Source organism: Candidatus Pelagibacter communis (genome assembly GCF_001179845.1).
Taxonomy (GTDB): domain Bacteria; phylum Pseudomonadota; class Alphaproteobacteria; order Pelagibacterales; family Pelagibacteraceae; genus Pelagibacter; species Pelagibacter ubique_Q.
In genome coordinates this window covers 1-57,671 of record NZ_CVSB01000029.1, presented here as the reverse complement: position 1 = coordinate 57,671, position 57,671 = coordinate 1, and the positions used below count along the sequence as shown (strand labels likewise).

57 protein-coding genes and 2 tRNA genes (1 of these 59 running past the window's edge) are annotated in these 57,671 nt (G+C 27.9%); 10 read left to right on the top strand and 49 right to left on the bottom strand.

Annotation, left to right across the window (positions count from 1 at the left end):
* Positions 1-1,398, bottom strand: partial view of a sensor histidine kinase NtrY-like gene (locus tag AMN81_RS02380; RefSeq protein ID WP_072090539.1) — the 5' portion only. 387 nt of this gene lie to the left of the window's left edge; only the first 1,398 of its 1,785 coding nucleotides appear in the window; its start codon is at positions 1,396-1,398; its stop codon lies beyond the left edge, outside the window.
* 24 nt (positions 1,399-1,422) lie between these two features.
* Between AMN81_RS02380 and ispF the strand changes: the two genes are divergently transcribed.
* Genes ispF through AMN81_RS02365 form a run of 3 tightly spaced genes read left to right on the top strand, consistent with a single transcriptional unit; the run spans position 1,423 to position 3,475 of the window.
* Positions 1,423-2,523 carry a 2-C-methyl-D-erythritol 2,4-cyclodiphosphate synthase gene (gene ispF, locus AMN81_RS02375; RefSeq protein ID WP_072090538.1) on the top strand — a complete coding sequence of 367 codons (1,101 nt, stop codon included), beginning with the start codon at positions 1,423-1,425 and terminating at the stop codon, positions 2,521-2,523.
* Positions 2,520-3,011 (top strand): phosphatidylglycerophosphatase A family protein, encoded by a 492-nt coding sequence (locus AMN81_RS02370; protein WP_072090537.1) that lies wholly within the window; start codon positions 2,520-2,522, stop codon positions 3,009-3,011. The genes ispF and AMN81_RS02370 overlap by 4 nt, the downstream gene beginning before the upstream one ends.
* Entirely contained in the window at positions 3,011-3,475 is a 465-nt protein-coding gene (locus AMN81_RS02365; RefSeq protein ID WP_256998206.1) for a CinA family protein, read from the top strand. The genes AMN81_RS02370 and AMN81_RS02365 overlap by 1 nt, the downstream gene beginning before the upstream one ends.
* Here the strand turns inward: AMN81_RS02365 and AMN81_RS02360 are convergent.
* The 9 genes from AMN81_RS02360 to tpiA form a co-directional block, all read right to left on the bottom strand.
* The gene (locus AMN81_RS02360) at positions 3,468-3,923 is read right to left on the bottom strand and encodes a type II toxin-antitoxin system RatA family toxin (RefSeq protein ID WP_072090535.1); all 456 of its coding nucleotides are present in this window, start codon (positions 3,921-3,923) and stop codon (positions 3,468-3,470) included. The two genes, AMN81_RS02365 and AMN81_RS02360, sit on opposite strands and share 8 nt — an antisense overlap.
* Positions 3,923-4,843: a lipoyl synthase gene (lipA, locus tag AMN81_RS02355; RefSeq protein WP_072090534.1), complete on the bottom strand. Its 921-nt coding sequence runs from the start codon at positions 4,841-4,843 to the stop codon at positions 3,923-3,925. The genes AMN81_RS02360 and lipA overlap by 1 nt, the downstream gene beginning before the upstream one ends.
* Positions 4,833-5,135 (bottom strand): FtsB family cell division protein, encoded by a 303-nt coding sequence (locus AMN81_RS02350; protein ID WP_072090533.1) that lies wholly within the window; start codon positions 5,133-5,135, stop codon positions 4,833-4,835. Before AMN81_RS02350 ends, lipA begins: the two co-directional genes overlap by 11 nt.
* Complete coding sequence (gene eno / locus AMN81_RS02345; RefSeq protein WP_072090532.1) at positions 5,135-6,391, bottom strand: phosphopyruvate hydratase; 1,257 nt, start codon at positions 6,389-6,391, stop codon at positions 5,135-5,137. The genes AMN81_RS02350 and eno overlap by 1 nt, the downstream gene beginning before the upstream one ends.
* Entirely contained in the window at positions 6,384-7,286 is a 903-nt protein-coding gene (locus tag AMN81_RS02340) for a hypothetical protein (RefSeq protein WP_072090531.1), read from the bottom strand. The genes eno and AMN81_RS02340 overlap by 8 nt, the downstream gene beginning before the upstream one ends.
* A 65-nt stretch (positions 7,287-7,351) precedes the next feature.
* A complete protein-coding gene (gene kdsA, locus AMN81_RS02335) occupies positions 7,352-8,173 on the bottom strand; it encodes a 3-deoxy-8-phosphooctulonate synthase (protein ID WP_072090530.1) in 822 nt (273 codons plus the stop codon).
* Positions 8,170-9,786, bottom strand: a complete 1,617-nt coding sequence (locus tag AMN81_RS02330) for a CTP synthase (protein ID WP_072090529.1) — start codon at positions 9,784-9,786, stop codon at positions 8,170-8,172. Before AMN81_RS02330 ends, kdsA begins: the two co-directional genes overlap by 4 nt.
* A gap of 44 nt (positions 9,787-9,830) precedes the next feature.
* Positions 9,831-10,130, bottom strand: coding sequence for a preprotein translocase subunit SecG (secG, locus tag AMN81_RS02325; RefSeq protein WP_072090528.1), 300 nt, complete (start codon positions 10,128-10,130; stop codon positions 9,831-9,833).
* 6 nt (positions 10,131-10,136) lie between these two features.
* On the bottom strand, positions 10,137-10,877 hold the full coding sequence (gene tpiA / locus AMN81_RS02320; protein ID WP_072090527.1) for a triose-phosphate isomerase: 741 nt from the start codon (positions 10,875-10,877) through the stop codon (positions 10,137-10,139).
* Between the two features lie 56 nt (positions 10,878-10,933).
* Here tpiA and AMN81_RS02315 point away from each other — a divergent pair, with 56 nt between their 5' ends.
* From AMN81_RS02315 to gltX, 7 genes are all read left to right on the top strand, one after another.
* Entirely contained in the window at positions 10,934-12,355 is a 1,422-nt protein-coding gene (locus AMN81_RS02315) for a SurA N-terminal domain-containing protein (RefSeq protein ID WP_072090526.1), read from the top strand.
* Positions 12,355-13,812 (top strand): anthranilate synthase component I, encoded by a 1,458-nt coding sequence (gene trpE / locus AMN81_RS02310; protein WP_080986899.1) that lies wholly within the window; start codon positions 12,355-12,357, stop codon positions 13,810-13,812. The genes AMN81_RS02315 and trpE overlap by 1 nt, the downstream gene beginning before the upstream one ends.
* Positions 13,812-14,378, top strand: a complete 567-nt coding sequence (locus tag AMN81_RS02305; RefSeq protein ID WP_072090524.1) for an anthranilate synthase component II — start codon at positions 13,812-13,814, stop codon at positions 14,376-14,378. Before trpE ends, AMN81_RS02305 begins: the two co-directional genes overlap by 1 nt.
* Before the next feature lie 4 nt (positions 14,379-14,382).
* The gene (gene trpD / locus AMN81_RS02300) at positions 14,383-15,375 is read left to right on the top strand and encodes an anthranilate phosphoribosyltransferase (RefSeq protein WP_072090523.1); all 993 of its coding nucleotides are present in this window, start codon (positions 14,383-14,385) and stop codon (positions 15,373-15,375) included.
* Positions 15,368-16,159: an indole-3-glycerol phosphate synthase TrpC gene (locus AMN81_RS02295; protein WP_072090522.1), complete on the top strand. Its 792-nt coding sequence runs from the start codon at positions 15,368-15,370 to the stop codon at positions 16,157-16,159. The genes trpD and AMN81_RS02295 overlap by 8 nt, the downstream gene beginning before the upstream one ends.
* Before the next feature lie 89 nt (positions 16,160-16,248).
* The gene (gene lexA, locus AMN81_RS02290; protein ID WP_072090521.1) at positions 16,249-16,926 is read left to right on the top strand and encodes a transcriptional repressor LexA; all 678 of its coding nucleotides are present in this window, start codon (positions 16,249-16,251) and stop codon (positions 16,924-16,926) included.
* Between the two features lie 22 nt (positions 16,927-16,948).
* Positions 16,949-18,349, top strand: coding sequence for a glutamate--tRNA ligase (gene gltX, locus AMN81_RS02285; protein WP_072090520.1), 1,401 nt, complete (start codon positions 16,949-16,951; stop codon positions 18,347-18,349).
* On the opposite strand, the gene lpxB is transcribed toward gltX, so the two are convergent.
* The 39 genes from lpxB to clpX form a co-directional block, all read right to left on the bottom strand.
* Positions 18,326-19,462: a lipid-A-disaccharide synthase gene (lpxB, locus tag AMN81_RS02280; RefSeq protein WP_072090519.1), complete on the bottom strand. Its 1,137-nt coding sequence runs from the start codon at positions 19,460-19,462 to the stop codon at positions 18,326-18,328. The genes gltX and lpxB overlap by 24 nt on opposite strands.
* Positions 19,459-20,253: an LpxI family protein gene (locus AMN81_RS02275; protein WP_072090518.1), complete on the bottom strand. Its 795-nt coding sequence runs from the start codon at positions 20,251-20,253 to the stop codon at positions 19,459-19,461. The genes lpxB and AMN81_RS02275 overlap by 4 nt, the downstream gene beginning before the upstream one ends.
* A gap of 1 nt (position 20,254) precedes the next feature.
* Positions 20,255-21,031, bottom strand: coding sequence for an acyl-ACP--UDP-N-acetylglucosamine O-acyltransferase (gene lpxA / locus AMN81_RS02270; RefSeq protein ID WP_072090517.1), 777 nt, complete (start codon positions 21,029-21,031; stop codon positions 20,255-20,257).
* Positions 21,028-22,008: a UDP-3-O-(3-hydroxymyristoyl)glucosamine N-acyltransferase gene (lpxD, locus tag AMN81_RS02265; RefSeq protein WP_072090516.1), complete on the bottom strand. Its 981-nt coding sequence runs from the start codon at positions 22,006-22,008 to the stop codon at positions 21,028-21,030. The genes lpxA and lpxD overlap by 4 nt, the downstream gene beginning before the upstream one ends.
* A 53-nt stretch (positions 22,009-22,061) precedes the next feature.
* Positions 22,062-22,511: a 3-hydroxyacyl-ACP dehydratase FabZ gene (fabZ, locus tag AMN81_RS02260; protein ID WP_072090515.1), complete on the bottom strand. Its 450-nt coding sequence runs from the start codon at positions 22,509-22,511 to the stop codon at positions 22,062-22,064.
* Positions 22,492-23,022, bottom strand: a complete 531-nt coding sequence (locus AMN81_RS02255; RefSeq protein WP_072090514.1) for an OmpH/Skp family outer membrane protein — start codon at positions 23,020-23,022, stop codon at positions 22,492-22,494. Before AMN81_RS02255 ends, fabZ begins: the two co-directional genes overlap by 20 nt.
* A complete protein-coding gene (gene bamA, locus AMN81_RS02250; protein ID WP_072090646.1) occupies positions 23,022-25,256 on the bottom strand; it encodes an outer membrane protein assembly factor BamA in 2,235 nt (744 codons plus the stop codon). The genes AMN81_RS02255 and bamA overlap by 1 nt, the downstream gene beginning before the upstream one ends.
* On the bottom strand, positions 25,256-26,446 hold the full coding sequence (locus AMN81_RS02245; RefSeq protein ID WP_072090513.1) for a 1-deoxy-D-xylulose 5-phosphate reductoisomerase: 1,191 nt from the start codon (positions 26,444-26,446) through the stop codon (positions 25,256-25,258). Before AMN81_RS02245 ends, bamA begins: the two co-directional genes overlap by 1 nt.
* The gene (locus AMN81_RS02240; RefSeq protein ID WP_072090512.1) at positions 26,447-27,076 is read right to left on the bottom strand and encodes a phosphatidate cytidylyltransferase; all 630 of its coding nucleotides are present in this window, start codon (positions 27,074-27,076) and stop codon (positions 26,447-26,449) included. It lies immediately after the preceding gene.
* Positions 27,076-27,750, bottom strand: a complete 675-nt coding sequence (gene uppS, locus AMN81_RS02235; protein WP_023853903.1) for a polyprenyl diphosphate synthase — start codon at positions 27,748-27,750, stop codon at positions 27,076-27,078. The genes AMN81_RS02240 and uppS overlap by 1 nt, the downstream gene beginning before the upstream one ends.
* 1 nt (position 27,751) lies before the next feature.
* Positions 27,752-28,303, bottom strand: a complete 552-nt coding sequence (frr, locus tag AMN81_RS02230) for a ribosome recycling factor (protein ID WP_072090511.1) — start codon at positions 28,301-28,303, stop codon at positions 27,752-27,754.
* Complete coding sequence (tsf, locus tag AMN81_RS02225) at positions 28,304-29,155, bottom strand: translation elongation factor Ts (RefSeq protein ID WP_072090510.1); 852 nt, start codon at positions 29,153-29,155, stop codon at positions 28,304-28,306.
* Positions 29,155-29,979, bottom strand: a complete 825-nt coding sequence (rpsB, locus tag AMN81_RS02220; RefSeq protein ID WP_072090509.1) for a 30S ribosomal protein S2 — start codon at positions 29,977-29,979, stop codon at positions 29,155-29,157. Before rpsB ends, tsf begins: the two co-directional genes overlap by 1 nt.
* A gap of 130 nt (positions 29,980-30,109) precedes the next feature.
* Entirely contained in the window at positions 30,110-33,526 is a 3,417-nt protein-coding gene (dnaE, locus tag AMN81_RS02215) for a DNA polymerase III subunit alpha (protein ID WP_072090508.1), read from the bottom strand.
* Positions 33,519-34,196 carry an ABC transporter ATP-binding protein gene (locus AMN81_RS02210; RefSeq protein ID WP_072090507.1) on the bottom strand — a complete coding sequence of 226 codons (678 nt, stop codon included), beginning with the start codon at positions 34,194-34,196 and terminating at the stop codon, positions 33,519-33,521. The genes dnaE and AMN81_RS02210 overlap by 8 nt, the downstream gene beginning before the upstream one ends.
* A complete protein-coding gene (locus tag AMN81_RS02205; protein WP_072090506.1) occupies positions 34,189-35,400 on the bottom strand; it encodes an FtsX-like permease family protein in 1,212 nt (403 codons plus the stop codon). The genes AMN81_RS02210 and AMN81_RS02205 overlap by 8 nt, the downstream gene beginning before the upstream one ends.
* Complete coding sequence (gene proS, locus AMN81_RS02200; protein ID WP_072090505.1) at positions 35,397-36,731, bottom strand: proline--tRNA ligase; 1,335 nt, start codon at positions 36,729-36,731, stop codon at positions 35,397-35,399. The genes AMN81_RS02205 and proS overlap by 4 nt, the downstream gene beginning before the upstream one ends.
* Position 36,732: 1 nt before the next feature.
* Positions 36,733-36,978 carry a DUF1467 family protein gene (locus tag AMN81_RS02195; protein WP_072090504.1) on the bottom strand — a complete coding sequence of 82 codons (246 nt, stop codon included), beginning with the start codon at positions 36,976-36,978 and terminating at the stop codon, positions 36,733-36,735.
* Positions 36,978-38,636, bottom strand: a complete 1,659-nt coding sequence (locus AMN81_RS02190; protein ID WP_072090503.1) for a ribonuclease J — start codon at positions 38,634-38,636, stop codon at positions 36,978-36,980. The genes AMN81_RS02195 and AMN81_RS02190 overlap by 1 nt, the downstream gene beginning before the upstream one ends.
* A 1-nt stretch (position 38,637) precedes the next feature.
* Positions 38,638-39,384, bottom strand: a complete 747-nt coding sequence (locus tag AMN81_RS02185) for a type III pantothenate kinase (protein ID WP_072090502.1) — start codon at positions 39,382-39,384, stop codon at positions 38,638-38,640.
* Between the two features lie 2 nt (positions 39,385-39,386).
* Entirely contained in the window at positions 39,387-39,920 is a 534-nt protein-coding gene (locus AMN81_RS02180; RefSeq protein WP_072090501.1) for a biotin--[acetyl-CoA-carboxylase] ligase, read from the bottom strand.
* Positions 39,920-41,338, bottom strand: coding sequence for an NADH-quinone oxidoreductase subunit NuoN (gene nuoN, locus AMN81_RS02175; protein ID WP_072090500.1), 1,419 nt, complete (start codon positions 41,336-41,338; stop codon positions 39,920-39,922). The genes AMN81_RS02180 and nuoN overlap by 1 nt, the downstream gene beginning before the upstream one ends.
* Position 41,339: 1 nt before the next feature.
* Positions 41,340-42,821 carry an NADH-quinone oxidoreductase subunit M gene (locus AMN81_RS02170; RefSeq protein WP_072090499.1) on the bottom strand — a complete coding sequence of 494 codons (1,482 nt, stop codon included), beginning with the start codon at positions 42,819-42,821 and terminating at the stop codon, positions 41,340-41,342.
* Positions 42,821-44,731 carry an NADH-quinone oxidoreductase subunit L gene (gene nuoL, locus AMN81_RS02165; RefSeq protein WP_072090498.1) on the bottom strand — a complete coding sequence of 637 codons (1,911 nt, stop codon included), beginning with the start codon at positions 44,729-44,731 and terminating at the stop codon, positions 42,821-42,823. Before nuoL ends, AMN81_RS02170 begins: the two co-directional genes overlap by 1 nt.
* A 2-nt stretch (positions 44,732-44,733) precedes the next feature.
* A complete protein-coding gene (gene nuoK / locus AMN81_RS02160; protein WP_034390394.1) occupies positions 44,734-45,042 on the bottom strand; it encodes an NADH-quinone oxidoreductase subunit NuoK in 309 nt (102 codons plus the stop codon).
* Positions 45,038-45,670, bottom strand: a complete 633-nt coding sequence (locus AMN81_RS02155) for an NADH-quinone oxidoreductase subunit J (protein WP_072090497.1) — start codon at positions 45,668-45,670, stop codon at positions 45,038-45,040. The genes nuoK and AMN81_RS02155 overlap by 5 nt, the downstream gene beginning before the upstream one ends.
* 2 nt (positions 45,671-45,672) lie before the next feature.
* Positions 45,673-46,158 carry an NADH-quinone oxidoreductase subunit NuoI gene (gene nuoI, locus AMN81_RS02150; RefSeq protein WP_072090496.1) on the bottom strand — a complete coding sequence of 162 codons (486 nt, stop codon included), beginning with the start codon at positions 46,156-46,158 and terminating at the stop codon, positions 45,673-45,675.
* A gap of 2 nt (positions 46,159-46,160) precedes the next feature.
* Positions 46,161-47,159: an NADH-quinone oxidoreductase subunit NuoH gene (gene nuoH, locus AMN81_RS02145; RefSeq protein WP_072090495.1), complete on the bottom strand. Its 999-nt coding sequence runs from the start codon at positions 47,157-47,159 to the stop codon at positions 46,161-46,163.
* Between the two features lies 1 nt (position 47,160).
* Complete coding sequence (nuoG, locus tag AMN81_RS02140; RefSeq protein WP_072090494.1) at positions 47,161-49,188, bottom strand: NADH-quinone oxidoreductase subunit NuoG; 2,028 nt, start codon at positions 49,186-49,188, stop codon at positions 47,161-47,163.
* A complete protein-coding gene (nuoF, locus tag AMN81_RS02135; protein WP_023853923.1) occupies positions 49,181-50,512 on the bottom strand; it encodes an NADH-quinone oxidoreductase subunit NuoF in 1,332 nt (443 codons plus the stop codon). Before nuoF ends, nuoG begins: the two co-directional genes overlap by 8 nt.
* Positions 50,505-51,113 carry an NADH-quinone oxidoreductase subunit NuoE gene (nuoE, locus tag AMN81_RS02130; protein ID WP_072090493.1) on the bottom strand — a complete coding sequence of 203 codons (609 nt, stop codon included), beginning with the start codon at positions 51,111-51,113 and terminating at the stop codon, positions 50,505-50,507. The genes nuoF and nuoE overlap by 8 nt, the downstream gene beginning before the upstream one ends.
* Positions 51,110-52,285: an NADH-quinone oxidoreductase subunit D gene (locus tag AMN81_RS02125; RefSeq protein WP_218836705.1), complete on the bottom strand. Its 1,176-nt coding sequence runs from the start codon at positions 52,283-52,285 to the stop codon at positions 51,110-51,112. The genes nuoE and AMN81_RS02125 overlap by 4 nt, the downstream gene beginning before the upstream one ends.
* Positions 52,269-52,874, bottom strand: coding sequence for an NADH-quinone oxidoreductase subunit C (locus tag AMN81_RS02120; protein ID WP_072090491.1), 606 nt, complete (start codon positions 52,872-52,874; stop codon positions 52,269-52,271). Before AMN81_RS02120 ends, AMN81_RS02125 begins: the two co-directional genes overlap by 17 nt.
* A 2-nt stretch (positions 52,875-52,876) precedes the next feature.
* Positions 52,877-53,392 (bottom strand): NuoB/complex I 20 kDa subunit family protein, encoded by a 516-nt coding sequence (locus tag AMN81_RS02115; RefSeq protein ID WP_023853927.1) that lies wholly within the window; start codon positions 53,390-53,392, stop codon positions 52,877-52,879.
* 15 nt (positions 53,393-53,407) lie between these two features.
* The gene (locus AMN81_RS02110; RefSeq protein ID WP_023853928.1) at positions 53,408-53,776 is read right to left on the bottom strand and encodes an NADH-quinone oxidoreductase subunit A; all 369 of its coding nucleotides are present in this window, start codon (positions 53,774-53,776) and stop codon (positions 53,408-53,410) included.
* Between the two features lie 87 nt (positions 53,777-53,863).
* A tRNA-Asp gene (locus AMN81_RS02105) sits at positions 53,864-53,940 on the bottom strand.
* Between the two features lie 12 nt (positions 53,941-53,952).
* Positions 53,953-54,028: transfer RNA gene (locus AMN81_RS02100), tRNA-Val, on the bottom strand.
* A 49-nt stretch (positions 54,029-54,077) separates the two neighbouring features.
* Positions 54,078-56,456 carry an endopeptidase La gene (lon, locus tag AMN81_RS02095; RefSeq protein WP_072090490.1) on the bottom strand — a complete coding sequence of 793 codons (2,379 nt, stop codon included), beginning with the start codon at positions 56,454-56,456 and terminating at the stop codon, positions 54,078-54,080.
* 60 nt (positions 56,457-56,516) lie between these two features.
* Positions 56,517-57,671, bottom strand: a 1,155-nt coding sequence (gene clpX / locus AMN81_RS02090; protein ID WP_256998204.1) for an ATP-dependent Clp protease ATP-binding subunit ClpX, incomplete at its 5' end; no start/stop codon positions are given.

Genomic DNA, 57,671 nt, shown 5'->3' with positions numbered 1-57,671 from the left:
ATCAATAGAATTATCTAATTCTTTGAGCAAATTTATATTCTCCTGAATAATGTCCACTAAGTTATTTTCTCTAAATATTGGCTTTGGCATTCTTGCAAAGTCAGAAAATTCATTAACTAATTTTTCTATTTGTTTTATTTGGTTATTTATAACTCTTAAATTATCTTTAAAATTTTCAGTTTCATTTTCATTTAATTGTTTAGAATATTTATTTTTTAATCTATCTATAGTTAATTGAATTGGTGTAAGTGGATTTTTAATTTCATGAGCAAGTTTTCTAGCTAAACTTCCCCATGCTTCATGTCTTTCATTAATAATTAATTTTTCTTGCTGACTTTTCAACCTATCTATCATTAAGTTGAAATTTTTATTTAAAGTTTCTAAATCTTTATCTGTCTTAACTTCAGGAACTTTTGCATTAAAATTTCCTTGTCCGATGGAAGTTGATGCTAAAATTAAGTTATTAATAGATCTAAAAAACCTAGATGAAAATCTGATCGCGATAGATATAGAAACAAATAATAAAACACTAACAACAATAATATAAATAATTGCAAATGAGATTTTAATTCCAGTACTTTTTTCCTCAACTGTATAGTAAAAATTTATAGCTTCTTGAGACTCAGTCAAATATTTGGAAATATCTTTGTCTAGATACTTGATTACATACAAAAATCTATTTTCAAAATTTTGTAGTCTCATTATTGCTGCAGAAATATTTTCTGGCGCATTAATAATTTTTAAAGGCCTATCATCATCTAAAACCAAATTTAAAGCTCTATCAACAGGTGGTATATATTGTTGATCATCATTCAATGTTGAAAATAAAATTTTTTTATTAATGTCTATAATGTGAATTTCATCAACATTTCTAATTAATTTTTGTGTCTCTAAAAATCTCTTATATTCATTTTGATTGTCATTTAAAAATCTTTTACTTTTATTCGTATCAAAAGCTATTAAAACAATATCAGATTGAATTTTATTTCTAATTTCCTCAACATAATTTCTTGCTAACTCGTAAGAATTGTTCACAACTGTGGTAACTTTTTTGTCAAAATATTTCTCTAAAGCAAATGAAAATAAAAAAAGTGAAAATATTGAAATTAATACTGATGGAATTAAAGTAAATAAACCAAAGTATGTAATGTATTTTTTGTTTGATTTTAAACCATCTTTATCAATATCATTTTTAATTGCATTTTTAATCTCAATAAAAATAAAAATAAAAAGTGATATTAAAAGAATAATGTTTAGAACTAGTAAAATTTGTAAATTTTGATCTGATAATTCAATAAATCCTTTATCTATAAAAGTTAAAAAGGTTAAAAAACCTATCGATAATGTGATAATAAATAATATTATTAGATATATATTTTTTTTAATAAATTCGTACATTTGAATATAAAAACTACCTTATAAATGAATAATTATTTTATAATACTAGCATCAGGGCAAAGCAAAAGATTTAATTCAAAAAAACCAAAGCAATTCAATATTTATAAAAACAAGGCTCTTTTTAAACATTCTTTAGAAAAAGCAATGAAATCAAAGCTCTTTAAAAAAATTATATTAGTCGTAAATGATAAAAAAAATATTAAAGAAAAATTTCCTAAAAATGTATCCATCATAAAAGGTGGCAAAGAAAGATCTGATTCTTCTTTAATAGCCTTAAAATATATAAAAAAATTTAATCCTAATAATGTTTTAATACACGACGCTGCTAGACCAAATTTCACTATCAAGCTTTTGAAAACCTTAATAAAATCACTTAAAAACCATAAAGTAGTAATACCTTCTATAAATTCAAAAGACTCGATTAAATACAAAGTAAAAAACCATCTTTTTAACTTAAGTCGAAATAATTCAATTTTAACCCAAACTCCTCAAGCTTTTAAATTTAAAGATTTATATATTCTAGCAAATAAACAAAAAAATAAAATTACTGATGAAGCAACATTATTTATTGAAAACAATTTAAAAGTTAAATTTATTAAAGGAGAAAATTTAAATAATAAAATTACATTTAAAGATGATATCATAACTAATAAAACTTATTTTGGCATAGGTTTTGATATTCATAGATTAATAAGAGGAAAAAAACTTTTTTTAGGTGGAATAAAAATCCCTTATCACTCAGGACTTAAAGGACATTCAGATGGAGATGTGATTATTCATTCAATAATAGACTCTCTCCTTGGGGCTATAAGAAAAAAAGATATTGGTACTTTTTTTCCAGATAATCATAAAAAATATAAAAATATAAGATCTCCTAAAATGCTTAAACCTATTGTCGAAATATTAAATAAAAATGACTTTTATATAAATAATTTAGATATAAATTTAATTTGTGAACAACCGAAAGTTTCAATTTATCGTGATAAAATAATAAAATCATTATCTAATTTATTAAATATTGATAAAGAATTAATTAACCTTAAAGGTAAAACAGTGGAAAAACTTGGATTAATTGGAAAGGAAAAAGCAATAGCTTGTGAAGTTATTTGCTCAATTACACAGTGAAAAAAATAAATGTTTTGTTGTCAACTTTCTTTGGTTATGGATATTTAACCAAAATTCCTGGAACTGTAACCTCTGGTGTAACAACTGTTTTTATTTATATTGCTTATGAAATTCTAGGATACACAGATCTTAAGTTTTCAATTATTTTTTTTATAATTTTATTCTTTTATTCATTTTATGCAGTAAAAGATTCTGAATCTGAATTTAAAAATAAAGATCCAAGACAAATAGTAATCGATGAAGTTTTGGGACAATCTATGCCTTTAATTTTGCTATTGTATTTAAATCAAAATAATCAAATAAATATTTCAATTGAAATTTATTATATTTTATCTTTTGTCTTTTTTAGATTTTTTGACATCCTAAAACCTTTTCCAGTAAGTTATTTTGACAAAAATCATAAAAACTATTTTGGAATAATTATGGATGATATAATGGCAGGGTTATATTCAATGATATTAATATATTTAATAAGTTTAAAATTCTAATGAGTATTCAATTACTTCATAAAAAATTAATTAAAAAAAAATTAACAATATCTGTGGCTGAGTCATGTACGGGTGGGTTATTGGCTCATAATTTGACTAAATTAGCCAATTCATCAAAATATTTTCAAATGGGTCTAACCACTTACTCTAATCAAGCTAAAATAAAAATATTGAAGGTTAATAAAAATATTATTAAAAAATATGGTGCGGTAAGCCATGAGTGTTGTAAAGCAATGGTTCAAAATTTATCTAAAATTTCAAAGAGTAGAATCAATGTCTCCATAACAGGAATTGCTGGACCAGGAGGTGGATCAAAAGAAAAACCCGTTGGCCTTGTTTATATCGGGGTCAAAAAAGGTAAAGCTCAGCTTATTAAAGAAAATAAATTTAAATCAAAAAATCGTAATTCAATTCAAAAATCAACAGTACGTACTGTAATTAAGATAATCAGTAAAATTATTTAATACTTTCAGCTCTTTTTTGAAACGCATCTGCTATCTTTTCTAAACCAAATTGAAAAGATTTGGTCATTAAAATATTTAAAAATTTATTTTCAATTTCAAAATCAATATCAAAAAAAACTTCTGTCATAAAACCATCTGTATCATTTCCTACCTCAATAAATTTCCAATTGTTTTCTAAATGATTTAACGGTCCACCTAAATTAACAACATGAATATGATCATTTTTTTTATTTAATTTAACGTCACTTTTAAATGTATCCTTAAACGGCCCCTTACCTATTGTAAGATCAGCAATTATATTTATGGTATCGCCGTTATCACTTTTCTCATAAACTTTTGAATTATCACAGAAAGGAATAAATTCTGGATATTTTTCAATATCTAAAACAAACTCAATAAGTTTATCTTTTCTGTTATCAATTAATCGCTTAACTGATGCTTTTGGCATTAATTATTTTTTAATCTATTTTGTTGAAGCTGAGCAAAATCTTCATCAGCATGGTATGAAGATCTAGTTAAAGGGGATGAAGACACTAACAAAAAACCTTTAGCTTTTGCAATTGTTGCTAAATCTTCAAATTCTTTTGGTGTGTAATATCGATCTAATGGATAATGCTTAGTTGATGGTTGTAAATATTGACCGATCGTTATAAAATCAACATCTGCAGCTCTTAAATCATCCATGACTTGTAAAATTTCATCTCTTGTCTCTCCTAAACCAACCATTATTCCAGATTTTGTAAAAATATTTTTGTAAACTTTTTTTGCATTTTTTAAAAGTTCCAGGGATGCAAAATATCTAGATCCTGGTCGAACTTTTAAATAAAGACTAGGGACAGTTTCAATATTATGATTAAAAACATCAGGTTTAGCATCTAAAACTTTTTTATAAGAATCTCCTTTTCTTAAAAAATCAGGTGTGAGAACTTCAATAGTAGTATTTGGGTTTGATTTTCTAGTTTGATTGATCACTTCAAAAAAATGTTCTGATCCACCATCATCTAAATCATCTCTGTCCACTGATGTAATTACAACATGTTTTAAATTTAATTTTTTTACTGCTTCTGCAATCTTAACAGGTTCAAGTTGATCTAATTTTCCTGGTACACCGGTTTTAACATCACAAAAAGCACAAGCTCTTGTACAAGTGTCTCCCATAATCATAAAAGTTGCATGTCGCTTACTCCAACATTCAGTTATATTTGGGCAGTTTGCTTCCTGACAAACAGTTACAAGATTATTATTATTTACTATTGTTTTGGTTAAAAAGAATTCCTGGCTATTTGTAAGTTTAGATCTAATCCATTCAGGTTTTTTTTTAATTGGATTAACCGGTTTGTTTTCTTTTTCTGGATGTCTACTTTTCATTTTTTTTAATTATATAAATTGTCTCATCTTTTTTACCAAACAAAAATCTTTCTCTTATTAAGGTCTCAATATAATCAAGATCTAAATTTGTGCTTAAAAGTGAATTTTTATGATCCATTTCTTCTATTTTATTAGTTAGGGTTAATTCTTCTTTTTTCAAGTCAGACAAAAGTTTCTGTTTTTCTCTATATGAAAAAAAACCTCTTTCTCCTGATACTAAATTAAAACCAAAATAGAAAATAAGAAAAACAGATATTAATAAAAAATAATTTCTTTTTATTAATCGAAGCATTAATTGACCTTATTCATCCTTGCTTTTTTTCCAAGTTCTTCTTCGATACGGATTAATTGATTATATTTTGCAACCCTTTCAGATCTAGCTAAAGATCCAGTTTTAATTTGATTTGAATTTGTACCGACCGCTAAATCAGCAATAAACGTATCTTCACTATCACCTGATCGGTGAGATATAATTGTTTTATATCCAATAGTTTGTGCAAATTTAATTACATCTAACGTTTCTGAAACAGTACCAATTTGATTAAGCTTAATTAAAATAGAATTTGAGGAAATATTTAAGAAACCTTTCTTTAATCTTTCAAGATTTGTTACATACAAATCATCTCCAACAATCTGGACTTTTTTTATTGATTTCATTAATTTATTCCATGCTAACCAGTCATTTTCAGCAAATGGATCCTCAATAGATTTGATTTTATATTTTTTAATAATTTTTTGATATTCTTTAATTGATTTTTCTACAGATATATAATTTTTTGAATGAATAGAATATTTATTCTTTTTATATAATTCATTAGCAGCAACATCTAGACAAATAGAAACATCTTTCCCATTAATAAATCCTGATTTTTTAATTGCGCTGACAATTAAATCTAAAGCTTGATTATTACTACTGATCATTGGTGCAAAACCACCTTCGTCACCTACTGAAGTTGATAAACCTTTGTCTTTAATTAATTTACTTAAATTTTTAATGACAACAAAACAAATCCGCATCGCCTCTGAAAAACTTTTTGCTCGATCAGGTCTGATCATAAACTCTTGAATTCTAAGGCCATTATTTGCATGCGCTCCACCATTAATAATGTTCATTAATGGATAAGGTAATTGAAAGTTATTTTTTTGAGAAAAAGTTTTATACAAAGGTAATTTTTTTGCTTTTGCAGAAAGTTTTTTAACAGCCATGGAAACAGCTAATATCGCATTAGCTCCTAAGTTAGTTTTTTGTTTTGTACCATCCAAGTTAATCAACAAAGCATCAATTCTTTCTTGGTTGTGAATACTTTGACCTTTTAATTTTTTTGATACTTTTGTGTTAACTAAATTAACAGCATTTAAAACACTTTTTCCTAAGTAACGTTTATTATTCCTATCTCTTTTTTCAAATGCTTCAAAAGTTCCAGTGGAAGCACCTGAAGGGCAAATTGCAGACGCGCTATTATTTTTTATATAAACTTCTGCCTCTACTGTTGGGTTTCCTCTGCTATCAAAAACTTGACGCGCTTTAATCTTAATAATTTTATCCATTTAACTTATATTTAAATAGGGTAAAAAATAATCTAATTGTTTTTATAAGACTATAAGGTTTAGTAAATTTTTGAAAAAGCTCAAAATTTTTTTCAAATAATTTCTCATCATTAATATTGCAGAGTTTGTTTGAAAATTTTTTTGGTACAGTAACTAAAATTAGTTGCATATTATCCCTGTAATTTTTTGGTATTCCTGCTCTATGAAAAATTTGTGATGAACTAAACAAACAGCAATCTCCTATTTTTCCTACATTTTTTTTTATTAAAGTTTTATCACCAGAAAGATTATAATTATTCATATCTTTATAATTGAAGGATTTAACAAAAGAATTTCTGTTTTCTCTTGGTATTATTTCCAATGGACCATCATTCTCATCAATATCCATTAAATTAACAAATATTTTGCTATACGTCATAGTATAACTATCTTGATGAAAATGATCTCCAAAGTGTGTAACATTTAAATTTAAACTTTCATTATGATTATAATTTCTCCATATTTCTATGTCTGATAAAAAAACTTCACAATTAAAATATTTTTCCAATTTTTTTAAAAGTGGAGAAAGTTTTTTTTTGATTTTAATTGCTAAATCTTTTTTATAGTTTTTGTCTAATTCTAGAGGTATTTTTTTTAAGTTTTCTTTTTGATTTTGATTATTTATAAAAAATTTATCTTTATATTCCTCAATTTCTTTTTTTAAAGATATATCTATTTTTGTGAAACCAGATTTATGAAATTGTAAAATTTCTTTGTCATTAATATTTGGGTTTACTATAAATTTTCTACAAAGAAAATTAAATAAAATATAAATAAAAGGCAGTCTTTGATTAAAAAATTTAATTGAAAATTTTTTATTGTTAAAATTAATAATACGATATAGCCCTAATCCCATTTATTAGACCAAAAAGTTATAATTAAATTTTTAAACATTATTATAATTTTTTTAAATTAAACCTTCTATTTTATTAATAAATCAATATCACTTAATTTTTTTAATAAGTTTTCTAATTTATTCAATGGTACCATATTTGGACCATCTGATGGTGCGTTATCAGGATCCTGATGAGTTTCAATAAATACACCTGCGACACCTACAGCTACGGCAGCTCTTGCTAAATATTCAACGAACTCCCTTTGACCACCAGAAGATTCGCCTTGCCCACCAGGTTGTTGTACAGAATGTGTTGCATCAAAAATAACTGGATAACCATTTTTAGCCATAATGGGTAATGATCTCATATCAGAAACTAAAGTATTATATCCAAAACTCGCTCCTCTTTCTGTAACTAAAATATTTTTATTTCCAGAGTCTGAAATTTTTTTAGTGACATTTACCATATCCCATGGTGCTAAGAACTGACCTTTCTTTACATTAATAATTTTGTTTGTTTTGGCTGCAGCTATTAATAAATCTGTTTGTCTGCATAAAAAAGCTGGTATCTGGAGCACATCAACATGATTTGCTACTACAGAGCATTGTTCAGCATTATGAATGTCTGTTAAAATTGGAACATTTAATTCTTTTTTAATTTTATCAAAAACTGGTAACGATGCTTCGAGACCTGCACCTCTTTTACCTTTTAAGCTGGTTCTATTTGCTTTATCAAATGAGGTTTTATAAATAAATCCAAGTCCAAAATTTTTTGTAATTTCTTTAATTTTACCAGCCATATCCATTGCATGTTGCTCTGTTTCAAGTTGGCATGGTCCAGCAATAATACAAATTTTATTATCGTTTGAAATTTCTATATTTCCGCAATTTACTTTAATACTACTCATTTATGATTTTTTGCTGCCTTGATAAATGATGAGAATAAAGGATGAGGTGTCAAAGGTCTAGATTTAAATTCAGGATGAAATTGAACACCTATAAACCAAGGATGATTTTTTAACTCTATAATCTCTGGAAGCTTATTATCTGGTGATAAACCTGAAAAAATCATACCTTTTTTTTCAAATTTATCTTTGAAAGCAATGTTAACTTCATACCTGTGTCTATGTCTTTCTTTTATTAGTCTTGATTTGTATATTTTTCTTATTTTTGAATTGTCTTTTAATTTGGCATCATAAGAACCTAATCTCATAGTACCACCTAGATCTTTATCTGTACCTTTTATTTTTTTACCATCTTTTGTCCACTCGTTTATTAAACCTATAATAGGTAAACCTTTATTATCATATTCACTTGATGTTGCTTTTTTCAAATTTAACTGGTTTCTAGCAAATTCGATTATTGCCATTTGCATTCCATAACAAATACCTAAAAAAGGTATTTTATTCTTTCTAGCATGTTTTATTGCCTCTATTTTTCCATCAGTACCTCTTTTACCAAAACCACCTGGAATTAAAATTCCTGAAATATTGTTAAGCTTTTTCTTTATTTCAGAAACTTTCAATTTTTCTGAGTCAATTCTTACTAAATTTACTTTAATATTATTTTCAATGCCACCATGGGTAAGTGCTTCATCCAAAGATTTATATGCATCTTTAAGCTCCACATACTTGCCAATTATTGCAATATTAACCTGTTTTTTGTTTTGTAAAATAATTTTTGTAATTTTTTTCCAAGGTTTTAAATTTGCTGGTTTTTTAGATTTTAATTTAAAATAATTTAAAACTTGAATGTCTAATTTTTGATTAAAGAAACTAATTGGTGCTTCATATATAGTTTTAACATCGACTGTTTCAATTACATTCTTAATATCTACATTACAAAACAATGAAATTTTCTTTCTATGCTCTAAAGGTATAGGTCTTTCTGATCTACAAATTATTATATCTGGCTGAATACCAATGCTCCTTAATTCTTTTACAGAGTGTTGAGTTGGTTTTGTTTTTATTTCATCTGATGCTTTCAAGTATGGCACTAATGTTAAATGAATAAATAAGGCATTCTTTTTACCAACATCGTTTGCAAATTGTCTTATTGCTTCTACAAATGGTAAGCTTTCTATATCTCCTACTATTCCACCAATTTCACAAATTACAAAATCTTCTCTAGATGAATCGTTTTTAATAAACTGTTTTATACGATCAGTTATATGGGGAATGACTTGAACTGTTTTACCTAAATACTCTCCTTTACGTTCTCTTTTTAAAACATCATTATAAATTTTTCCTGTAGTAATATTATCTGATTTTTTAGCAGATACTCCAGAAAATCTCTCATAATGACCAAGATCTAAATCTGTTTCAGCTCCATCATCGGTAACATATACCTCGCCATGCTGAAATGGACTCATTGTTCCTGGATCAACATTTAAATAAGGATCTAATTTTCTTAATCTAACTTTATAACCTCTGGATTGTAATAAATAAGCTAGCGAAGCTGAAGAGAGACCTTTACCAAGGGAAGAAACCACGCCGCCGGTGACAAATATATATCGCGCCATGGAAGTATCTTATAGCGAATAAAAAATGAATTGAAAAGGATTAATTAATTATTTTCTGGAATTGATGGTGTGTCTTCAGTTTTTTCCTCAATAGTATCTAATACTGAACCTGTAGGAGTAAGTTCTGCTCTAGAAATTATTGTAAGAGCCAAACTACAGATAATAAAAAGTGTTGCTACAATCGCTGTGGCTTTTGTCATAAAGCTTCCTGCTGACCTAGATAACATGAAATTTTCTTGAGAAACTCCGATACCAAGAGCTCCACCTTCTGATTTTTGCAATAATACCAAAAGAACTAAAATAACTGCTAGTATGATGTTAATTACTAGTAATAAAGTTTCCATGTGGATCTAAATAATGGTTTTTTGAATTATATCAATAAATTTTTTTGGACTCTGTGATGCTCCACCAATCAAAAAACCATCAATGTTGGGAATTTTTTTTAATTTATCAGCGTTATTAGCATTCACAGATCCACCATATAAAATTTTAGGATATTTTTTTACAAATCTACTTTTAATAAATGAAATAGCTTGAATTAAAGCTGCCTCTTTTGGAATTACTCCTGTACCTATAGACCATACTGGTTCATAAGCTATAATAATTTTAGATTTATTTTTTATTGATTTTAATCCTTTTTCAATTTGTCTTTTTAAAACTTGATTTGTTTTTTTAGTTCTTCTTTCTTTTAAAGTTTCACCAATACAAAATATAATTTTTAGACCTGACTTAATCGCACTTTTAATTTTTAAATTAATTAAATTATCTGTTTCGCCTAGTTGTCTATTTTCTGAATGACCTAAAATAACATACTTTGCTCCAACATTTTTGAGCATACTAGAATTTACTTGACCTGTATGTGCACCATATTCATAACTATGATGACAATTTTGAGCACCAACTTCAATTTTGGTTTTTTTAAGCCTTCTCGACAAAGGTCGAATTAATGTATTTGGTGGACAATAAACTATTTTAAACTTATGTTTTTTATTAGTCTTCGAAAACTTTATTACTTTATCAAGTAAATTTAGAGTTCTTAAATCACCAAACATTTTCCAATTAGCTACAAAATACATATATTTATTTGTCATAATTGACTTTTTAATCTATAGATTTGTTTTTTACAGATCAATAAATTTATAACGCAATGATTGAAAAATTAAAAAACTTAGGCTGGAAACAATTTGGTGGATTGGTGCTAATTGTTATAATTATTATTGCGTTTGGCTTTGGTGGTTTTGGTGGTGGATTTAGTACAAATAATCAGAACAATATTGCAAAAATAAATAAATCAAATGTCACCACTCAGGATTTTATGGATTACGTTAATCAAAGTGGAATTTCAGCAGATGTAATTAGAAATAATTTAGATAACAATATTATAGAGGAACTATTATCGGGACTTATATCAACGACACTTATTAATCTAGAGATTAAGGATTTTAATATTTTAATTAATGAAAAAACAATACTTAAAAATATTAAAGAGAATAAAAACTTTCATGATGAAAATGGTAAATTTGAAAGAGTTAAGTATGAAAAGTTTTTATTATCAAACAATATGTCTGCACCAATGTTTGAATTAAAATTAAAAAATAGAGAATTACAAAAACATCTATTTGATTTTATTGGAGCTGGAACTATTACACCAAAATTTATAATTGATAAGAAATTTGAAGAAAATAATAGATCTTTAGATATTGAATACTTCGATATGGAAAATCTATATAAACTAAAGTCAGATTATACAGATGATGAAATAAAAGTATTCATAGAGGAAAATAAAGACCAATTAAAAAGAGAATACATTGATTTTAGATACGTTGTTTTAAATCCTAAAAATTTGATTGGTATTGAAGAATTTAATCAAGACTTTTTTGATGAAATTGATGAAATTGAAAACAAAATTTCACAAGGTAAGAGTTTTGAAAATATTCTGGAAAATATTAATGTAAATATTATAGATATTTCTAAATTTGCACCTAGCTCAAGTGAACAAGTTAATGAAGAATTAATTTATTCAAAAAAAGAATCGAAATTAGATTTGATTGAGAGTGGTGATAATTTTTTACTTTATAATATAGATGAAAAATATGATTTATCTCCAGATTTAGATGATGAAATAATCAAAAGTGAAATAGCTGAATTAATTTATCAAAAAGGAAAATTTGATTATAACAGAAAAATTTTAGAAGAAATTCAAAATAATAAATTCAATAACACAAAATTTGATGAGTTAAGTAATTTTGACAAAGAATACATGTCAATTAGCTCTATTAACGACAACAAAGTTTTTGAGACAAATTCTGTAAAAATGCTTTACTCATTACCAGTCAATTCTTTTACTTTAGTAAACAATGGTGAAAACAAGATTTATTTAGTAAAAATTACAGGCTCTAATAAAAATTTACTAAACAAAGAAGGTGAAGATTATAAGAATTTTGTAAATAGTGAATTTACCAATACAAGAAAAAGTATTTTAGCTGCTTATGATCAATTGCTAACTAGCAAATATAAAATACAGTTAAATCAAAAAACTATCGATAGAGTTAAAAATTATTTCAAATGATTATTAATCGAAGCTTCAAAGATTTTAAGTTTCGACACAGAAGCAAAAAAAATCAAATCATCTTTACTAAAAAGAAAGTAAAAAATGATGAGCAAATATTAAACTTAATAGATAATTTCCTAGAGGAAAAAAATAGTTTTATATTTGAGTCTGTAGAAAAAGGTAAAATCAAAGGTAGATATACAATATTTGGTAAAAATCCTGATAAAATTTGGGAATTTAATAATAATAATTCTTATCTAATTCAAAAAAATAAAAAAAGAAAATTAAATGATAAACCAGAAAAATTAATTGAAAAAATTATTGAAGATTTCAAGTTTGAAACTCCTAAAAATTTACCTAACATTTGCTCATTAATCTCTGGGTATTTTTCTTATGATTCAATCAGATACATAGAAAAAATTCCAAATAATTGTAAAAATGATCTCAATTTACCTGATGTGAGACTTCTTCGTCCAAGAACCTTAGTCATTCATGACAATTTAAAAAAAGAAATATTTTATATTTCTAACATTTTTAAAGATGAAAAAATTACAAGCTATAAAAATAAATATGAAGCAGTAAAATCTGATTTATTTAAATTACTTATTCAGTCATCAATTAAAAATATTGACAAAAAAATAATTCAAAAATCGAAAAATATAAAAGTTAAATCTAACACTTCAAAAAATAAATTTTTATCAATGGTTAGTAAGGCAAAAAAATATATAAAATTAGGAGATATATTTCAGGTTGTTTTAAGCCAAAGATTTGAGGCAAAATTAACAAAAAAACCATTAGATATTTATAAAAAACTTAGAGCAACAAACCCTTCTCCTTTTATGTTTTTCTTCAATTTTGTGGATTTTCAAATAATTGGTGCAAGTCCTGAAATACTTGTAAGGCTTAGGGATAATAAAATTACTGTAAGACCAATTGCAGGAACTAGACCAAGGGGTAAAACTAAAAAAGAAGATCTTTTTTATGAAAGAGACTTACTTAAAGATAAAAAAGAGCTTTCAGAGCATTTGATGCTTCTTGATTTAGGTAGAAATGATGCTGGTAAAGTCTCAAAGATAAATTCAGTAAAAGTTACAGAAAGCTTCATTATTGAAAGATATTCTCATGTTATGCATATAGTTTCAAATGTAATTGGGGAATATAATAAAAAATTTTCAAAATTTAAATCGCTCTTGGCTGGTTTTCCAGCAGGTACTGTATCTGGAGCTCCAAAAATTAGAGCTATGGAAATTATAGATGAATTAGAAACAACAAAAAGAAAAGTATATGCAGGTGGAATCGGATATTTTTCAGCAAATGGAGAATTTGATACGTGCATAGCCTTAAGAACTGCTGTTGCTAAAAATAAAAAATTTTATGTACAAGCAGGTGCAGGTATAGTTGCGGATAGTAAACCTAAAAATGAATATGAGGAAACAGTTAATAAAGCTAAAGCTTTAATTAATGCCTTAAGATAATGAAAATATTATTAATAGATAATTACGATAGTTTTACTTTTAATTTGTATCACTATATTTCCTCATTAAACACAACCGTTGATGTCGTTAGAAACGATAAAATTAATTCAAAAGAAATTATAAAAAAGAAATATGATAAAATAGTAATTTCACCTGGACCAGGTAATCCAAATCAATCAGGAAACTGTGTTAATATTTTAAAATCTTTGCATAAGGAAATACCTTTTTTGGGAGTTTGTCTAGGACATCAAATTATTGGTCAAGTTTTTGGGTCAAGGATTGTCCAAGCTAAGAAATTAATGCATGGAAAAACAAGTAAAATAAAATCAAAAAAAATTGGTATTCTTAAAAATCTTCCAAGTACTTTTGAAGCTACTAGATACCACAGCTTAGTAATTGATAAAAAAACTCTTTCTCAAGAGCTAACAATCACAGCAGAAACAGAAAATGGAGTAATAATGGGTGTTCAACATAAAAAATTCAATATTCATGGTGTACAATTTCATCCTGAAAGTATTAAAACTAAATTTGGGATTAAAATACTAAAAAATTTTATAAATTATTAAATTTATGGATAAAATTTTAGAAAAATTAAATAATAAACAAAATTTAACTTTTGAAGAAAGTAAGTCTGCATTTGAAATTTTAATGACAGGAAAAGCCAGTGATGAACAAATTTTTAACTTTTTAACACTGTTATCTGAAAAAGGTGAAGTTGCAGACGAAATAGCTGGTGGTGTTTTTGTGTTAAGAGATAAATCAAAAAGAGTGAATATAAGTGATTGTATTGATACTTGTGGAACAGGTGGTGACGGAATGAACACACTTAATATTTCAACAGCTTCTGCACTACTTTTAGCTAGTATGGATATAAAAGTAGCTAAACATGGAAATAAAGCTGTTTCTTCAAAGTGTGGATCTGGTGATGTTTTAGAAGCTCTTAAAATTAAAATTGATTTAGAGCCTGCGGATATTGAAAAAGAAATTAATACCAATAATTTTGGTTTTATGTTTGCACCAAATTATCATAGTGCAATGAGATTTGTTGGTCCTGTTAGAAAGAAAATTGGAAAAAGAACAATTTTTAATATGATTGGTCCATTAAGCAATCCAGCTCTAGTAGAAAGACAAGTTGTTGGTGTTTTTGATAAAAAATTATTAAAAATTTTTGCAGAAGGACTTAAAAATTTAAATTTAAAATTTGCTTGGATAGTTAATAGTGAAGATGGATTGGACGAAATATCTCCATATGCAAAAACTAATGTTATTCAATTAAAAGATGGTCAAATATCTGAAATAAAAATAGATCCAAATTCCTTAGGAGTTAATGCAGATAATTTTAAAAATTTAGTGGGTAATGATGCAAAATTTAATGCTAATAAGATGATTGAAATATTTAAAGGTGAAGATAATGATTTTTCAAAAGCAGTTTGTTTAAATGCTGCAGCAGGTTTAATTGTTGGAGAAAAATTTTCTGACTTTTCTGAAGCTTATCATCACACAAGAGAATTTATCCTTTCTGGAAAAAGCTTTTTACATCTAAAAAAAATTCAAAATGTCTGAAAATATACTTCAAAATATCATTCAAAAAAAAATTGAAAAAGTTGATAAATTAAAAAAATCCTTAGATCTTAAAACTTTGGATGAGTTGATTAATAGAAACAACAGATATATTAATTTTAAAGAGAAAATAGAAAATAATATAAAAAATAATAAAACTTCAATTATTACTGAAATTAAAAAAGCAAGTCCTTCCGCAGGTATAATAATTGATGATTATAATCCTGTAGATATTGCTCAGATTTATTTAAATAATAAAGCAACTTGCCTTTCAGTTTTAACAGAAGAAGATTATTTTTTAGGAAATTTAATTCACATAAGCAAAATAAAAGATAAAATAAATTTACCTGTATTGTGTAAGGATTTTTTTATCGATAAATTTCAAATACCTTTGGCAAAAAGTTATGGCGCTGATGCTATTTTAGTTATTTTGGCTGGGGTTTCGGATGATCTTGCTTATGAATTATACGATGAAGCTATGAAATATAATATGTCGGTTATTGTTGAGGTTCATACAGTAGAAGAAGCAAAAAAAGCTTTAAATTTTAAAAATGCATTAATTGGAATAAACAATAGAAATTTGAAAACACTTAAAACCGATATAAATACAACTTATGATATTTATGATGTTGTAAAAAATCATAAAGGTCCATTAATATCTGAAAGTGGTATCAAAAATAAAGAAGAGTTATTAGATCTAAAGAACAAAACATCAATTAACACTTTTTTGATTGGTGAATCACTTTTGAAAAACTTAGATGAAAATTCTATTTTTTCAGTTTTATAGTCAAATAAAGCCCTATTTTATTAGTTTTTTTTAGTATTGTTAATTTAGAAGAACTTTTATAGAACATTATTTGTACGATATTTGTTCTTATGCTTACAAAAAAACAAAAAAACCTGCTTTTATTTATCAACAAGAAGTTGAGAAGTTCTGGCGTCTCTCCTTCTTATGAAGAGATGAAACAGTCTCTTAATTTGAAATCTAAATCAGGTATTCACAGGTTGATTAGTGCTTTAGAGGAAAGAGGTTTTATTAAAAGATTAGCTCACAAAGCAAGAGCATTAGAGGTAATTAAATTACCAGAAACCGCTTCTGCAAATGATATTTATAATAGCTTTTCACCAAGTGTAATTAAAGGTGGATTAGATGAAGAGCAAACTAATTCTGATGAAATAGAAGTACCAGTTCTTGGAAAAATTGCTGCGGGAACGCCTGTTGAAGCAATACAAAATGAAGTTTCAAGAATTCCCCTGCCAAATAATTTAGAAAAAAATGGAGATTACTTTGGATTGAAAGTTCAAGGTGACTCTATGATAGACGCAGGTATTCATGAAGGTGATACAGTTATTATAAAAAGAACTGATACAGCCGATAATGGTAAAATTGTTGTAGCATTGATTGATGAGCATGAGGCTATGTTAAAAAGAATTCGAAAAAAAGGCAAAGTTGTAGCCCTTGAAAGTGCCAATAGAAACTATGAAACTAAGATTTTTGGACCTGATAGAGTAAAAGTTCAAGGAGTTTTAGTATCTTTATATAGAAACTTCTAAAAAAATAGTCTAAACAACATTGATGTCTAAAGTAGCAACACGATTTGCACCATCTCCTACTGGAGCTCTTCATATTGGAGGGGTCAGAACCGCCTTATTTAATTGGTTATTCTCTAAAAATCAAAAAGGAACATTTCACCTAAGAATTGAAGATACTGATAAAGAAAGATCTAAAGACGAACATAAAAAACAGATTATTAATTCTTTAAAATGGCTTGGTATTGAATATGATGGTGATGAATACATTCAATCAAGTAAAATAAATGATCATATTAAAGTTGCAAATGAATTACTTAAAAATGGAAATGCATATAAATGTTATTGCTCTGCAGAAGAAATAGAAGAGCAAAAGAAAAGAGCTAGACAAAAAAAACTTCCGTATATCTACAATAGAAAATGGAGAGATATACCAGAAACTAATGCTCCTGAAGGTATAAAACCAGTAATAAGATTTAAAAGTAAAATAGAAGGATCAACAATACTTAAAGATTTGGTTCAAGGTGATGTTGAAATTGAAAACGGTACAATTGAAGATTTTATAATCTTAAGAAATGATGGTTCACCAACATATAATTTATCTGCGACTGTAGATGATCATCAAATGAAAATGACACATATAATTAGAGGAGATGATCATAAAATTAATACATTTAAACAAATGCAAATTTATGAAGCAATGAAATGGGATTTACCAAAGTTTGCCCATGTACCCCTTATTCATACAATAGAAGGTAAAAAATTATCAAAAAGAGATAATGCATCAACATTAGATGATTATTCTAAAATCGGCATAATGCCTGATGCATTAAGAAATTATTTACTTAGATTAGGTTGGTCTTATGAGGATAAGGAAATCTTTACTTTAGATGAAAGTATTAAGCACTTCAACATAGAAGGTATAGGAAAGTCACCATCTAAGTTAGATATGAGTAGAATTTTATCAATGAATGAGCATTACATTAAAAATATTGATGAAAATGACTTATTCAATCAATTTACTGAATATTGCAAATTATATAAAAGTGAAATTAAACCAGATAAAAAAGATAACATAAAAAAATCTCTAACTTTCTTAAAGAACAAGGCCAAAACATTAGAAGATATATTTAATAATGGGCAGTATATTATGGTAGATGAAGTGAAGTTTAATCAGGACGATATTAAACTAATTGATGAAAAGGCAAAAAAAGTTATTTCCAATTTCGCTACTAAATTTACTGCCGTTGATAAAATTAGCAAAGAAACATTAGAGCCTATTGTAAATGATTTAATTAAATCAAACGATACAAATTTTAAGGGTGTAGGACAACCTTTAAGAATTGCTTTAACAGGTTCAAAATTTGGACCTGGAATATATGATATAATTATTTCTCTGGGAAAAGAGGAAGTAACAAAAAGATTAACTAATAAGATAATTATTTAATACTGAAGCAGCTTCATCAGAAGATGAAGTTTTAGATCTAATTTTAGTTAAAGTTTCCTCACAATCACTAATTTGTTTTTTTATTAATTCTGGATTTTTTAAAAAGTAAACAACAGAATTGTAAATCTCTTTAGGATTACATTCTTTTTGAATTAATTCTGGAATTATTTCTTTGTTATTAATAATATTTATGATGTTAGCAAATTTTGTTTTTACTAATATTTTGACAATCAAAAAATTTAAAAAATTCATTTTATAGATAATTATAGAAGGAACTTTAGCATTACAAATTTCAAGAGAAATTGTTCCAGATTTTGAAACTGCAAATATAGAATTATTTAATATTTGTTTTTTTATATTTTCATCAGAAATAACATCAACATTTTCTAAATTGGTATTGTTGATTTTCGTTTTAATTAAATTCTTATTTTCATCAGTCGCATGAAAAACAAAAGTGAAGTTATCAAATTTTTTATTCATTAAATTTATAAAATCAATCAAGATTGGTAACAGTAAAGTTACTTCAGATGATCTACTACCACAAAAGAGAGAAATAATTTTTTTATCATTTGATATAATATTAGATAAATCTGTTCTATCTTTTGTTTCTTGTTCTAATAGAGGATGACCAACAAAAGTGTTTAGAATATTTTCTTTGTCAAAATATTTTTTTTCAAATTCAAATAGTAGTAGAATATGATCTAAAAACTTTTTAAATTTTTTTACTCTACTCTCTCGCCATACCCATACTTGAGGAGCCACATAATGAACAGTTTTGATTTTATTATTTATTTTTTTAACCTTTTCGGCAACTCTTAACGTAAAATCAGGACTATCTACACTGAACAAAACATCTGGATTAAATTTTATAATTTCTTCTACAGTTTTGTTAATTTTATTTTTTATTTTGAAAATATTTAACAAAACGCTTGTGAAACCAATATAAGTAATTTCTTTAAGGTCAAAAATGGATTTTATTCCTAATAAATTTAAATGTGTTCCACCAACACAAGAATATTCAATTTCAGGATTATTTTTTTGAAGTTTAGATATAACTTTAGAAGCAAGTTTATCTCCAGAAGGTTCACCAGTTAGTATAAAAATTTTTTTCATTTTACTGTGATAAACATCTTATTTTTATTGGCAAAGTTAATACATTTGGCTTTATCTAAAAAAACATGTTGTTTGGTTTTAACTACAATCCCATTTAATCCTGCAGTTTTACTTTGTTTTAAAGTCTTTAATCCAATGGTAGGTAAATCAATTCTTAAATCTTGTTTCTTTTTTGGAAACTTAACTAAAACCCCATGATTTCTAAATTTTTTGCTTCTACTTTTTTCAAGCATTTTTTTAGTTCCGCCTTTACCTTCTATAGAGACAATTTTTTTATTTCTAACTACCACTCCCTGGCTAAAATTATATTCTCTTAAACTATTTAAAGTTTTAATTGCTTTTTTAATATCTAATTGGTCTTGTTTATTGGGTTTAAATTTTGAGTAATTACCTTTTTTTAATGAAAGTTCAGGGTTAAATTTAAGTGAACTTTCAGTTTTGATCTTATTTTGGGCCAATATCTTAATGATTTCTTTAAGGATAGCTGCATCACCAAGCTTTGATGCTTTGATAATTCTTGAAATATAATAAATACCTTTAAAGTCTAATTTCAGTTTAGAAAAGTTTGGTTTATTTACCTTTCCTGCAAATAAGACTTTTTTACAATTGTTTTCCTTAAAGATATTAATGATTTTACCGAATTGGCCTATCGAAACTGAATAAGATTTTCTATCTTGTTTAAATTTATTTAATTTTGACAAATCAATTATCAAATACTTTATTTTCTTTTTTTTGATAGTTTTTAAAATTTCCTTTGGAAAATCAGTATCACCAAAAATTAATCCTATCATCTTATGAAAATGGTGTACAAATAGATCTTTTTTTATCTTTTGTTATAAAATCAATTACATTTTTAACTAATGGGTTTTCTTGAAAAGAGCCATTCAATTTACTTATATTTTCATTGATATTTTTAGTAGCAAAAATTTCTTTATAAGCTTCACTTAAACCTAAGATGTCTTTATTTTCAAACTTAGCTCTTCTTAAACCTATTAAGTTTAATCCTTGTAATGAATTTCTATTTCCGGTAGATAATCCATAAGGAATTACGTCATGTAATACACCTGTCATACCACCAATCATTGCCATTTTTCCAATTCTTGTGAATTGTTGAACTGCAGAATTACCTCCGATAACAACATTATCCTCAATGATTGCATGACCTCCTAAAGGTACATTGTTAGCAATTATTACATTATTTCCAACTTGGCAGTCATGGGCAATATGTGATGAAATCATAAATAAACAATTATTTCCAATAACTGTTTTGCCACCACCACCAACTGTTCCAGGATTTATTGTTACATATTCTCTTATTTTATTATTGTCACCAATTATTAATTTTGAAGGTTCGCCATTGAATTTCAAATCCTGTGGATCATTTATTGAAACAAAAGGATAAATCTTATTTCCATTTCCAATTTTTGCACTTACAGAAATATTTACATGAGATTGAATGATAGTGTTTTCACCAATTTCTACATCTGGGCCAATTACACAATATGGACCAATTTCAACATTCGATCCTATTTTTGCCTTGGGATCAACTATTGCAGTTTTATGTATCATTTATTTTCCTTTATAAATTTTTTTAAATCTTTAGCTGGATAGCCCATAACTTTCGAATTATCTGGGATATCTTTAATCACTCCTGAACCACCACCTATTTGAACATTACTTCCTACTTTCAAATGTCCTGATATTCCTGCTTGTCCACCAATCATAACATTGTTTCCAAGAGTAGAACTTCCAGCAAAACCAACCTGTCCTGCAATGATACAATTTTGTCCAATTTTGTTATTGTGAGCTATATGTACCTGATTATCTATATAAGTATTTTTACCAATTATAGTATTCGATAAAGAACCTCTATCAATTGTTGAACCACAACCAACTTCACAATTATCTTCAATTATTACAACGCCAATATGTGGATATCGAATATTTCTTTCTTTATTTGGAAAAAAACCAAATCCTTTTTTACCGATGACACAACCATCTAATATTGAAACATTGTTTTTGATTAGTGTATTTCTAATAATAACATTTGATCCTATTGAGCAGTTATCACCAATAATTACATTACTTTCAATAATTGAATTATGACCAATTGAACAATTTGCTCCTATTTTAACATTTGTTCCAATCAAAATATTTTGACCATGATTTACGGTATTGTTGAAAGAAGTTTTCTCAATATTTGTAGCATGTACATCAAAATCATCTGTAATAGCGTCAGGATAAAACATTGAGGTAATCATTGCTGTCGACACTAGGACATTATCAACTTCAATAGGTTTACAATTTTTTGGAAGAATATTAGATAATTTATTGGTTGTTAAGCAATAACTAGCTTTAGTAGTTGAAGCAACAGACTCATATTTTTTTGAGTGAAAAAAAGTAATTTCATTTGTTGAAGCTGATACAAGATCTTTAATATCAAAAATCTCTATATTTAAATTTTCAAAATTATTTTCAGCTTTGATAGAGCTCAAAATCTTATCTATTGTAAAAGGGCCTTTTTTTTGAAAAAATGGATTAATCATTTATCGTTTTTTATCAAAACAATTATTTAATACTTATCAATAAATATTACTGATTATTTTCTATCAACAATAGTTGCAGACCATTGAGCATCTGCCATTTTTTTTCCTTCAACAAAAGCTTCACCTTTGTATTTCCATACACGTCCATGTGATCTGATAGCTTCAATATTTAATTCTAATTTACAATCTGGTATAACTGGATTTCTAAATCGAGCCCTTTCAACACTCATCAAAAAAACTAATTTGTTTTCGTACTCTTTTTTATCAATTCCAGATGCGGTTAAAGCAGCAGCTGCTTGACCAAATGCCTCTACTATTAAAACACCTGGCATCACTGGTTGTCCTGGAAAATGACCTTGTACAAAAAAACTATCTTTTTTTACATGAACAACTGCTGTTGCAGAATGAAGTTTTTTTATGTTATTAAGTTCATCAATCAATAACATTGGTTCTCTATGAGGTAAAAGATCTATTATTTGTTTCTTATTTAGAGATGAAGTCATTAAAGTTCGAAATATTAATTTTTTTGTTTACAAGTTCAATTATATCTGTGGTTTTATTTAAATCATTATGGCCAACAATAATATATTTTTCTTGTAAAAGATATTTAATATTATTTTCAGCAACATAATCAAGTAGTATTGGTTCAATTAATTTTAAAAATTTAGATTTATCATTCATTAATTTATTTTGTAAATCTTTGTTTTTTTTTTGGTTTAATTGATTAAAATTGATAACATCTTGTCGAAAAGTGTTTAGTTTATTATTGAATTCATTTTGATCTAAAATATTTTTTTGAGCAATTAAACTTTCTTCTCTTTTTTTTAATTCGTTTTTGGTTTCTAAATTTTTACTGTCATTTATTTTTTTTAAATTTGTAAATTTGTTATTTATGTGTTTACCAACATTTGTTTGGTTAATAATTTTATCTATATCAATATAAAATATTTCTGCATATAAATTACTCGAATAGATGCAAAAAAAAAATAAGAAAAAAAAATTTAAAATTTTCATTAAAAAGTTGTACCTATGTCAAATCTAAAAGTTTGTTCAACATCTGTACTAGCTTTTGTTATAGGTTGCGCAAAAACAAAATTTAATGGTCCGATAGGTGTCAACCAGTCAATTGATAAACCTGTTGATGATCTTATTTTACTATTATCTAGACCACTATCATAATCGACACCCCAAATATTTCCAGCATCAAGAAAAATATTGAAATCCACTGTGTCTAATTCAGGTAATAAAGTTGGTAATGTAGTTGCAAAAGATGTTGAAGAAGCATAATTGCCACCTATAAAATCTTTATTATCTTTAGGTCCAATCTTTCCTGGCTCAAAACCTCTTAACTTTCTAGATGATAAATATAATCTATCAGATATTCTCACATCACTTCCATCTAAAGAATTAATTGCAGATATATAGAATGAAACATTTGATACTGTATTTTCAGTAAATTTATGATAAGTTTTAAAATCATAAGAATTAGATAATGAATAATCATTGGATAACATGGGTAATGCTTGATTAAATCTAGAATAGTAACCATCTTTTGGTCTGAAAGTCTGATCTCTTTTGTCGTATAAAAAACTATAATCCAACTCAATTGTATTATAATTACCGTCTTGTTTTTTTAAGGCTTCTGAAGCAGTACTATTTGTTTTTAAATCCTCAGACTCTATAACTATTAAAGGGGTAAAAAATAAATCTTGTTTGTATTCAAATCCAGTACCAAAAGTGAAGTTTGTTATAGTATTTTCAAATCCAGATGTACTTAAGTAATCATTATTAGCCCTAGATAAATTCAATCTTAGTGATTTATCACTGTAATTATAATTTGGTATTATAACATTAAATCCACCTTTTACTGATTTAGGACTAATTGTTAAATTAGTATTAAGTTTTGTGGCGTTTCCTGAAAAATTATTTTCTTTAATACCAAATGAAAAGGTTTGTCCCGAAGAACCGTAACCAGCTCCAGCTGAAATCTCACCAGTAGGTTGTTCCACAACTGTAATTTCAATATCTTTTTTAAATTCATTATTTGTATCTAAAATCTTGTAATCAACTTTTGAAAATAAACCACTTCCTTTAATATTATTTATAGATTTATTATTTAAAATTTCATTAAGAGGGTCACCTTCATCAACAATTAAAAGATTACGAATAGCAGTTTCGTTAGTAATGTCGTTACCTATGATATTTATTCTATTTACATATAATTTTTGACTTTCATTTATTATAAAATCAATATCAATTTTATTTTCGTCTATAATACTCTCTTTAAAGGATGCATTTATAAATTCATATTGTTTTGTAATAGCTATTTTGTCAATTTCATTTAATAATTCATTAATTCTATTTATTGAATAAGCCTTATCTTCCAACTCATCTAATAATTTTTTAATGAATTTAAAATTATTTGGATCATAATCTGTAGGAATTTTTAAAGATAAATTATTAAAATAAAATTTTTTGCCTGCATCAATGTTATAAGTTAGACTAAAATTATTTTCTTCAATGACATTAGCGCTGGTTTGAGATATTTTAACATTGTAATAACCTTCATTTAAATAAAAATTTTTTAACAATCTTTGATCTAATTGAATCTGTCTTTCATTCAAATATTTTTTTTTTGATAAAAATTTCCAAAATTTGTTTTCTTCAGTAACAATAATACTAGAGAGTAATCTTGATTTAAATATTTTATTACCTGAAAAATTAATTTTTTTTATAACTGCCTTTTGATTAAGTGTTATGTTGTAGGTTAAGTCAACAGTTTTATTATCATTTTGTTTTACAATTAAATCTACATTAGAGAAATAATATCCTGAAATTTTAAGGAAATTAGATAACTTTAAAATATCTTCTGAAGATCTTTCTTCAACATATGATTTTTTTTCAGTAATTGATAATTGATCTAATAAGGTTTGTTTTAATTTTTTGTTTTTCACACCATTAATTTGAACTGATTGAACTAAATTGTTTTCTATAATATTAATTGTTAAAATATTATTTTTCAAACTAACCGATACATCTTTAAAAAAATCAGTTTCATAAAGCTCTTTAATAACATTATTTAAATCATTAATTGATATATCGTCGCCTATACTAATTTTAGAAAAAACTATAATTGTATTATCTGTAATTCTTTCATTACCTTTAATGGAAATTGATTTAACAATTTCTGCATTTACAAAAGTAATCTTGATAAAAAAAATAAAAATTAATAAAAAAAATTTAATCATTAATTTGAACATATAGATAGTTTGTGAGTTTTCAATCTAACAAAATCATTAATTTCACTTATTTCTTTGTAATTTTTAGGTACTTTATTTTTTAATTTATTTATACTTTTTAAATTTAACATATAAAGCAAATTATTAAATATATCTTTAAATGAAATTTTTTTTTGTAAAAAAAGATTTACTAGCTCATCATTAATTGAAACCAATGCTGTATCAAACAATGAGCAATGTTTGGGGTAAGTTTTTAAAATTTTAACTACTGGAAATTTTTTTTTATCTACATCTGTAAAGTTTAAATTATTTAGAATTTTAAAATTTGTTTGACATTTATTTGTAAAGTTAAGATTTTTATCTAATGAGTTTGCAATAGGGATCAACATATTTGGTTCGTGAGCACAAATCTTAATTAAACCATTTCTAAATTGAATTATGCTATGAATGTATGATTGAGGATGTATTTTGATTGAAATTTTATTTATATCAATATTAAAAAGTCTTTGTGCCTCAATAACTTCAAACATTTTATTTACTAAAGTGGCTGAATCTATGGATATTTTTTTACCCATTTTCCATGTGGGGTGTTTTATTGCTTGGTTTATTTTAATGTTTTTAAAATTTTTAAGGGAAGTATTTCTAAATGGGCCTCCAGAAGCTGTTATAAAAAGATTTTGAATTGATTTATTTAGATTTATGCTGTTTTTAATATTAAACTCATTCAGAGAAGACCAAATTGAATAATGTTCGGAGTCAATTGGAATAATCTTGGTTTTATTTAAAATTGTTTTTTTTTTAATTAAATTCCACCCACAAATTATTGACTCTTTATTTGCTATAGCTATTTGTTTAGTAAATTTTATAATTTCCAAAGTTGGTTTTAAGCCTGCAAAACCTACAATTGAATTCATTGTGTAATCGACTTTTTTTGTAAATATTTTGTTGAAACAATTATAATTATTATAAATATTAATTTTTTTATTTTTACATTTTTTTTTAAGAATTTTATAACTTTCATAGTTTGTAATTATTAAATTCTTAACACCAAATTTTTTAGCTTGGCTGTATAATGTTTTATGATCTTTATTAGCTGTTAGAAGAATAATTTTAAAAAAGCTATTATTTTTTTTAACTATGTTTAATAAAATTTTTCCAATTGAGCCAGTTGATCCAAGTATAGCAATATTTTTTTTCATTTATAAAAAATCTATTAATATTATTAAATACGAAATTGGAAAAGCAAATATCATACCATCAACTCTATCTAATAATCCGCCATGACCTGGAATAATTTTTCCAGTGTCTTTGATTTTTGATAATCTTTTAAAATAAGATATAATAATATCTCCTAATTGACTAATTGTTGAAATTAAAATTGTAAAAATTAACCATTTAATTATCAGTTCTTCACTTGAATAAAAATTAATTAAAATTATCGAAGATATTATTGATAATAAATATCCACCCATCATTCCTGCGTAAGTTTTATTTGGGCTAAATTTTGTTAGTTTGGGACCTTTGAATATTTTGCCAAATACATATCCACCAATATCCGTTGATACACATAATATTGTTACAAATAACAGAAACCAATAATCATTATCAATTCTGAGTTTATAAATAGTATAAAAAGAAAAAAATAAAAAAATATATCCAAATACACTATAAGGTTTTTTTTTACTCATCATATACCACTCATAAGTAATCAAACTCAAACAAATCATTAAAAAAAATATAAATAAATAAGATCCCTTTATAATAAAAAAAAGAGTAATCGGTATTAGTACTAATGAACTTAAAATTCTTTTAGTTAATTCTTGACTCATTAAATCTTTCCAAAATTTCTTTTTGTAGATTTAAATTTTTTAATAATTTTTTTATAATCAATGACATTGAAGTCTGGCCATAATTTTTTTTCAAAGTGAATTTCAGTATATGCCAATTGCCATAATAGAAAATTACTAAGTCTTTTTGTATTACCTGTTCTAATTAACAAATCTGGATCTGGTATTTCGTTGGTGAGTAAATTCTTTGAAACATTTTTTTCAGTGAATTTTTTTTTAAGTTTTTTTAATTTTTTAAACGTTTCAATTAATTCCATTTTTGAACCATAATTTAAAGCTAAATTAATCTGAAGTTTAGTGTTTTGTGCTGTTAAATTTTCTGACTTTCTTAAAAGTTTATTTAACTCTGGAGAAAAATTTTTAAATCCAATAATTTTAAGTTTAATATTTTTTTTGTTAAGATTTTCAATTTTATTATGTAGGAAGTTTTCTAATAAATTAAATAAATACTTTATTTCTTTTTTTGGTCTATTCCAGTTTTCGGTAGAAAAAGTAAACAGAGTAATAAACTTAATTTTTTGTTTTATTGTCTCTTTTAAAATATTTTCAATTGTATTTAAACCAGCTCTATGTCCCTCATTTCTTGACTTTTTGTTTTTCAAGCCCCATCTCCCATTGCCATCCATTATTATGGCTACATGATTGAGAGGATTCATTTTATATTGTCATTATTTCTTTTTCCTTTAAAGAAACCTTTCCATCAACTATTTTAATATGATCATCTGTGATAGATTGGACATTTTTTTCAAAAGATTTTTCATCATCTTCACCAATCTCTTTTGATTTTAAAAGTTTTTTTAACTCTTCATTCGCTTCTCTACGGATATTTCTTATTGTAACTTTACATTTTTCACCAATTGATCTTATCATTTTTTTTAATTCTATCCTTCGCTCTTCATTGAGCTCTGGTACTGGTAGTCTAATCATCTGACCATCTATCTGTGGATTTAATCCCAAATCTGATTTTTTAATCGCTGCATCTACCATAGGAACATTGTTTACATCCCATATCTGAATATTTATAGTTCTTGGTTCAGGAGTTGTTATGCTTCCAACTTGATTTATTGGCATTTGTTGACCATAAACATCAACTTTAATTAAATCTAACATTGATGCATTTGCTCTTCCGGTTCTTAGAGAAGATAGTTCTTTTGAGAATACATCAATGGCTTTATCCATTTTCATATTGTATGACTTTTCGTCAAACATTTATTCTCCAATCTTTATTCTAAAAAACTCTTTTATTTTTAAATCAGCTATTGATAGTTCCTTAATTATATCTTGTACTTTTTTTTTAGGTTCCATTACCCATGCTTGTGTCATAAGAGCATTTTCCTCTTTGAATTTATTCATCTTACCTAAGCTTATTTTTTTTGCAATATCATCGGGTTTTCCAGAGTTTTTTAATTCTTCAGTAACTAATTCTTGCTCTTTATCAATTATTGATTGATCTATTAAGCTGGGTTCTAAAGCTAATGGATTTGACGCCGCAATATGCATAGATAACTGTTTACTAAACGTCTTAATAGTATCTGAATTATCTTTGGTATTCAGTGAAACCATTACAGCAAGCTTGGCAACATTATCTTTTACAACTGTATGAAGATAATGATTATTTACACCATCGTTATTTTGAATTGTTTTTGCTTTTCCAATTGTGATTTTTTCACCAATTTTTGCAATCAAAGCAACTAAATTATCTTCAACTGTTTGTCCATTTTTCATTTTAGCTGCTTTTAATTCCTCAATGTTTGAACTTTTTTCATTATTGAGTTCACTTAATTCTTTAACAAAAGAAATAAAATCATCATTCTTAGCAACAAAATCAGTTTCACAATTCACTTCAATCACAGATATCTTTGTTTCATCGCCACTGACTACAACAACTCCTTCCTTTGCATCTCTAGACATTTTTTTTGAAGCTTTTGAAATTCCTTTAACTCTTAAAATTTCAATTGCCTTGTCCAAATCACCATTTGATTCTTTAATAGCTAAGTTGCAATCTTTAAAACCTGCCCCAGTAACTTCTCTAAGTTTTTTTACTTTTTCTATATCACTCATTAGTTTAATTTTTCCTTATCTTTATTGGAAAATTTTTTTTCCAATTTTTCTCTATCTAATTCCTGAATAGTTTTTGTTTTATCTTGCTCTTTAATTTCTTTATCTTTATCTTTACTCTTTTTAGACTCAACTGTGGATGCAGAACTTTTAGCGCTATTAATTGTTTCTTTGATTAAATTACAGTAAAGATCAATAGCTCTTCTTGCATCATCATTGCCTGGAATTGGATAATTTATATTATCAGGATTTGAATTACTATCTAGAATAGCTATAATTGGTATTCCTAATTTAGCAGATTCAGCTATAGCTAGTGATTCATAATTTGTATCTATAACAAATACCAAATCTGGAATTTTTTTCATTTCGGCAATACCACCTAATGATCTTTGGAGCTTGTCTTTTTTTACACTCATTTTTAAAAGCTCTTTTTTTGTAAATCCTCTATTTTCTGCTGTTAAATCAATTTCTAGTTTTTTTAATTTCTTAATTGAATTTGAAATTGTTCCCCAGTTAGTTAGCATACCTCCTAACCATCTGTAATTTACAAAATACTGATCTGTTTCTTTTGCAACTTCTGCAATTGCCTCTGATGCTTGTTTTTTTGTAGACACAAATAAAATTTTTCCATTATTTGCAATAGTTTCATAAACTTTTTCCAAAGCTACTTTGGTTAACTCCACCGTTTGAGTAAGATCTATGATATGAATAGAATCTCTTTTACCAAAAATGTATTTTTTCATTTTTGGATTCCATCTTAAAGTTTTGTGTCCAAGATGAACGCCTGCTTCTAATAATTGTTGTATTGTAACGTTAGGTATTTTCATATTTTTTCCCGGTTAAGCCACCACAGTAATTTCCAATTAAGGACCGGAGGTATAAAACCAACAACTGTGTGCGTGTTTATTTAATTTATGGAGTATTTACAAATATTTATCGTTATTAACAAGTGATTATTTAGTTGATAATTGCTTGAATTTCTTGATTTCTTATTAGATTTAAAGATTTTCTGTCTAATTTACGAGTATTTTTCAATCTAAATTTGAGAATTTTATCATCATTAAATAGATTAATATTAACTATGGTTTTGCCCTCATCGTTTAAAATTTTACAAATTTTTTCAATTTCTTCTTTAGATTTTAGATCGAATGATACCTCATTTATAGGGCTATTAAATAATTCTTTAAGTGAAGCTATTTTTTGAACATTAATTCTAGTTAATCTATTTTCATCATTAGAAATATTTTTAAATAATGTCAAAATAAGAGAGCTACCCTCTTTTAAAATTTCTCTATTTAATTCTAATACATCTGAAAAAATAAACAGTTCAAATATGCTTGATAAGTCAGTTAATTTTAAAACAGCGTAGGAATTTCCTTTTGCTGTTTTTCTCTCTTGAACCTTTAATAAAGTTGCAGCGATATTAGAGTCTTTTAAATCATCATTAGAAATAAAGTTGGAATAATCTGTTATTTTATAATCATTATAAATTTCTTTAAATTGATTTAACGGATGGTCTGAAATAAAGAAACCTACAGCTTCAAATTCTTTTGATAATCTTTCCTCAAATTTCCAATCTTCAGTTTTAAGCAAAATATTATCTTGTACAATCTCATCCTCTGAAAATAAATCAATCTGATTTGTAGATTTATTTTCAAATATATTTTTACTTTTTGCAATCATAACTGGTATAGATTCATACAATGATTGTCTATTTGAATTTAATTTATCAAAAGCACCTGCTTTAACTAAACCCTCTAATTGAAGTTTGTTTATATCTTTTGGATTTACTCTAGATATAAAATCATGAATTGATTCAAATTTTCCATTTAAAGTTCTTTCTTCAACTATGTTTGATATTGCCTCAAAACCAACAGCTTTAATTCCTCCCAAAGCGTAATAAAATTTATCATCAATTGTTCTAAAATCAGCAAAACATTCATTTATATCTGGACGTACAACTTCAATATTTAATCTTTTTAATTCTTCATAAAACTCACTTAATTTATTTTGATTTGATATATCCATAGTCATTGAGGCTGCAATAAATTCCTTTGGATAATATGTTTTTAAAAAAGCTGTTTGATATGAAATAATTGCATATGCAGCAGCATGACTTTTATTAAAACCATATTCTGCAAATGGTTCTATTTTTAAAAAAATTCCAGCAGCAACATCCTTTGCTATTCCATTTTTAACAGCTCCAGCAATAAACCCTTGTTTCTGTTTTTCAAGTTCTGCTCTTTTCTTTTTACCCATTGCTCTTCTCAATATATCAGCTTGTCCTGCTGTAAATCCTGATAATTTTTGTGCAATCTGCATTACTTGTTCTTGATAAATAATTACACCATAAGTTGGTTTTAAAATATCTTCTAGAAGTGGATGTAAATAATCTGGTTTTTGTTTTCCATTTTTGCAATCATTATATGTTGGAATATTGCTCATCGGTCCTGGTCTATAGAGGGCAACTAATGCAATAATATCTTCAATATGATTCGGCTTCATTTGAATTAAAGCTTCTCTCATACCAACACTTTCAATTTGAAATAGGCCAACTGTTTTGCCTGTAGACATTAAATCAAAAACTTTTTGATCTTCGTAACTAATTTTATCTATATCAAAATCTTTAATTTTTTTTCTTACAAGTTTTTGTGTCTTATTAATTACTGTTAGTGTTTTTAAGCCCAAAAAATCAAATTTTATTAAACCTGCATTTTCTGCTGAGTACATATCGAATTGAGTAGATGGTAATAATAGATCTGCAGATGAATCTTTGTATAAAGGAACAACTTCAGTGAGTTTTTTATCTGCTATTACCACTCCAGCTGCATGTGTTGCAACATTCCTATTTAGACCTTCTAATTTTAGTGAGAGATCAGTAAGTTTCTTTACCCTTGGATCTTCATTTATGAGTTTTTGTAATCGTGGCTCCCCAGCAATGCACTGAGTTAAATTTTGTGGTCTAGATGGATCAAAAGGTATCATCTTAGATATGCTGTCAACAAATCCATATGCTAATCCCAAAACTCTTCCGACGTCTCTAATTACCATTCGTGCTTTTAATTTACCGAATGTAATAATGTGAGCTACACTGTCTTTGTATTTTGTAGTTAGATACTCAAAAACTTGATCTCTTTTATCCTCGCAAAAATCTATATCAAAATCTGGCATTGAAATTCTATCTGGATTTAAAAATCTTTCAAAAATAAGATTAAATTTTATTGGATCAACGTCTGTAATTGATAAACACCAAGCTACTAATGAGCCAGCACCTGAGCCTCTTCCAGGACCTACGGGGATATCATTATTTTTAGCCCATTTAATATAGTCAGCAACTATAAGAAAATAACTAGAATATTTCATTTCTATAATAATAGAAAGTTCATGATTAAGTCTGTCCTTATATTCTCTATAAGAATTGTTATTTTCTAAATCTTCATCACTTAAATTAAAGATTTTATTGAATTTGACTTTTAATCCCTCTATGGAATCTTTTTTTAAAATTTCATCTGCATTTCCATCTTTATCACTGCTAATATTAGGCAATATTGGGTTAGAAAATAAAGGTCTATAACTACATCTTAATGGAAAATTATAATTATTTTCTAAAGCTTCAGGTAAGTCAGCAAATAATTCGGACATCTCTGAATTAGTTTTTAAATAATGTTGGTCAGTAAATCTTATTCTGTTTTTTTCGTTTACATATGTCTTGTTACCAATGCAAATTAAGGCATCATGAGCTTCGTACATTTCTTTATCTAAATAAAAAACTTCATTAGTTGCAATAATAGGTATTTCCAAATCTAAAGATTTTTTTAAATTAAATTTTTCAAATCCAATTTCATTTTGGTCATTATGTCTTTGAATCTCTAAGTAAAACCTGTCATCAAAAGCATTTTTAATTTTATTATAAAGCTCATCAATTTCACTAAACTTTCCTTTATCAAATAATTTACCAAATAAACCAAAAACAGTCCCTGAAAATACAGCAACACCTTTAGAATTGCTTAGTAATAATTCAAAATCTACATGTGGATCTGACAATTCATCGTTTTCCAAATACGATAAGGATGAAAGTTCTATTATATTTTTATATCCAGCTTCATTTAGAGCAAACAAAGGGAGTAAACCTATTGTTTCTCTGTATTTAAAATTTATTTGAGTTCCGATTATTGGTTGAGTACCAGACTTTGAGATCTTTTCAGCGAATTCTAGTGCACCGCATAAGTTTAAAGTATCACATAAACCTAAGGATTTAATTTTATTTTTGTTAGAATATTCTTGCAAATCATCAATTCTAGCAGCCCCTTCGCAAATTGAATATTGAGTATGAATTTTTAAATGATTAAAATTTTGTAAGACAGACTCAGACATTAGATGATTTTATACTACCATCTCTCATCTCCAATAGATAATCTGCTTTTTTTGCAAAAAATCTATTATGAGTTGCAAATATAATTATTCTGTCTGATCTTTTTTGATTGTTTAAAAGTTTAAAAATATCTTTAGCCGTATTCATGTCTAAACTACCAGTTGGTTCATCAGCTAAAATTATTTGAGGATCATTAATAATCGCTCTTGCTATTGCTACTCTTTGAGCTTCGCCTCCAGAAAGTTGTGAGGGAAAATGATTTATTCTGTTTGAAAGTCCAATTTTTTTTAATAATTTTTCAGCTTTAGATAATGCTAATTTTTTGTCATTATTAAGAGATAAAGAAGCAAAGTAAACATTTTCCAATGCTGTAAAATCAGAAAGAAGATTATTTTCTTGGTAAACAATACCTATTCTTTTAGATCTAAATAAATCATTTTTATCATTTTGACTGAAATTTATCTCATGATTTTCAAACTTAATATTACCAGATGTTGGTTTATCAATTAATGAAATTAAATTAAGTAAAGTTGATTTTCCAGATCCAGAGGGTCCCATTATTGCATAAGTTTTACCTAACCTGAATTTTCTAGATAGACCTCTTAATACATTAATTTTTTTTTCTGTAGTAAAACTTTTTCGTATATTAATTAATTCTAAAAAATTATTCATATTTCAGTGATTTTACAGGATCCATATTTGCAGCTTTAAGCGCTGGAAATATAGAAACTACTATTGTTATTAATATTGAACAGATTGTTATAATTACTATAGAATTAATATTTATTTCTGAAGGCATCTTGCTTAAAAAATATATTTCCTCTGGAAATAAACTAATATTAAAAGTAGAGCTTAAAAATTGTCTAATGTTTTCTACATAAATTGAGAATGTTACGCCTAAAAATATTCCAAAAATTGTTGCTGAAGTTCCAATTGAAACACCAACAAGAAAAAAAATTTTTATTATAGATTTATTCAAAACTCCAATAGATTTTAAAATTGCAATATCTCGAGTTTTATTTTTAACTAAAATTGTTAAACCTGAAATTATATTAAAGGCAGCGACAATAATAATTAAAGATAAAATAATAAACATCACATTTCTCTCAACTTTAAGTGCTGAAAATAATGAACTATTCATATCAGCCCATGTATATACAAATGCATCAGGATATAGTTTCATCAGTTTTTCTTTATGATTTTCTATATTTTTTGGATCTTTAAAATAATACTCGGTAAATCTATCATTTTTATTTTTGTTAAAAAAATCTTCTAAAGTGTTTAAATTTATATAAGCAATATTTTCATCATATTCTGATAATCCACTTTCAAATATTGAAATTATAAGAAATAATTTTTGCTTTGGTAAAGACCCAACTAACGTTTGAACTCCTGAGGGTGAAGTAATTGAAACTTCATCTCCAATATCTAGTCCTAAGATATTACTTAAATCCCGACCAATAGAAATTGTATTTTCGTTTAAATTTTTAGAACCAAAAAAAATATCATTATTTGAAATTTGCAGATCTTTAAAATCTTTTTCCAAATAACCTTTTAGCAAAACTCCTTTAGTGCCATTCTTGTGAAAAATAACTGCTTCTCCGTCATTTGATAAAACACCCTTAGCAAAATCTTTATCTGACAATAAAGCTAACGGTTTATCGTAAGGTTTTACAACCGCATGAGCATTAAAGCCAACTATCTTGTCAATTAATTCAGTTCTGAATCCATTCATGACAGACATTACGATGATAAGAACTGCAACACCAAGGCTTATGCCAATAAATGAAAAAATTGATATAACATTCAAAAAACCATCTTTTTTTCTGGCTTTTAAAAATCTAAAAGTAATTTCTTTTTCTAAAGTAGAAATCAAATTGAATTTTTTCGTTTAGTTATAATTTCTATAATTTTACCTAGTGGTAAATTTTGAGTTTCTTCACCAGTTTCTTTAAACTCTAATAAATCACCCTCACTTTTCTTACCAATAATAATTTGATACGTGGCTCCAATTAAATTCATTTTTTTAATTTTAGATGAAAAATTTTCATCTGTATCATCAATGATCGCATCAATATTATTTTTGATTAATTCTTTATTAATATTATTTGCTTTATCTAAAGCTGATGTGTCATTTTTATTTATCATAGGTATTATAGCAATATCATAAGGAGCAACAGACAATGGCCATTTCATGATTTCATTTTTATCATCATATTTTGCCTCAATTATAGCCCCTACTAACCTTGATACACCAATTCCATAAGAACCCATTTTAACAAAATCTTTCTTTCCCCCTGGTAAATCAACTGATGCACCCATTGGTTTTGAATATTTGTCACCAAAATAAAATATATGACCTACTTCGATACCTTTTGTTATCAATTGATTTTCTTTGGAAACAATTTTTTCAAATTCTTCTTTATTAAACTTTTCATCAGTTACAGCATAAAACTGTTCATATTTTTTTCTCATACTTTCTAATGATGTTTTTTCTAGTTCAGTATCATCACTATCAAGATCAAATATTCTTTTATCAGTGAAAATTTTACTTTCTCCAGTATCAGCAAGAATAATAAATTCATGAGATAAATTTCCACCTATAGGCCCTGTATCAGCAGCCATGGGTATTGCTGTTAAAGATAATCTTTTAAATGTTCTTAAGTAAGATAGAAAGAATTTATTATAAGAATAAAAGGCTTCTTCATCAGATACATCAAATGAATAAGCATCTTTCATATAAAACTCTCTTCCACGCATAATTCCAAATCTAGGTCTAATTTCATCTCTAAACTTCCATTGAATATGATACATAAGTTGTGGGAGTGATTTATAAGATTTTATTGAAGATCTAAAAATTTCAGTAACTTGCTCTTCATTGGTTGGTCCGTATAACATTTCTCTATTTTGACGGTCAGTTATTCTTAACATCTCTTCACCATAATCGTCGTAACGACCACTTTCTTTCCAAATTTCACTAGATTGAATTGTTGGCATTAATATTTCTTGAGCTCCAATTTTGTTTTGTTCTTGTCTGACAATGTCTTCTATTTTTTTCATTACCTTAAAACCTAAAGGTAACCATGAATAGATTCCTGCGGAGGCTTGCTTAATCATTCCTACTCTCAACATCAATTGATGAGATTTAATTTTTGCTTCTGAAGGATTATTTTTTAATATTGGTATAAATGAATTAGATAAAAGCATCTTAATTAATCATATTTCTTAAATTAAAATATTCAAATTTAATTAATAAGTAAATTATTATGAAAATGACAGTAGTAATTCCAGTGCAATAAAGGAATTTTTTCAGCATTTTTGGATTTTCAGGTGAGCCAGGATCCTCACCGTCAATTTTTACAGTCTTTGTTCGATTCACATCAATAGGCAGAATAGCAAAAAAAACTATCCACCATATAATTATATAGATAATAGCTAAGCCTGTTGCGCTCATTAAATTCTTACTAAATTGATATTGGTAAAAGGTTTTTTCCCTGTTCTCTCTTTAGAAAATTTTCTACAAGCAATTTTTAATGCGTCTATAAGATTGTGTTCTTGTTGTTTGCTTCCGATTTTAAAAGTTCTAGAGGTTTTCTCTATTTCCTCTTCTAATCCATAAACAAAATCATCTCTATCATTTACAGGTAAACCACGAAATGAAAGAATAGGGTTGTTGTGTATATTACCTTTAGGTGTAATCATAATTGTTACCTCGAGATATCCATTTGCACTTAAATTTTTTCTATCTTTTATCGATTGTGAATCTGGATCAACGCTTACACTACCATCTAAATAAAGTCTGCCACTCGGGGCCTTGTCATATACTTCAGGTTTTTCACCTGGATATAACTTAACGATATCACCATTTTCGACTTGAACTGGATGTGGAACTTGCATTTCTTTTGCAAAATTAATGTGTTCTATCATGTGCCTATGTTCACCGTGTACAGGTATTACACATCTAGGTTTTACCCATTGATACATCTCTTTAAGGTCTTCTCTATTTGGATGACCAGAAACATGAACAAACTCGGTTTCTTCAGATATTACTTCTATTCCATCCTTAACAAGTTGGTTGTGAAGTTTATAAAGTTTTTTTTCATTACCAGGTATAATTTTTGAAGAAAAAATTACAGCATCACCTTTTTCAATAAAAACATCTGGATGAACATAACTAGAAATTCTCATCATTGCACCCATTGGTTCACCTTGACTTCCAGTACATAAATACACAATTTTTTCTCTTGAAAAATTTTTAGCTTCTCTTGGATCAATTGGCTCAATTGTATTTTTTAAATATCCGCATTGACGTGCAGCTTTATAAATACGATGCATTGATCTACCAACTAAAGAGATTTGTCTTCCTGTTTGTTCTGCACAATAAAAAGCTGTCTCCATTCTGGCTACGTTGGAAGCAAATGACGTTATGATAATTCTTTTTTTTAATCGAGACATAACGTTTAACATATTTTTTCTTACATCTAACTCTGAACCTGATCTACCAGCACTAAAAACATTTGTTGAATCGCAAATCATTGCCAGCACACCTTCTTCACCAATTTCCTTTAATCTTTTTTCATTTATATTGTCTCCAATCAAAGGATTTGGATCTACCTTCCAATCTCCAGTATGCAAAATAACTCCTGCGGGAGTTTTTATTCTAAGTCCGTTTGGTTCTAATATAGAATGAGTTAAAGTAATGTATTCAATTTCAAATGGATCTAGAGAAACCTTTCCATTTAACTCAACAATCTGTAAATCATTAGTTATATCTATTTGTTTTTCTCTAAATTTTTCTCGAATTAATACAGCTGTAAAAGGAGTTGCAAAAATTTTACATTGTAATTTTGGCCATAAATGAGCAATTGCACCAATGTGATCCTCGTGTGCATGTGTTAAAACTATTCCTAATAAATTATCTTTTCTTTCTACTATGAACCCAGGATCTGGATAAATTAAATCAACACCTGGAATAGTATCATCTGCAAATGTTACCCCTATGTCGACCATAATCCATTTGTGATCACTAGGTTGACCATAGCCGAACAAATTCATGTTCATGCCTATTTCACCTGATCCACCTAAGGGACAAAATAATAATTCATCTTTCATGTTATTTAATTAATTTTGAAATCTTTATTAAGCCTTTAATTGTAATATCTTGGTTGTGACTTGCTTTCGTTTTTATTGAGTTTTTAAATAAATCTGAAAAACCACCAGTAATAATTACTTTAAAAGATTTTTCAGTTTCCTTCTTAATTAAATTAATAATATTGTCAATTAAACCAGCATAACCCCAAAAAAAGCCCGATCTAACAGCTGAGATTGTATTATTGCCAATGACTTTATTAATCTTTTTTAAATCTATTTTTGGAATCAAGGTTGCTTTGTCAGACAAGGTATTAAGAGATAATCTCACACCTGGGGCAATAATTCCTCCATAATAAGTATTTTTAATTAGTACATCGAAAGTTGTTGCTGTTCCAAAATCTAAAATTATAAAATTATTTTTGTTATTCATTAAACTTATAGCATTAGTAATTCTATCTGAGCCTACTTGTTTATAATCTACTTTGATTTTTATAAGTGATTTTAAATTTAATTTTTTAACCTCATAGCATTTTAGTTTAACTTTTTTCGATAAAAATTTATTAATTATAGAAAATGTTTTTGGAACAACACTGCAAAATAATATTTTTTCAATTTTATTTAATTTAACTTTATTTTTTTTAAATAAACTATTAAGCTGCTTGTTGGTTACAGATTTTGATAAAAAAGTAATTTTTTTTAAAATTTTATTATTTTTAGAAACAATACATAATTTTGTTTCTGTATTACCAATATCACCAAGAATATACATTATTAAATTTTATACAGTTTAGATAAATTTTTTTCAAAAAGTTGTTTTAGTTTATTTTCTACAATTAATTTACTAATACTTTTTTTAGTTACCTCTTGCAAGTTTGTAGCGGGATAATTCCTTATAATTGGATTTTTTTTAATATTTATACCTATACCTGTAATTAAAAATTTTTTATCTCTTACAAATATAACTTCTTGTAAAATGCCACTAATTTTTTTTTTATCAATTAATAAGTCGTTTGGTTTTTTAAATAAAATTTTTTTACTTGTAAATGACGAGAGTAATTTTTTGACTAAGAGACAATTGATTTTTGTTATAGCATTAATCGATAATTTCGTTTTATTTAGTTCATTGAAAAAAGAGATAAATAAATTTCCTTTTGATGATATCCATTTTCTTCCATACTGTCCTCTACCATTTAATTGTGTTTCAGCAACAACCATGCCTAAGTTGTAATTAGTTTCTTTGATAATTCTTATTGCAGTATTATTTGTGCTTTTAACTTTTTTAAATTTAAATTTTTTTAATTTCATCAAATAATATTAATTCTTGAAACAACTTCTATTAACTGACTTGGGAATATGAAGTATAAAAGAATTAATATCGTTGAAACTGTAAGTGAAAATTTTAACCATAAGCTATGATCCGTATCGTATTTGTCTTTTTCTTTATCAAAGTAAATTATTTTTATAATTCTTAAATAATAAAAAGCTGCAACTACGGTAGATAACAATCCTACTATAGCTAAGAAAAACATTGATTGTTCTAATACAGCTTTAAAAACATAGAACTTAGCAAAGAAACCTGCTAGAGGAGGAATACCTGCTAAAGAAAACAGTATTACAAGCAAGCATAAAGATAATAGTGGATGGTTTTTTGATAATCCTGAGAGGTCCTCAATATCCTCATAATATTGATCCTTTCTTCTTAACATCAGTAGACATGAGAAAAGAGCTAAATTCATAACTACATATATTGAAATATAGATTATTGAACTTTGAATTCCTTCATTCGAAGCTGTGGCTAGTCCTGCCAATGTGTAACCAATATGTCCAATAGAGCTATAAGCAATTAGTCTTTTAATATTAGTTTGGCCTATTGCAGCAACAGCTCCAAAAACCATAGAAGCTATTGATAAGAAAACTATTATCATTTGCCATTGATCAATTAAATTTAGGAAAGGAACATATAAAAATCTTATAAATACAGTTAAAGCGGCAACCTTTGGCACCATTGTAAAAAATAAAGTTACAGTTGTTGGTGACCCTTCGTAAACATCAGGTGCCCACATATGAAATGGAACTGCAGAAATCTTAAATGCTAAACCAACTAAGATAAATACAATTCCAAATGTTAAAACATATTCATTAGAATTTAATTGATTTGATATTATATCAAAATTGGTTGAGCCAGAAAAACCATAAACTAAAGAACATCCATATAATAACAATCCTGAAGATAATGCACTCAAAACAAAATATTTCAAACCAGCTTCGGATGATTTTAGTTGATCTCTATTATATGTTGCTAGCACGTAAAGAGCTAGTGATTGTAATTCTAAGCCCATATAAAAAACAATTAAATCATTTGAACTGATCATCACCATCATACCAAGAATAGAGCTCAAAATAAGAACTGGGTATTCGATATTATATATTTTAAATGTTTTTAAATAGCTTGATGAAATAACTAAAACTAAAAAACCTCCAATTAAAGTTATAATTTTCATTAGTGAGGACATGCTGTCAATAACAACACTTTCATTAAACAAAGTTTCCCTACTAACCGAGAATGTTTCGTTTATTGTTATTATTGCTGTAATTAAAATTGCAAACAAAGATAGATTGAAAGTTATTTTTGAACTATTTTTTTTAAAAACACCTAAGACAAGTAAAAACATTATTGAAAGTGAAATAAATATTTCAGGCAATACTAAATTTAAATTTTCCATATTATTTACTAGCTATATTTGTGTTATGCATATTAATTAGATCAGTCACTGAAACTTCTATAGTGTTTATCAAAGGATCTGGATAAAATCCGAAGAATAAAGTTGGAACTGCTAGACAAGATAAAATCAGATATTCCGATCTATTTAAATCAAACATCTTCTTAAGGTCTTCGTTAACTAGCTTCCCAAAAACAACTCTTTTGTACAACCAGAGCATATATGCAGCTCCAAGTATTACTCCTAAACTAGCAATTACAGCTACTAGGAAATTATCCTTGAAAGCACCCATTAAAATTAAAAATTCTCCTATAAATCCACTTGTCCCCGGTAATCCCAATGCTGCCAATGTAAACAACATAAATAAAATTGAATATTTAGGTATTATTGTAACTATTCCTCCATACGAATTGATCATCCTTGAATGCATCCGATCGTAGACAACACCAACACACAAGAAAAGTGCAGCTGAAACTAAACCATGACTAATCATTTGAATAATACTTCCTTCAATTCCTTGTTGCTGAAGAGTAAATATTCCTAATGTTACAAATCCCATGTGAGCAACAGAGGAATAAGCTATTAACTTTTTCATATCCTCCTGCATTAGAGCAATGAAAGAAGTGAATATAATTGCTATAACACTCAAAGTGTAAATTAAGGGTGTAAAAACTTCTGAAGCAACAGGAAATAAACCTAGAGAAAATCTGATAAAACCATAACCCGCCATCTTTAATAAAATTGCTGCTAACAATACAGATCCTGCTGTTGGAGCTTCAACGTGAGCGTCTGGCAACCAAGTGTGTACTGGCCACATAGGCGTTTTGACTGCAAAAGAGCTGAAGAATGCTAACCATAAAAGATTTTGATATTTAGCATCTATACCAAGTTCATAAAGCTGAATAACATCTGTTGTGCCTGCAATCCAATAAATAGAAATTATTGCAACTAACATTAAAACAGAACCTAGTAATGTATATAAAAAGAATTTAAATGCTGAATAAACTCTTTTTGGTCCACCCCAAATTCCGATAATTAAAAACATTGGAATTAATCCTGCTTCAAAAAATAAATAGAATACAACTAAATCAAGTGCACAAAAAACACCAATCATGAAACTTTCCATGATTAGAATTGCAATTAAAAAATCTCTTAATCTATTTTTGACAGAATTATTTACAGATAAAATGCATAACGGAGTTATGAATGTAGTTAAAATAATAAATAAAATTGAAATACCATCCACACCAACTTTATAATTAATAAATCCTTCAATCCATGTTCTATCTTCTACAAATTGAAAATTAGAAGTAGATTGATCGAAAGAAATCCACAGATAAATCGAAATTAAAAAATTTACTATGGTCGTGAATAAAGCAACATATTTAGCAGTTGAATTATTTCCTTCTTTATCTTTAGTAAAAAATAAAAATAAAGCGCCAACTGTTGGCAATAATATTAAAGATGAAAGAATGGGAAAATTCATTATTTAACTATTAAAAAGGTTAGTAAAGCAGAGAAACCTAATAACATTACAAATGCATATTGATAGATAAAACCACTTTGAAATTTAGTTGCTTTAATTGAACATTTTTTTATGAAAGAGGAAATTCCATCTGGACCAAAACCATCAATTATGGTTCCATCACAAAATTTCCATAAAAATATACCTAGTTTTTTTGAAGATTTAATAAACAACACATCATATAACTCATCAAAGTACCATTTATTTAATAAAAAATTATACAAAGGTTTGTTCATTGAAGCTATTGAATTAGGTAATTCTTTGTTCTTAACAAATAAGTAATAAGCAATTGGAATAGATAATAAAACCAAACACGGTGTTAAAAGTAAAAACCATAAAGGTGGGTGCTCAGTACTCAAAGGCTCTAAAAACTTAATAGACTCTGCCCAGAATAAACTTTCACCATGTCCAATAAATAGTCCTTTAAATAGAAAACCAGCAAACAAAGCTCCTATTGAAAGAATAAATAATGGAACAAGCATAACTAATGGAGACTCGTGTGTTTCCTCTATCTTAATCTCTTTATTATTGTACTCTCCATGGAAAGTTTTAAATATCAATCTCCATGAATAAATAGATGTTAAAAATGCTGTGATTATTCCAATTCCAGCTGCATAATAACCAGTAGTATTACCTTTTAAATACGCAAATTCTATAATTGCGTCTTTAGAATAAAATCCTGATAAAAATGGAAAACCTGTTAAAGCAAGCGTTCCTATTATCATTAAAGCATAGGTATATGGTAACTTTTTCCACACACCTCCCATGTTATTAATATTTTGCTCATCCTTAAATGCGTGGATTACTGAACCAGATCCTAAAAATAATAAAGCTTTGAAAAATGCATGAGTAAATAAGTGAAACATAGCAACATTATATGCACCTACTCCAGCTGCAAAAAACATATAACCAAGTTGACTACAGGTAGAATAAGCAATAATTTTTTTTATATCTGTTTGAACTAGAGCAACCGTTGCTGCAAAGAATGCAGTAGTCATTCCAACGATAGTTATAACATTTAGTATTAATGGTGAATATTCATAAATTGGAGAACATCTTACAACTAAGAAAACACCAGCTGTTACCATCGTTGCTGCATGAATTAATGCAGAAACAGGTGTTGGACCTTCCATAGCATCAGGTAGCCATGTATGAAGTAAAATTTGCGCAGATTTACCCATTGCTCCAATAAATAAAAGTAAACAAACTAAGTCGATTGCTTTAACTTCAAAACCTAAAAATGATAAATTTTTATCTACAACTGTTGGAATTTGTTGAAAAACATCTGAGTAATTAACAGTTCCAAATAAATAAAATATTAAAAAAATTCCTAAAGCAAAACCAAAATCACCTACTCTATTTACAACAAATGCTTTTATGGCTGCAGCATTTGCACTTTCTTTTTTAAACCAAAAACCAATTAGAAAGTAAGAACAAAGACCAACACCTTCCCAACCAAAAAATAGTTGAATGAAATTATCTGATGTTACAAGCATCAACATTGCAAAAGTGAATAATGATAAATAAGCCATAAATCTTGGCTTATGAGGATCATGAGACATGTAACCAATTGAATAAATATGCACTAAAGAAGATACAGAAGTTACAACTACTAACATCACTGATGATAAAGGATCAATTAACATTGACCAATTTACATCAAGTGACCCAGAGCTTATCCAGGTAGCTATAACAATATTTTCTTCGTATTGATTTACAATTACTTGGTAAAAAACATAAATTGATAAAAGTGCAGAAATTGAAACTAGAGCACTTGTTAATATTTCAGAGTTTCTATCGCCGATATATCTTCCAAAAAAACCAGAGATTATAGAAGCAATAAGTGGAAGAAATATAATTGATAGTTCCATGATTATCCTTTCAGCTTATCTATTTCTTCAACTCGTATTGTTCCAGAGTTTCTGAAATACACGACAATTATTGCTAATCCTATGGCTGCTTCTGCTGCTGCAACAGTTAGAATAAATAAAGTAAAGACTTGTCCTGCCAAATCTCCCAAATAAATAGAAAAAGCTACTAAATTGATATTTACAGCAAGCAATATCAATTCAATACTCATTAATATAACAATGATGTTCTTTCTATTAAGAAAAATACCAATTACTCCAATTGAAAAAATAACAGCACCTAAAGTCAAATAATGTCCTAAACCTATATCAATCATCTATTTTAACTCCTTTATTGCTCTGAACTTCTAGCACCTCAACACCTTCGGTTCTTTCTCTAGAAATTTGCTTGATATAACTTTGTCTTTTAAGACCTGATCTTTGTCTAAATGTTAATACAATAGCCCCAACCATAGCTACTAATAGGATCATTCCACTTATTTGAAACACATGAATATAATCAGTGTATAAAATTTGGCCCAATGAATGAGTGTTGCTTACACTTGTATTGGCAAGTGAATTGTTAATATCAAAAATTTCTGGTTTATATTTCCAGCCACCTATCACAATTATAATTTCAAAGAAAATTAAAGTACTTATAATTAAACCAACTGGGATATGTTTAGAGGTTGCTTGACCTGCAAACCATTGATTTTTTTGTTGGGCCACGTTTAACATCATAACAACAAACAAAAATAAAACTGCTACAGCACCAACATAAACAATTAGCATTATCATTCCCAAAAATTCAGCACCAATCATTATGAAAAGACAAGAGATACTTATGAAATCAAGAATTAAGAAAAATACTGAGTGAACAGTATTTTTAGAAGCGGTTACCATTATAGCTGAAACAACAGCAATTATTGAAAATGTATAAAAGAAAATAGCGTGTGCAATCATTTTTATCTATGGATATTGTCAGCTTTAATATTTGCCTCCAAAACATTCTCCCATCTATCACCATTATCTAATAATTTTTCTTTTGTGTAATAAAGTTCTTCTCTTGTTTCTGTTGAAAATTCAAAATTTGGACCTTGGACTATTGCATCTACTGGACAAGCTTCTTCACATAAACCACAATAAATACACTTCATCATATCAATATCGTAACGAGTTGTTTTTCTACTTCCATCTTCTCTTTCAGCTGACTCGATAGTTATTGCCTGAGCTGGACACACTGCTTCACATAATTTACAAGCGATACATCTTTCTTCTCCGTTAGGATATCTTCTCAAAGCATGCTCACCTCTAAAACGAGGACTTATTTTACCTTTTTCAAAAGGGTAATTAATTGTTTTTTTTGGTTTAAATAATTCTTTAATAGCAATAAACAATCCACCAATAAAGTCTGTCATCAATATTGTTTTAAAAAATCTTGAAATATTCATAATTAATTTACTGGTAAAAGGTTAAAATAAAATAAATAGCTAGCCGTTAATACCACCCAAGTTAAAGAAAGAGGAAGGAAAACTTTCCAACCAAGTCTCATTAATTGATCGTATCTGTATCTAGGTACTATCGCCTTAACTAAAGCAAAAAGGATGAATAAAAGAAGAATTTTTAATATTAACCATATTGCACCTGGTACTAACGTAAATGGATAAACATCAATTGGGGACATCCAGCCACCTAAAAATAGTATTGCTCCCATTGCACACATTAATAAAATATTTGCATACTCGCCTAACCAAAACATTGCATACATCATTCCTGAATATTCTGTTTGGTACCCTGCAACCAATTCTGCCTCTGCCTCTGGTAAATCAAAAGGTGGTCTATTAGTTTCAGCTAAAGCAGAAATAAAGAAGATTACAAACATTGGAAATAATGGAATTACAAACCACATATTTTGTTGAGCAATCACGATGTCGTTTAAATTCAACGAACCCACACAAAGTAAAACATTTATAATTATTACCCCAATTGAAACTTCATAAGATACCATTTGTGCTGCAGAACGAATTGCTCCAAGAAAAGGATACTTGGAATTTGAGGCCCATCCACCCATTATTATTCCATAGACTCCTAATGAAGAAACAGCAAATAAGTAAAGAATTCCAACATTAATATCAGCTAAAACCTGTGTTGCACTAAAAGGGATTACAGCCCAAGCGATTAAAGCTAAAGTCATAGTGACTATAGGAGCCAGTATAAAAATTACTTTATTCGAACTAGATGGAATAATGATTTCTTTAAATATATATTTTAAAGCATCAGCTAATGATTGTAATAAGCCAAATGGACCAACAACATTAGGCCCTTGTCTTTTTTGAACAAAAGCCCAAACCCTTCTATCAAGCCAAACTATCATTGCCACTGAAACAAGAACAGGAACTAATAAAAATAAAATCTTATAAACTTCTTGAAAAACTATACTCAAGTATTCCATATTAACCTTCTGTACCTGTTGATTTTAAATTTAATTTAGAATTATTACATTCAACCATTGTTTTTGATGATCTGGCAATAACGTTTGAAAAATAATAATCTTTTACGTTAATTGTTAAATTTTCATTTTGAAATTCTTTAGGAGAATTATTTTGGTCATCCACTTGTTTTTCTTTTTGCAAATTTAAATAATTAAACATGCTACTTTCTAATTCATCTCTGTCATTAAATAATTTTCTATTATTCATAAATTCAGCTAATTCATTAATTATTTGCCAATCTTCTTTTGCTTCACCAGGGGGATATGATGCTTTGAAAGCTTTTTGGACTTTCCCTTCTAAATTAGTATAGTATCCGTCTTGTTCAGTATAAGCAGCGCCTGGTAAAATAATATCAGCAGATTCAGCACCTTTGTCACCATGACTACCTTGATAAATTATGAATTCATTTTTTTTATCAAATTCTAAATTGTCTTGACCTATAAGATAAACAATATCAAATTTATGTTCTTTTAAATCACTTATTAAATTATTTTCATTATTAATTATTCCAAGATCAATATTTCCTACTGTTGCTGCATCAGTTGATAAAATATTTAAAGAGTTCCATTCATCTGAAATTTTATTATTTTTTAATAAAAATTCTTTTGTTTTATTAAATAAAAATTCTGAAGACTTCAATCTAAGTAGAGACTCACCAATGATAATTATTGGTTTTTTTGAATTAACAATTTCTTTAGATATGTCATGATTTCCTTCAAGAATATTATTTAAAGTTTGAGTTTGACCATCTAAACTTTGATAAGGATAAGTTAAATCACCAACATCATTAAGTGAAATTATTTTTGTATTGTTGTTTAAATAAGCTTTTCTAATTCTAGCATTTAAAATAGTTGCTTCATATCTTGGGTTTGCACCTGCTATAAAAATTAAATCTGCTTCTTCAATACCATTTATAGAAGAATTAAATAAATAGTTTTCTCTTTTTGAAGTATTTATAAATCTATTATCAGATCTTGACTCGTAATTTTTAGTATCAATTGTTCGATCAAAAAATTCTTTAAAAATATAACTAGTCTCCATATTGGTTAAATCACCAACAAAACCACATATTTTTTCTTTAGATGTGTTTTCAAATTTAGATTTAATTATTTTATACACTTCATCCCATGAGGCCTTTTCAAATTTACCATTGTATTTGATAAATGGAGTATCTAACCTTTGATGTAGAAGACCATCGCAAGCATATCTTGTTTTGTCTGAGATCCATTCCTCATTGATATCTTCATTAATAATTGGAAGTACTCTTTTGACTTCCCAATCATATGTATCTACTCTGACATTTGATCCAATTGCATCCATTACATCAATTGTTTCAGTTTTTTTTAGTTCCCATGGTCTAGCTTCGAATACATAAGGTTTTGAAGTTAGGGCTCCTACAGGACATAAATCTACAACGTTTGCAGACAATTCGGATTGCATTGATTGCTCTAGATAAGTTGTAATTTGCATATCTTCACCTCTTCCAATAGCACCAAGCTCTGGAACTCCAGCAACTTCCGTTGCAAATCTCACACATCTCGTACAGTGAATACATCTTGTCATTTGAGTTTTAATTAAAGGTCCCATATTTTTTTCAGGAACAGCTCTTTTATTTTCTTTAAATCTTGATTTGTCTACTCCATAGTACATTGATTGATCTTGAAGATCGCATTCACCACCTTGATCACATACTGGACAATCTAGGGGATGGTTAGCTAATAAAAATTCCATCACTCCCTTACGAGCTTTTTCTACTAAAGCAGTATTTGTTTTAATATTCATGCCCTCAGCAGCTGGCATAGCACATGAAGCAATTGGTTTAGGAGATTTTTCCATTTCAACTAAACACATTCTGCAGTTACCTGCGATAGATAATTTTTCATGGTAACAAAATCTTGGAATTTCAACTCCAGCTTTTTCGCAAGCTTGAAGTACAGTTAAACCTTCTTCGACTTCTACTTCTATTTCATTTACTTTTAATTTAAGCATTTTTTTTATCCAATAAATGTTGATCTACCAAATATGGAATATTGTTTTTCTTTTGAACAATAGGATCCAAATTGTTTCTTTTCTCAATTTCTTTTTTAAAGTGTCTAAGCAATCCTTGAACTGGCCATGATGAGCCTTCTCCAAAAGCACAAATAGTATGTCCTGCAATTTGATTTGTAACATCACCTAACATATCTACTTCATCCTTCGTTGCATCACCTTTTGCCATTCTTTCAAGCATTCTCCACATCCAACCAGAACCTTCTCTACAAGGTGTACATTGACCACAACTCTCATGTTTGTAAAATCTTGCAATCCTTGCCATACATTTAATTATGTCCTGATCTTTGTTAATAACCACAATACCAGCTGTACCAAGTCCACTTTTTTCTTCAACACATGCATCAAAGTCCATTTTTAAAGTTTCACACCTTTCTTTCGGTATTAGTGGCATTGAAGAACCTCCAGGTATCACAGCCTGCAAATTTTCCCATCCACCAATTACACCTCCAGCATGAACTTCTATTAATTCTTTTAAAGGAATACTCATTTCTTCTTCAACATTACAAGGATTGTTTACATTTCCAGAAATACAAAAAATTTTGGTTCCAGTATTTTTTTCTCTTCCTAAAGAAGCAAACCACTTGGCTCCTCTTCTTAAAATAGTTGGAACCACTGCAATTGTCTCAACATTATTAATTATTGTAGGACATCCATACAGGCCTATCAAAGCCGGGAAAGGTGGTTTTAATCTAGGTTGACCTTTTTTACCTTCTAAACTTTCAAGTAGTGCAGTCTCTTCACCACAAATATATGCACCAGCTCCGTAATGAATATAAATATCTAAATCCCATCCTGTACCAGCTGCATTTTTACCTAACAATTTTTTTTCATAAGCTTCATCTATTGCTGCTTGAAGTTTTTGACCATCAACAAAATATTCTCCTCTTATGTAAATATAACAAACATGTGCTTGCACTGCATAAGATGCTATTAAACAACCTTCTATTAATTTGTGAGGTTCAAATCTTAAAATGTCTCTATCTTTGCAAGTTCCTGGTTCAGACTCATCGCCGTTAATAACTAAGTAATGTGGCCTAGATCCAACTTCTTTTGGCGCAAATGACCATTTTAAACCAGTAGGAAATCCTGCGCCACCTCGACCTCTTAGTTGAGATTCTTTAATTTCATTAATTATCCAGTCTCTTCCTTTGTCAGTAATTTCTTTTGTATTTACCCAATCACCTCTCTCTTGTGATGAAGATACATCTGAGCCTTTGTCATTATATAAATTCTGAAAAATTCTATCTTGATCTTTAAGCATTTTTTAAATCCATTAAGGTTTTCCTGTTATTTTCTGGTTCATTATTAACTCTTCCTCTATACGAACCAGGTTTTGGGGTTTCTCCATTTAAAATTTTATCTAAAATATCTAAAGTTTTTTGTTTATCTAAATCTTCATAATAGTCATCATTAATTTGCATCATTGGAGCATTGACACATGCCCCCAAACATTCAACTTCCATCCAAGAACAGCTTTTATCATTTGATAATTCACATTCGTTTTCAGAAATTTTTTCTTTACAAGCCTCAACTAATTGATTTGCACCTCTTATCATACATGGTGTTGTGGTGCATACTTGAACAAAGTATTTGCCTACAGGAGCTAAATTATACATTGTATAAAAAGTGGCTACCTCATAAACTTTAATATAAGGCATATCTAAAAACTTAGCGATGTACTTCATTGCAGCTAATGGTATCCAATTATTATTTTGCTTTTGAGCAATATAAAGTAAAGCCATTACAGCACTTTGTTGTTTACCTTCAGGATATTTTGCTACAATAACTTTTGCTGCTTCTAATGATGAAGCATTAAATTCAAAACTTTCTGGTTGATCTTTAGCGGGTCTTCTTAAGCTCATCTGTCTACCTCACCAAAAACAATATCTAAAGAACCTAATACCGCAGGAACATCTGCTAGCATATGACCTTTAATTAAATAATCCATCGATTGTAAATGTGAAAATCCTGGTGCTCTTATTTTACATTTGTAAGGTTTGCTTGATCCGTCAGATATCAAGTAAACACCAAATTCTCCTTTTGGTGCCTCAACAGCAGTATAAATTTCATCTTTTGGAACTCTGTATCCCTCTGTGAAAAGTTTAAAATGATGTATTAAAGCTTCCATTGATTGTTTAATTTCTGCCTTAGGTGGAGGGCTAATCTTACCGTCTAATGATTTAATTGGACCCTTTTCCATTTTAGCAAGACATTGTTTGATAATTGAAACACTTTCTTTCATTTCCTCAATTCTACATAAATACCTATCGTAACAATCTCCGTTTTTTCCAACTGGAATTTTAAAATCTAAACTTTCATAACAATCATAAGGTTGAGATTTTCTTAAATCCCATGGAACTCCTGAGCCTCTAATCATAACTCCTGAAAAAGAATAATCTAATGCATCTTCTTTTGTAACTACTCCTATATCGACATTTCTTTGTTTAAAAATTCTATTATCAGTTAACAAACTTTCTAAATCGTTAATTATTTTCGGAAACGTTTCACAAAATTTTGCAATATCTTCTTCTAAACCTTTTGGCAAATCTTGATGAACACCTCCTGCTCTAAAATAATTTGCATGAAGTCTTGACCCTGAAGCTCTCTCATAAAATGTCATTAGAGTTTCCCTTTCCTCGAAACCCCAAAGAGAAGGTGTTAATGCTCCTACATCAAGAGCTTGAGTTGTAACGTTTAAAATATGACTTAAGATTCTCCCAATTTCGCAAAATATAACTCTTATGTATTGCGCTCTAATTGGTACATCTATTTTAAGTATTTTTTCGACAGCTAGTGCGAAAGCATGTTCCTGATTCATTGGAGCGACATAATCTAATCGATCAAAATAAGGAACTGCCTGCATATAAGTTTTGTTTTCTATGAGTTTTTCTGTTCCTCTATGAAGTAAACCGATGTGAGGATCTGCCTTCTCTACCACCTCTCCATCAAGCTCTAGAATTAATCTAAGAACACCATGGGCTGCAGGATGTTGAGGGCCAAAATTTAAATTTAAATTTTTAATTTTTTTTGTCATTATTCTCAATTTCTTCTTTAATGTATTTTGTTCCTTCCCAAGGACTTTCGTAATCGAAATTTCTATAATTTTGTTCAAGCTTTACTGGTTCGCTAATCACTTTTTTTTGATCTTCGCTATATCTAACTTCTGAGTGACCCGTTAAAGGAAAATCTTTTCTTAATGGATGGCCTTCAAATCCATAATCAGTTAGTATTCTTCTAAGATCTGGATGATCCTTGAAAGATACCCCATACATATCAAAAACCTCTCTCTCCATCCAGTTTGCTGATGGAAAAATACTAGTTAATGACGGAATAACTTCATTTTCAGCAATTGAATATTTTACAATCAATCTTTGATTAAATTCATGGCTTAAAAACAAGTATACTACCTCAAACCTTTGATTTTGTTCTGGGTAGTCAACTACTGTTAAATCTATTAGTTGCCTAAATTTAGTATCTTGATTTGTTTTTAAAAAAATAGCGACATCAATAATGTCTTCCTTATCTGTTTCAATATAAATTTGGTTATGTTTAATTTCTGTGTTGTTAATTTTGGTAGTTAACTCAGAATTAATTTTTTTTTCTAGATCTTCTAAACTTTTCATAACTATCTAATAAAAGATCCTTTTTTTCTAATTTTTTTTTGTAGTTGCAGTATTCCATATAACAGTGCTTCTGCTGATGGAGGACATCCTGGCACATAAACATCTACTGGAACAATTCGATCACAACCTCTAACAACTGAATATGAATAATGATAATATCCACCTCCATTTGCGCAACTACCCATTGAAATCACATATCTTGGTTCAGGCATCTGGTCGTAAACTTTTCTTAAAGCTGGCGCCATTTTATTTGTTAAAGTTCCTGCAACTATCATAACATCTGATTGTCTAGGGGAACCCCTTGGAGCTGCTCCAAATCTTTCTAAATCATATCTCGGCATAGCTGTTTGCATCATTTCTACGGCACAACAAGCTAATCCAAAAGTCATCCAATGAAGTGATCCTGATCTTGACCAGTTAATTAAATTATCAAGTGATGTAGTTATAAAACCATTCTTACTAAAATCTTCTGCAAGTTGTTTAAATTCCTCAGGAACTTGATCTATTTTATTATTCATTGTGGTTTATAATTTTTATTCCCAGTCTAAAGCACCTTTTTTCCATTCATAAATAAAACCTATTGTAAGAATGAACAAAAAAATCATCATTGATGAAAAACCTAATAATCCAATATTTCCAAGAGATATTGCCCATGGAAATAAAAATGCTATCTCTAAATCAAAAATAATAAATAGAATTGCAACTAAATAAAATCTCACATCAAATTCCATTCTTGAATCCTCGAAAGGTTCAAAACCACACTCATAAGCTGAAAGTTTTTCAGGATCAGGTTTTTTAGGTGATAGAATAAAGTTTACAACCACAAAAGCACAACTTAACCCAAGAGCTAAAACTAAAAATATTATTATTGGTAGGTAATCTTTTAAAAAATCAGATAACATGGAAATCTATATATCAGTTTTTATCTGTTGTTGAAGGGCTGATACGTCACATTTTTATTAATATTAACATCGAAAAATGCGAAAAAGTGGCGGGAGTGAAGGGACTCGAACCCTCGACCTATCGCGTGACAGGCGATCGCTCTAACCAACTGAGCTACACCCCCACTTTGAAGTTTTGGTGGGCAGTAAAGGACTCGAACCTTTGACCCCCTCGGTGTAAACGAGATGCTCTACCAACTGAGCTAACCGCCCAAAACAAGGCTACTTATTACATCAACACTTATATAATGTAAATTAATTATTATTGAATACTAGCTTGAGATTTATCGTCTTTTTTAGACATATCGACCTCAACCCACTCTGTTGGTTTAAGTTCTTTTGTCAAAGCTATTTTTATAACCTGATCAGCATATTCAACAGGCGTGATTTTTATATCATCTATAATTTTCTTAGGCATATCAACTAGATCTTTTTCGTTTTCTTTAGGAATTAAAACTTCTTTTATTCCAGCTCTGTGCGCTGCTAATAATTTTTCTTTCAAACCACCAATTGGCAATACTTGGCCTGTTAAAGTTACTTCACCGGTCATAGCAACATCTTTTCTTACAGGAATGTTTGTTATCGATGAAACAATTGAAGTTACCATGCCGATACCAGCTGATGGACCGTCTTTTGGTGTTGCTCCTTCAGGAACATGGATATGAAAATCTTTTTTCTCAAAAATAGGAGGAATAATTCCATATTCTAAACATTTTGATCTTACAAAAGATTTTGCGGCTTTAACAGATTCTTGCATGACATCACCTAATTTACCGGTAATTTGCATTCTTCCTTTTCCTGGCATTGTAACAGTCTCAATTTTTAAAATTTCTCCACCATACTCAGTCCAAGCTAATCCTGTTACTATACCTACTCTATTCTCAGTCTCTAATTCTCCAAAATTAAATTTAGGAACACCTAAAAAATCAGCTAAATTTTTATTATTAATTCCAACTTCTTTTTCTTCACCAGCTACGATTTTTTTAACAACCTTTCTTGCTAGTTTAGAAATTTCTCTTTCTAGATTTCTTACACCTGACTCTTTTGTATATCCTCTAATGACTTCTTTTATAATATCATCATCCAGCTTCATTTCTTTTTCTTTAACGCCGTTATCTTTAATTTGTTTTGGTAATAAATATTTGTTTGCGATACTAATTTTTTCATCTTCTGTGTAACCTGCCAATCTAATTACTTCCATTCTATCCAGCAAAGGAGGTAAAATATTTAAAGTATTAGCAGTTGTTACAAACATCACATCTGATAAATCATAATCAACTTCTAAATAATGATCATTGAATGTTGTATTCTGTTCAGGATCTAAGGCTTCTAGTAAAGCTGAAGATGGATCACCTCTATAATCATTTCCTATTTTATCTATTTCATCTAACAAAATTAACGGATTTTTAGTCCCTGCTTTTTTCATCATCTGAATAATTTTACCTGGGAGAGATCCGATATATGTTCTTCTGTGTCCACGTATTTCTGCTTCATCTCTCATTCCACCAACTGACATTCTAACAAATTCCCTATTTGTAGCTTTTGCAATTGATTTTCCTAAAGAAGTTTTTCCAACACCTGGAGGTCCAACTAAACATAAAATTGGTCCTTTAATTTTTTCCATTCTTTTTTGAACCGCTAAAAATTCTATTATTCTCTCTTTAACTTTTTCTAATCCAAAGTGGTCTTTATCAAGAATATCTAGAGCTTTCTTTAAATCTATATCTACTTCGCTTTTTTTATGCCATGGCAGTTCAGTCATCCAATCTAAATAATTTCTCACAACTGTTGCCTCTGCAGACATCGGACTCATATTTTTTAATTTCTTTAATTCTTGTAAGCATTTCTTCTCTACCTCTTTTGGCATCTTTGCTTTTGTAATTGCTTTATTTAGACTAGTTGTTTCATCTTTACCATCTTCGATTTCACCAAGTTCTTTTTGAATAGCTTTAAGTTGCTCATTTAAATAATACTCTCTTTGTGTTTTTTCCATCTGGGTTTTAACTCTGCCCCTAATTCTTTTTTCAACACCAATAATACTCGTTTCATTTTCCATTATTTTAATAATGGCGTTTAATCTTTTCTTTACATCGACTGTTTCAAAAATTTGCTGTTTTTCAGAAATAGTAGCTGTTATATGAGATGCAATATTATCTGCAATTTGCGAAGGGTCTTTTAATTGTTTAATTGTATTTATGGTTTCATTAGAAATTTTTTTATTTATAGATGTTAATTTTTCTAATCTTCTTAAAGCTGTAGCAGCTAAAGGAAATAAATCCTCATCTTTAGGTGAAACATCGTTATAGTGTGTGTAATCACATGTTATAAACTTTTCGTTATCCTTAAAGTCTAAAATTTTTACTCTTTTAATACCTTCAACTAAAACTTTAACAGTTCCGTCAGGAAGCTTTAATAGTTGTAAAATGCTTCCTTCACAACCATACATAAATACGTCTGTTTTTTTAGGATCGTCAATTTCTGAATTTTTTTGAGTTACTAAAATAATTTTTTTATCTTTTTTCATCACTTCATTAAGTGCTGAAATAGATTTATCTCTTCCTACAAATAAAGGGATCACCATACTTGGAAAGACTACAATGTCTCTCAATGGGAGTAAGGGCAGTGAAATTTTGACGTCCATACGAATAATATGGATATTATATTTTATAATGCAATAGGTATTTATTACTTATTAAGGATATTAAGCCGCTGTAGTCTTATTTGACTTAGATTTATTGTCACCTTTAGCATGAACTAAGATTGGTTGCGATTGTCCTTTTGCAGCACCAGCATCAACAATAACTTCTTCAATATTATCTTGACTCGGAAGATCGTACATTGTTTTCAATAAAATGTTTTCTAGAATCGATCTTAAACCTCTTGCTCCAGTTTTTTTGCTAATAGCTTTTTGCGCTATTTCTTTTAGGGCATTTTCTTTAAATGTTAGTTTAGCACCATCCAATTTAAACAGCTCTTGATATTGCTTTGTTAAAGAATTTTTGGGTTCTTGTAATATTTTTATTAAAGATTTTTCATCTAAATCTTCAAGTGTTGCAATCATTGGAAGTCTTCCAATAAATTCTGGAATTAATCCAAATTTTAATAAATCTTCTGGCTCTAAACCTTTCATCCATTCACCAGTTTTCTTATCTTGAGTATTTTTAACATCTGCACCAAAACCAATTGATGTTCCCTTGTCTCTTTGAGAAATAATTTTATCAAGTCCTGCAAAAGCACCACCACAAATAAACAAAATATTTGTTGTATCTACTTGTAAAAATTCTTGTTGAGGATGTTTTCTACCTCCTTGAGGTGGAACACTTGCGACTGTACCTTCCATTATTTTAAGAAGAGCTTGCTGAACACCTTCACCAGAAACATCTCTTGTAATCGATGGGTTTTCAGATTTTCTGCTTATTTTATCAACCTCATCAATATAAACTATTCCTCTTTGAGCTTTTTCAACATTATAGTCAGATGCTTGCAACAATTTTAAAATAATATTTTCAACATCCTCTCCAACATAACCTGCTTCTGTTAGAGTAGTTGCATCAGCCATTGTAAATGGAACGTCTAGAATTCTAGCAAGGGTTTGTGCAAGCAATGTTTTTCCACAACCTGTGGGACCCACTAAAAGTATATTGGATTTAGATAGCTCAACATTTTTACTTGTTTTGCTTTCATAATTTAATCTTTTGTAATGATTGTGTACTGCAACAGATAATACTTTCTTTGCATGAGCTTGACCAATTACATAATCATCTAATACTGAACAAATTTCCTTCGGGGATGGAAGACCATCTTGATGTTTTACAAAAGTATCTTTGCTCTCTTCTTTAATTATGTCCATACATAG

What these genes read in the sequence shown, in the direction of transcription:
- nuoH (WP_072090495.1), bottom strand. Translation starts at nt 47,159, where the DNA reads ATGGAATACTTGAGTATAGTTTTTCAAGAAGTTTATAAGATTTTATTT.
- AMN81_RS02340 (WP_072090531.1), bottom strand. Translation starts at nt 7,286, where the DNA reads ATGGGATTAGGGCTATATCGTATTATTAATTTTAACAATAAAAAATTT.
- AMN81_RS02180 (WP_072090501.1), bottom strand. Translation starts at nt 39,920, where the DNA reads ATGAAATTAAAAAAATTTAAATTTAAAAAAGTTAAAAGCACAAATAAT.
- AMN81_RS02295 (WP_072090522.1), top strand. Translation starts at nt 15,368, where the DNA reads ATGTCTGAAAATATACTTCAAAATATCATTCAAAAAAAAATTGAAAAA.
- gltX (WP_072090520.1), top strand. Translation starts at nt 16,949, where the DNA reads ATGTCTAAAGTAGCAACACGATTTGCACCATCTCCTACTGGAGCTCTT.
- nuoF (WP_023853923.1), bottom strand. Translation starts at nt 50,512, where the DNA reads ATGCTTAAAGATCAAGATAGAATTTTTCAGAATTTATATAATGACAAA.
- AMN81_RS02185 (WP_072090502.1), bottom strand. Translation starts at nt 39,384, where the DNA reads ATGTATATTCTTGGTGATATTGGTAATACAGAAACAAAATTATGTATT.
- AMN81_RS02360 (WP_072090535.1), bottom strand. Translation starts at nt 3,923, where the DNA reads ATGCCAAAAGCATCAGTTAAGCGATTAATTGATAACAGAAAAGATAAA.
- lexA (WP_072090521.1), top strand. Translation starts at nt 16,249, where the DNA reads ATGCTTACAAAAAAACAAAAAAACCTGCTTTTATTTATCAACAAGAAG.
- eno (WP_072090532.1), bottom strand. Translation starts at nt 6,391, where the DNA reads ATGGATAAAATTATTAAGATTAAAGCGCGTCAAGTTTTTGATAGCAGA.
- dnaE (WP_072090508.1), bottom strand. Translation starts at nt 33,526, where the DNA reads ATGTCTGAGTCTGTCTTACAAAATTTTAATCATTTAAAAATTCATACT.
- lpxB (WP_072090519.1), bottom strand. Translation starts at nt 19,462, where the DNA reads ATGAAAAAAATTTTTATACTAACTGGTGAACCTTCTGGAGATAAACTT.
- fabZ (WP_072090515.1), bottom strand. Translation starts at nt 22,511, where the DNA reads ATGACTTCATCTCTAAATAAGAAACAAATAATAGATCTTTTACCTCAT.
- AMN81_RS02115 (WP_023853927.1), bottom strand. Translation starts at nt 53,392, where the DNA reads ATGAATAATAAAATAGATCAAGTTCCTGAGGAATTTAAACAACTTGCA.
- lpxA (WP_072090517.1), bottom strand. Translation starts at nt 21,031, where the DNA reads ATGATACATAAAACTGCAATAGTTGATCCCAAGGCAAAAATAGGATCG.
- AMN81_RS02210 (WP_072090507.1), bottom strand. Translation starts at nt 34,196, where the DNA reads ATGAATAATTTTTTAGAATTAATTAATATACGAAAAAGTTTTACTACA.
- nuoN (WP_072090500.1), bottom strand. Translation starts at nt 41,338, where the DNA reads ATGGAAAATTTAAATTTAGTATTGCCTGAAATATTTATTTCACTTTCA.
- AMN81_RS02305 (WP_072090524.1), top strand. Translation starts at nt 13,812, where the DNA reads ATGAAAATATTATTAATAGATAATTACGATAGTTTTACTTTTAATTTG.
- AMN81_RS02195 (WP_072090504.1), bottom strand. Translation starts at nt 36,978, where the DNA reads ATGAGCGCAACAGGCTTAGCTATTATCTATATAATTATATGGTGGATA.
- ispF (WP_072090538.1), top strand. Translation starts at nt 1,423, where the DNA reads ATGAATAATTATTTTATAATACTAGCATCAGGGCAAAGCAAAAGATTT.
- AMN81_RS02155 (WP_072090497.1), bottom strand. Translation starts at nt 45,670, where the DNA reads ATGATTGCACACGCTATTTTCTTTTATACATTTTCAATAATTGCTGTT.
- nuoG (WP_072090494.1), bottom strand. Translation starts at nt 49,188, where the DNA reads ATGCTTAAATTAAAAGTAAATGAAATAGAAGTAGAAGTCGAAGAAGGT.
- AMN81_RS02120 (WP_072090491.1), bottom strand. Translation starts at nt 52,874, where the DNA reads ATGAAAAGTTTAGAAGATCTAGAAAAAAAAATTAATTCTGAGTTAACT.
- AMN81_RS02350 (WP_072090533.1), bottom strand. Translation starts at nt 5,135, where the DNA reads ATGCTTCGATTAATAAAAAGAAATTATTTTTTATTAATATCTGTTTTT.
- nuoL (WP_072090498.1), bottom strand. Translation starts at nt 44,731, where the DNA reads ATGGAACTATCAATTATATTTCTTCCACTTATTGCTTCTATAATCTCT.
- AMN81_RS02170 (WP_072090499.1), bottom strand. Translation starts at nt 42,821, where the DNA reads ATGAATTTTCCCATTCTTTCATCTTTAATATTATTGCCAACAGTTGGC.
- tsf (WP_072090510.1), bottom strand. Translation starts at nt 29,155, where the DNA reads ATGAGTGATATAGAAAAAGTAAAAAAACTTAGAGAAGTTACTGGGGCA.
- AMN81_RS02240 (WP_072090512.1), bottom strand. Translation starts at nt 27,076, where the DNA reads ATGAGTCAAGAATTAACTAAAAGAATTTTAAGTTCATTAGTACTAATA.
- kdsA (WP_072090530.1), bottom strand. Translation starts at nt 8,173, where the DNA reads ATGAGTAGTATTAAAGTAAATTGCGGAAATATAGAAATTTCAAACGAT.
- uppS (WP_023853903.1), bottom strand. Translation starts at nt 27,750, where the DNA reads ATGAATCCTCTCAATCATGTAGCCATAATAATGGATGGCAATGGGAGA.
- AMN81_RS02255 (WP_072090514.1), bottom strand. Translation starts at nt 23,022, where the DNA reads ATGAAAATTTTAAATTTTTTTTTCTTATTTTTTTTTTGCATCTATTCG.
- lipA (WP_072090534.1), bottom strand. Translation starts at nt 4,843, where the DNA reads ATGAAAAGTAGACATCCAGAAAAAGAAAACAAACCGGTTAATCCAATT.
- AMN81_RS02365 (WP_256998206.1), top strand. Translation starts at nt 3,011, where the DNA reads ATGAGTATTCAATTACTTCATAAAAAATTAATTAAAAAAAAATTAACA.
- bamA (WP_072090646.1), bottom strand. Translation starts at nt 25,256, where the DNA reads ATGATTAAATTTTTTTTATTAATTTTTATTTTTTTTATCAAGATTACT.
- lon (WP_072090490.1), bottom strand. Translation starts at nt 56,456, where the DNA reads ATGGACGTCAAAATTTCACTGCCCTTACTCCCATTGAGAGACATTGTA.
- nuoI (WP_072090496.1), bottom strand. Translation starts at nt 46,158, where the DNA reads ATGAATATTTCAAGATTTTTTAAAACAATATTGATGACAGACTTTATT.
- AMN81_RS02110 (WP_023853928.1), bottom strand. Translation starts at nt 53,776, where the DNA reads ATGTTATCTGATTTTTTAAAAGATTACCTACCAATAATAATATTTTTA.
- frr (WP_072090511.1), bottom strand. Translation starts at nt 28,303, where the DNA reads ATGTTTGACGAAAAGTCATACAATATGAAAATGGATAAAGCCATTGAT.
- AMN81_RS02330 (WP_072090529.1), bottom strand. Translation starts at nt 9,786, where the DNA reads ATGGCGCGATATATATTTGTCACCGGCGGCGTGGTTTCTTCCCTTGGT.
- AMN81_RS02315 (WP_072090526.1), top strand. Translation starts at nt 10,934, where the DNA reads ATGATTGAAAAATTAAAAAACTTAGGCTGGAAACAATTTGGTGGATTG.
- lpxD (WP_072090516.1), bottom strand. Translation starts at nt 22,008, where the DNA reads ATGATTAATCCATTTTTTCAAAAAAAAGGCCCTTTTACAATAGATAAG.
- secG (WP_072090528.1), bottom strand. Translation starts at nt 10,130, where the DNA reads ATGGAAACTTTATTACTAGTAATTAACATCATACTAGCAGTTATTTTA.
- nuoE (WP_072090493.1), bottom strand. Translation starts at nt 51,113, where the DNA reads ATGAGCTTAAGAAGACCCGCTAAAGATCAACCAGAAAGTTTTGAATTT.
- AMN81_RS02125 (WP_218836705.1), bottom strand. Translation starts at nt 52,285, where the DNA reads ATGACAAAAAAAATTAAAAATTTAAATTTAAATTTTGGCCCTCAACAT.
- AMN81_RS02245 (WP_072090513.1), bottom strand. Translation starts at nt 26,446, where the DNA reads ATGAAAAAAAATATTGCTATACTTGGATCAACTGGCTCAATTGGAAAA.
- AMN81_RS02275 (WP_072090518.1), bottom strand. Translation starts at nt 20,253, where the DNA reads ATGATAGGATTAATTTTTGGTGATACTGATTTTCCAAAGGAAATTTTA.
- trpD (WP_072090523.1), top strand. Translation starts at nt 14,383, where the DNA reads ATGGATAAAATTTTAGAAAAATTAAATAATAAACAAAATTTAACTTTT.
- proS (WP_072090505.1), bottom strand. Translation starts at nt 36,731, where the DNA reads ATGCTTTTATCTAATTCATTTATACCAATATTAAAAAATAATCCTTCA.
- tpiA (WP_072090527.1), bottom strand. Translation starts at nt 10,877, where the DNA reads ATGACAAATAAATATATGTATTTTGTAGCTAATTGGAAAATGTTTGGT.
- AMN81_RS02190 (WP_072090503.1), bottom strand. Translation starts at nt 38,636, where the DNA reads ATGAAAGATGAATTATTATTTTGTCCCTTAGGTGGATCAGGTGAAATA.
- rpsB (WP_072090509.1), bottom strand. Translation starts at nt 29,979, where the DNA reads ATGAAAATACCTAACGTTACAATACAACAATTATTAGAAGCAGGCGTT.